The 56,861-nt window shown below is 64.5% G+C and carries 53 protein-coding genes (2 of these 53 cut by a window edge); 24 read left to right on the forward strand and 29 right to left on the reverse strand.

Annotation, left to right across the window (positions count from 1 at the left end; translation table 11 throughout):
- Positions 1-1,006, forward strand: the final stretch of a protein-coding gene (locus tag LB547_RS14045) for an NADP-dependent malic enzyme (protein ID WP_140497115.1). It extends 1,274 nt beyond the left edge of the window; 1,006 of the gene's 2,280 nt are visible here — the last part of the coding sequence; its start codon lies off the left edge, out of view; the stop codon is at positions 1,004-1,006.
- A gap of 48 nt (positions 1,007-1,054) precedes the next feature.
- Here LB547_RS14045 and LB547_RS14050 read toward each other — a convergent pair whose 3' ends face one another.
- Together LB547_RS14050 and LB547_RS14055 are read right to left on the reverse strand one after the other, a co-directional pair.
- A complete protein-coding gene (locus LB547_RS14050) occupies positions 1,055-1,750 on the reverse strand; it encodes a hypothetical protein (RefSeq protein WP_140759349.1) in 696 nt (231 codons plus the stop codon).
- Positions 1,751-2,220: 470 nt separating this feature from the next.
- Complete coding sequence (locus LB547_RS14055) at positions 2,221-3,213, reverse strand: adenosine kinase (protein WP_140523618.1); 993 nt, start codon at positions 3,211-3,213, stop codon at positions 2,221-2,223.
- A 199-nt stretch (positions 3,214-3,412) separates the two neighbouring features.
- Here LB547_RS14055 and LB547_RS14060 point away from each other — a divergent pair, with 199 nt between their 5' ends.
- Both LB547_RS14060 and LB547_RS14065 read left to right on the forward strand, forming a co-directional pair.
- Complete coding sequence (locus LB547_RS14060) at positions 3,413-4,315, forward strand: DMT family transporter (protein WP_140497107.1); 903 nt, start codon at positions 3,413-3,415, stop codon at positions 4,313-4,315.
- A 418-nt stretch (positions 4,316-4,733) separates the two neighbouring features.
- Positions 4,734-5,447, forward strand: coding sequence for a sulfate transporter family protein (locus LB547_RS14065; protein WP_140497105.1), 714 nt, complete (start codon positions 4,734-4,736; stop codon positions 5,445-5,447).
- 11 nt (positions 5,448-5,458) lie between these two features.
- Here LB547_RS14065 and LB547_RS14070 read toward each other — a convergent pair whose 3' ends face one another.
- The 5 genes from LB547_RS14070 to LB547_RS14090 all read right to left on the reverse strand — a co-directional run bounded on the left by LB547_RS14070 (position 5,459) and on the right by LB547_RS14090 (position 9,137).
- Positions 5,459-6,457, reverse strand: a complete 999-nt coding sequence (locus LB547_RS14070; protein WP_140759351.1) for a proline racemase family protein — start codon at positions 6,455-6,457, stop codon at positions 5,459-5,461.
- A gap of 13 nt (positions 6,458-6,470) precedes the next feature.
- Positions 6,471-7,271 (reverse strand): isocitrate lyase/PEP mutase family protein, encoded by an 801-nt coding sequence (locus LB547_RS14075; protein WP_140759353.1) that lies wholly within the window; start codon positions 7,269-7,271, stop codon positions 6,471-6,473.
- 153 nt (positions 7,272-7,424) lie between these two features.
- Positions 7,425-8,084 carry an HAD family hydrolase gene (locus tag LB547_RS14080; RefSeq protein WP_181167621.1) on the reverse strand — a complete coding sequence of 220 codons (660 nt, stop codon included), beginning with the start codon at positions 8,082-8,084 and terminating at the stop codon, positions 7,425-7,427.
- Entirely contained in the window at positions 8,084-8,569 is a 486-nt protein-coding gene (dut, locus tag LB547_RS14085) for a dUTP diphosphatase (RefSeq protein WP_140759355.1), read from the reverse strand. Before dut ends, LB547_RS14080 begins: the two co-directional genes overlap by 1 nt.
- Before the next feature lie 97 nt (positions 8,570-8,666).
- A complete protein-coding gene (locus LB547_RS14090; RefSeq protein WP_140497095.1) occupies positions 8,667-9,137 on the reverse strand; it encodes an Lrp/AsnC family transcriptional regulator in 471 nt (156 codons plus the stop codon).
- A gap of 116 nt (positions 9,138-9,253) precedes the next feature.
- Between LB547_RS14090 and LB547_RS14095 the strand changes: the two genes are divergently transcribed.
- Positions 9,254-9,502: a DUF6356 family protein gene (locus LB547_RS14095; RefSeq protein WP_140523640.1), complete on the forward strand. Its 249-nt coding sequence runs from the start codon at positions 9,254-9,256 to the stop codon at positions 9,500-9,502.
- Positions 9,503-9,516: 14 nt separating this feature from the next.
- Complete coding sequence (locus LB547_RS14100) at positions 9,517-10,311, forward strand: class II glutamine amidotransferase (protein WP_140759357.1); 795 nt, start codon at positions 9,517-9,519, stop codon at positions 10,309-10,311.
- 42 nt (positions 10,312-10,353) lie between these two features.
- Here LB547_RS14100 and LB547_RS14105 read toward each other — a convergent pair whose 3' ends face one another.
- A complete protein-coding gene (locus LB547_RS14105; RefSeq protein ID WP_140624874.1) occupies positions 10,354-11,421 on the reverse strand; it encodes an NAD(P)/FAD-dependent oxidoreductase in 1,068 nt (355 codons plus the stop codon).
- Positions 11,422-11,561: 140 nt separating this feature from the next.
- Between LB547_RS14105 and LB547_RS14110 the strand changes: the two genes are divergently transcribed.
- On the forward strand, positions 11,562-13,154 hold the full coding sequence (locus tag LB547_RS14110) for a peptide chain release factor 3 (RefSeq protein ID WP_140550224.1): 1,593 nt from the start codon (positions 11,562-11,564) through the stop codon (positions 13,152-13,154).
- Positions 13,155-13,323: 169 nt separating this feature from the next.
- Here LB547_RS14110 and LB547_RS14115 read toward each other — a convergent pair whose 3' ends face one another.
- Positions 13,324-13,791, reverse strand: a complete 468-nt coding sequence (locus tag LB547_RS14115; protein WP_140497085.1) for a VOC family protein — start codon at positions 13,789-13,791, stop codon at positions 13,324-13,326.
- 270 nt (positions 13,792-14,061) lie between these two features.
- On the opposite strand from LB547_RS14115, the gene ilvD reads away from it, so the two are divergent.
- The 3 genes from ilvD (at position 14,062) to LB547_RS14130 (ending at position 18,485) form a co-directional block, all read left to right on the forward strand.
- On the forward strand, positions 14,062-15,906 hold the full coding sequence (gene ilvD, locus LB547_RS14120; protein ID WP_140559734.1) for a dihydroxy-acid dehydratase: 1,845 nt from the start codon (positions 14,062-14,064) through the stop codon (positions 15,904-15,906).
- Positions 15,907-16,178: 272 nt separating this feature from the next.
- On the forward strand, positions 16,179-17,459 hold the full coding sequence (locus tag LB547_RS14125) for an amidohydrolase family protein (protein ID WP_140559733.1): 1,281 nt from the start codon (positions 16,179-16,181) through the stop codon (positions 17,457-17,459).
- A gap of 102 nt (positions 17,460-17,561) precedes the next feature.
- Positions 17,562-18,485: a DMT family transporter gene (locus tag LB547_RS14130; RefSeq protein WP_140559732.1), complete on the forward strand. Its 924-nt coding sequence runs from the start codon at positions 17,562-17,564 to the stop codon at positions 18,483-18,485.
- On the opposite strand, the gene LB547_RS14135 is transcribed toward LB547_RS14130, so the two are convergent.
- Positions 18,482-19,384 (reverse strand): phosphotransferase family protein, encoded by a 903-nt coding sequence (locus LB547_RS14135; RefSeq protein WP_140559731.1) that lies wholly within the window; start codon positions 19,382-19,384, stop codon positions 18,482-18,484. The two genes, LB547_RS14130 and LB547_RS14135, sit on opposite strands and share 4 nt — an antisense overlap.
- 104 nt (positions 19,385-19,488) lie before the next feature.
- Between LB547_RS14135 and LB547_RS14140 the strand changes: the two genes are divergently transcribed.
- The gene (locus LB547_RS14140; protein ID WP_181165288.1) at positions 19,489-20,121 is read left to right on the forward strand and encodes a class I SAM-dependent DNA methyltransferase; all 633 of its coding nucleotides are present in this window, start codon (positions 19,489-19,491) and stop codon (positions 20,119-20,121) included.
- On the opposite strand, the gene LB547_RS14145 is transcribed toward LB547_RS14140, so the two are convergent.
- Both LB547_RS14145 and LB547_RS14150 read right to left on the reverse strand, forming a co-directional pair.
- Positions 20,122-22,575 carry a GcvT family protein gene (locus tag LB547_RS14145; RefSeq protein ID WP_140559730.1) on the reverse strand — a complete coding sequence of 818 codons (2,454 nt, stop codon included), beginning with the start codon at positions 22,573-22,575 and terminating at the stop codon, positions 20,122-20,124. It lies immediately after the preceding gene.
- 4 nt (positions 22,576-22,579) lie between these two features.
- Positions 22,580-23,458: a phosphotransferase family protein gene (locus tag LB547_RS14150; protein ID WP_140497071.1), complete on the reverse strand. Its 879-nt coding sequence runs from the start codon at positions 23,456-23,458 to the stop codon at positions 22,580-22,582.
- Between the two features lie 443 nt (positions 23,459-23,901).
- Between LB547_RS14150 and LB547_RS14155 the strand changes: the two genes are divergently transcribed.
- The gene (locus tag LB547_RS14155) at positions 23,902-24,672 is read left to right on the forward strand and encodes a DeoR/GlpR family DNA-binding transcription regulator (protein ID WP_140497069.1); all 771 of its coding nucleotides are present in this window, start codon (positions 23,902-23,904) and stop codon (positions 24,670-24,672) included.
- 1 nt (position 24,673) lies between these two features.
- On the opposite strand, the gene LB547_RS14160 is transcribed toward LB547_RS14155, so the two are convergent.
- Together LB547_RS14160 and LB547_RS14165 are read right to left on the reverse strand one after the other, a co-directional pair.
- Positions 24,674-25,573 carry an NAD(P)/FAD-dependent oxidoreductase gene (locus LB547_RS14160; protein ID WP_140559729.1) on the reverse strand — a complete coding sequence of 300 codons (900 nt, stop codon included), beginning with the start codon at positions 25,571-25,573 and terminating at the stop codon, positions 24,674-24,676.
- Complete coding sequence (locus LB547_RS14165) at positions 25,563-26,012, reverse strand: RrF2 family transcriptional regulator (protein ID WP_140523665.1); 450 nt, start codon at positions 26,010-26,012, stop codon at positions 25,563-25,565. Before LB547_RS14165 ends, LB547_RS14160 begins: the two co-directional genes overlap by 11 nt.
- 89 nt (positions 26,013-26,101) lie before the next feature.
- Here LB547_RS14165 and LB547_RS14170 point away from each other — a divergent pair, with 89 nt between their 5' ends.
- The 6 genes from LB547_RS14170 (at position 26,102) to LB547_RS14195 (ending at position 32,981) form a co-directional block, all read left to right on the forward strand.
- Entirely contained in the window at positions 26,102-27,028 is a 927-nt protein-coding gene (locus LB547_RS14170) for a LysR substrate-binding domain-containing protein (RefSeq protein ID WP_140759359.1), read from the forward strand.
- A gap of 126 nt (positions 27,029-27,154) precedes the next feature.
- Positions 27,155-28,309, forward strand: coding sequence for an ABC transporter substrate-binding protein (locus LB547_RS14175; RefSeq protein ID WP_140556826.1), 1,155 nt, complete (start codon positions 27,155-27,157; stop codon positions 28,307-28,309).
- Between the two features lie 188 nt (positions 28,310-28,497).
- Positions 28,498-29,496: an ABC transporter ATP-binding protein gene (locus tag LB547_RS14180; RefSeq protein WP_140559727.1), complete on the forward strand. Its 999-nt coding sequence runs from the start codon at positions 28,498-28,500 to the stop codon at positions 29,494-29,496.
- Positions 29,497-29,719: 223 nt separating this feature from the next.
- Positions 29,720-30,685 carry an ABC transporter permease gene (locus tag LB547_RS14185; protein ID WP_140759361.1) on the forward strand — a complete coding sequence of 322 codons (966 nt, stop codon included), beginning with the start codon at positions 29,720-29,722 and terminating at the stop codon, positions 30,683-30,685.
- A complete protein-coding gene (locus tag LB547_RS14190) occupies positions 30,675-31,490 on the forward strand; it encodes an ABC transporter permease (RefSeq protein ID WP_140556820.1) in 816 nt (271 codons plus the stop codon). Before LB547_RS14185 ends, LB547_RS14190 begins: the two co-directional genes overlap by 11 nt.
- Positions 31,491-31,553: 63 nt before the next feature.
- Positions 31,554-32,981, forward strand: coding sequence for a gamma-aminobutyraldehyde dehydrogenase (locus LB547_RS14195; RefSeq protein WP_140759363.1), 1,428 nt, complete (start codon positions 31,554-31,556; stop codon positions 32,979-32,981).
- A gap of 151 nt (positions 32,982-33,132) precedes the next feature.
- Here LB547_RS14195 and LB547_RS14200 read toward each other — a convergent pair whose 3' ends face one another.
- The 12 genes from LB547_RS14200 to LB547_RS14255 form a co-directional block, all read right to left on the reverse strand.
- Entirely contained in the window at positions 33,133-34,542 is a 1,410-nt protein-coding gene (locus LB547_RS14200; RefSeq protein ID WP_140497052.1) for an FAD-binding oxidoreductase, read from the reverse strand.
- A 288-nt stretch (positions 34,543-34,830) separates the two neighbouring features.
- Positions 34,831-35,145, reverse strand: a complete 315-nt coding sequence (locus LB547_RS14205) for a hypothetical protein (protein ID WP_140497050.1) — start codon at positions 35,143-35,145, stop codon at positions 34,831-34,833.
- Positions 35,146-35,178: 33 nt separating this feature from the next.
- Positions 35,179-35,607, reverse strand: coding sequence for a nuclear transport factor 2 family protein (locus tag LB547_RS14210; RefSeq protein WP_224518980.1), 429 nt, complete (start codon positions 35,605-35,607; stop codon positions 35,179-35,181).
- Positions 35,608-35,625: 18 nt separating this feature from the next.
- Positions 35,626-36,105 (reverse strand): carboxymuconolactone decarboxylase family protein, encoded by a 480-nt coding sequence (locus tag LB547_RS14215; RefSeq protein WP_140759365.1) that lies wholly within the window; start codon positions 36,103-36,105, stop codon positions 35,626-35,628.
- Positions 36,106-36,212: 107 nt separating this feature from the next.
- Complete coding sequence (locus LB547_RS14220) at positions 36,213-37,766, reverse strand: alpha/beta fold hydrolase (RefSeq protein WP_140556817.1); 1,554 nt, start codon at positions 37,764-37,766, stop codon at positions 36,213-36,215.
- A gap of 112 nt (positions 37,767-37,878) precedes the next feature.
- Positions 37,879-38,190 (reverse strand): formate dehydrogenase subunit delta, encoded by a 312-nt coding sequence (locus LB547_RS14225; RefSeq protein ID WP_140497046.1) that lies wholly within the window; start codon positions 38,188-38,190, stop codon positions 37,879-37,881.
- Positions 38,180-38,980 carry a formate dehydrogenase accessory sulfurtransferase FdhD gene (gene fdhD / locus LB547_RS14230; RefSeq protein ID WP_263483259.1) on the reverse strand — a complete coding sequence of 267 codons (801 nt, stop codon included), beginning with the start codon at positions 38,978-38,980 and terminating at the stop codon, positions 38,180-38,182. The genes LB547_RS14225 and fdhD overlap by 11 nt, the downstream gene beginning before the upstream one ends.
- Before the next feature lie 159 nt (positions 38,981-39,139).
- On the reverse strand, positions 39,140-42,049 hold the full coding sequence (fdhF, locus tag LB547_RS14235; protein ID WP_140759368.1) for a formate dehydrogenase subunit alpha: 2,910 nt from the start codon (positions 42,047-42,049) through the stop codon (positions 39,140-39,142).
- A 10-nt stretch (positions 42,050-42,059) separates the two neighbouring features.
- A complete protein-coding gene (locus LB547_RS14240; protein WP_140759370.1) occupies positions 42,060-43,616 on the reverse strand; it encodes a formate dehydrogenase beta subunit in 1,557 nt (518 codons plus the stop codon).
- The gene (locus LB547_RS14245; protein WP_140759372.1) at positions 43,613-44,092 is read right to left on the reverse strand and encodes a formate dehydrogenase subunit gamma; all 480 of its coding nucleotides are present in this window, start codon (positions 44,090-44,092) and stop codon (positions 43,613-43,615) included. The genes LB547_RS14240 and LB547_RS14245 overlap by 4 nt, the downstream gene beginning before the upstream one ends.
- 132 nt (positions 44,093-44,224) lie before the next feature.
- Positions 44,225-45,124, reverse strand: coding sequence for a LysR family transcriptional regulator (locus tag LB547_RS14250; protein ID WP_140556811.1), 900 nt, complete (start codon positions 45,122-45,124; stop codon positions 44,225-44,227).
- Positions 45,125-45,216: 92 nt separating this feature from the next.
- A complete protein-coding gene (locus LB547_RS14255) occupies positions 45,217-45,594 on the reverse strand; it encodes a VOC family protein (RefSeq protein ID WP_140513034.1) in 378 nt (125 codons plus the stop codon).
- Between the two features lie 218 nt (positions 45,595-45,812).
- Between LB547_RS14255 and LB547_RS14260 the strand changes: the two genes are divergently transcribed.
- The 3 genes from LB547_RS14260 to LB547_RS14270 all read left to right on the forward strand — a co-directional run bounded on the left by LB547_RS14260 (position 45,813) and on the right by LB547_RS14270 (position 48,709).
- A complete protein-coding gene (locus tag LB547_RS14260) occupies positions 45,813-46,454 on the forward strand; it encodes a DUF47 domain-containing protein (protein ID WP_140759374.1) in 642 nt (213 codons plus the stop codon).
- 3 nt (positions 46,455-46,457) lie between these two features.
- Complete coding sequence (locus LB547_RS14265; protein WP_140497030.1) at positions 46,458-47,462, forward strand: inorganic phosphate transporter; 1,005 nt, start codon at positions 46,458-46,460, stop codon at positions 47,460-47,462.
- Between the two features lie 77 nt (positions 47,463-47,539).
- Positions 47,540-48,709 (forward strand): Mrp/NBP35 family ATP-binding protein, encoded by a 1,170-nt coding sequence (locus LB547_RS14270; RefSeq protein ID WP_140759376.1) that lies wholly within the window; start codon positions 47,540-47,542, stop codon positions 48,707-48,709.
- 36 nt (positions 48,710-48,745) lie between these two features.
- Here the strand turns inward: LB547_RS14270 and LB547_RS14275 are convergent, their stop codons facing one another.
- Positions 48,746-49,198: an SRPBCC family protein gene (locus LB547_RS14275; RefSeq protein WP_140580489.1), complete on the reverse strand. Its 453-nt coding sequence runs from the start codon at positions 49,196-49,198 to the stop codon at positions 48,746-48,748.
- Positions 49,199-49,349: 151 nt separating this feature from the next.
- On the opposite strand from LB547_RS14275, the gene LB547_RS14280 reads away from it, so the two are divergent.
- The 4 genes from LB547_RS14280 (at position 49,350) to LB547_RS14295 (ending at position 54,069) form a co-directional block, all read left to right on the forward strand.
- Positions 49,350-51,155, forward strand: coding sequence for an IlvD/Edd family dehydratase (locus LB547_RS14280; RefSeq protein WP_140497024.1), 1,806 nt, complete (start codon positions 49,350-49,352; stop codon positions 51,153-51,155).
- Positions 51,156-51,398: 243 nt separating this feature from the next.
- Positions 51,399-52,217, forward strand: a complete 819-nt coding sequence (locus LB547_RS14285) for a chromate resistance protein ChrB domain-containing protein (RefSeq protein ID WP_140497022.1) — start codon at positions 51,399-51,401, stop codon at positions 52,215-52,217.
- Positions 52,214-53,605, forward strand: coding sequence for a chromate efflux transporter (gene chrA, locus LB547_RS14290; RefSeq protein WP_140759378.1), 1,392 nt, complete (start codon positions 52,214-52,216; stop codon positions 53,603-53,605). The genes LB547_RS14285 and chrA overlap by 4 nt, the downstream gene beginning before the upstream one ends.
- Before the next feature lie 65 nt (positions 53,606-53,670).
- Positions 53,671-54,069 (forward strand): hypothetical protein, encoded by a 399-nt coding sequence (locus LB547_RS14295; RefSeq protein ID WP_140759380.1) that lies wholly within the window; start codon positions 53,671-53,673, stop codon positions 54,067-54,069.
- A gap of 23 nt (positions 54,070-54,092) precedes the next feature.
- Here the strand turns inward: LB547_RS14295 and LB547_RS14300 are convergent, their stop codons facing one another.
- A complete protein-coding gene (locus LB547_RS14300; protein ID WP_140559714.1) occupies positions 54,093-55,679 on the reverse strand; it encodes a trimethylamine methyltransferase family protein in 1,587 nt (528 codons plus the stop codon).
- Between the two features lie 193 nt (positions 55,680-55,872).
- Positions 55,873-56,861 carry the 3' portion of a PLP-dependent aminotransferase family protein gene (locus LB547_RS14305; protein ID WP_140759382.1) on the reverse strand. Its footprint extends 505 nt past the window's final position, so 989 of the gene's 1,494 nt are visible here — the last part of the coding sequence; the start codon falls outside the window, past its right edge — the gene reads right to left on this strand; the stop codon is at positions 55,873-55,875.

Genomic DNA, 56,861 nt, shown 5'->3' on the forward strand with positions numbered 1-56,861 from the left:
GGAGCTGTCGGCCCGCCGTGATCCGATCGCCTCGACCTTGCAGCGCATTTACGACCGTGTGCGCCGCCAGCCCAAGCGCATCGTCTTCGCCGAGGGCGAGGAGGAGCAAGTGATGCGCGCCGCCGTCTCCTATGTGAACCAGCGGCTCGGCACCGCCATCCTGCTCGGCCGCGACGACGTCATCAAGGAGAACGCCAGGCACGCCGGCATCGACCTCGACAAGCAGGGGCTGGAGATCATCAATGCTCGCCTGTCGCGCCGCAATTCGGTCTATACCGATTATCTCTACGAGCGCATGCAGCGCAAAGGCTTCCTGTTCCGCGACTGCCAGCGCCTGATCAACAACGACCGCAACCATTTCGCCGCCTGCATGGTGGCGCTGGGGGATGCCGACGGCATCGTCACCGGCGTCACCCGCAACTATTCCACCGCGCTCGACGATGTCAGGCGCGTCATCGACGCCAAGCCGGGCCATCGCGTCATCGGCGTGTCGATCGTTTTGGCGCGCGGCCGCACCGTGATCGTCGCCGACACCGCCGTGCACGACATGCCGAACGCCGAGCAGATCGCCGATATCGCGGAGGAAGCGGCAGGCTTTGCCCGCCGCATGGGCTATGAGCCGAGGCTCGCCATGCTCGCCTATTCCACCTTCGGCCATCCCCACGGCGAGCGCTCCGAGCGCATCCAGGAAGCCGTGCGCATCCTCGACAAGCGCCGCGTCGATTTCGAGTATGACGGCGAGATGGCCGCCGACGTCGCGCTCAACGCCCGTGCCATGGCGCAATACCCGTTCATGAGGCTGACCGGCCCGGCCAATGTGCTGATCATGCCGGCCTTCCACTCCGCCTCGATCTCCACCAAGATGCTGCAGGAGCTCGGCGGCTCGACGGTCATCGGCCCGCTGCTGGTCGGGCTGAACAAGCCGGTGCAGATCGTCTCGCTGAACGCCAAGGACAGCGATATCGTCAACATGGCGGCGATCGCGGCCTACACGGCGGGGACCTGAGGAAGGTCCGCGCGTCGGATGCGAAAGCTGCGGCGGATCTGGTCGCGCTTAATCCGCGGAAAACACCCGCGCCGCCTCGACGACCTCCTTGACCTGGTCTTGCCGCAGCAGGTCGATGGGAATGCGCTCGTCGAGCAGCGCCGAGGGGCGGGTCAGCCACAGCCATGCCAGCCTCGGATTGCCGATCAACGACAGCACGTCTCGAATGCCCGCCACCGGCCTGCCGTCCACGAACTGCGCCAGCGGGAAGACGTGCTTGCGGCCGCCCTTGCGCAAGGCGACCACCTCGCCCCGCCTTTGCCAGCGGTGCAGGGTCGAGCGGGCAATGCGCAGGTGTTCCTCCAGATAGGTCGAACCGGCGACCCGCCCGGCCCAGTCTTCGATCAGCATCGATTCGAGATCGTCGGACTGGGTGCGCGGAAGCGGGGAGGCGGGGCCGTCGAAACCCGCCGACGGATTTGTGGCGCCCGCGGTGCCGGCTTCGCTGCGGCGCGCGGCTTCCACGGCCAGCGCACGCACGAATTTCGACGCCAGCCCCGGAAGGTCGGCATGGATGGCATCGATGGCGCGCTGATGCTTCGGCGACAACAAGGTGAGGGCGGACGCTATGCTGCCGGCGATCTTGCCGACCGAGACCATGGTGGGTTTGTTGATGGCCTCGTCATAGTGGGCAAGCGCCCGCTCGACCTTCTCCGCGACCATGTCCGCGAAGTCGTCTTGTTTGGTTGTATGAAATCTGTTCATGCGTCTGTCTTCTGGCCGCGAGCGCTCCTCCCCGATCGCGGCCCGTTGCTGAATTTCTAATGTGGAAAGCGGAAATCGCGGCGGCAACAAATCCGGCCGCCCGACAGCTTGCTGTCTTGCATCTTGGCACCCCAACTGGCTGAGGGCGCCCAAATGTCAGTCAAGGACGCCCCGATTGCGTGTAGGTGCGATGTGTGACAGCCGCGCGACGGTGAAGCTGCCGATCTCCCCCTCGTGGGGGAGATGCCCGGCAGGGCAGAGGGGGGCGCGAAGGATCGCTAGGTTGCGGTGGTTCCCTTCCGCGTGCCCATACTCTTCGAACTGGCGCCCCGACATGACAGTACGCTCATGCCGTTCATTTCGGGCTTGGCGGCAGTGTAGAACCCTGGAGATGCCAGCGGGACAGCGCCCCCTCTGGCCTGCCGGCGATCTCCCCCACGAGGGGGGAGATCGGCAGCTTCACCGCCCCCCTACAGCAGCCCCGCCAGTTCGGCCTCGCGACGCAGATTCTGCCTTGGCCTCGGCCCGATCTGCTGGATCACCAGGCCGGCCGCCAGTGAGCCGAGATCGCCGCAGGTCTTGAGGTCGCGGCCTTGCGTGTAGCCATGCAGGAAACCGGCAGCGTAGAGATCGCCGGCGCCTGTCGTGTCGACCAGCTCCTTGATAGCGGTCGCCTGGATGACGACGGTCTCGTCGCCGCGCGCGATGACCGATCCTTTTTCCGAGCGCGTCACGGCGGCGACCTTGCAGTCCTTGCGGATCCGGGCCAGCGCCTCGTCGAAGGACGAGGTCTGGTAGAGCGACTTGATCTCGTGGCTGTTGGCGAAGACGATGTCCACGGTGCCCGAGCGCATCAGCTCGAGGAACTCGTCGCGGTAGCGGTCGACGCAGAACGAATCCGACAAGGTCATCGACACTTCGCGGCCCGCCGCGTGCGCCAGCTTGGCCGTCTGCCGGATCGCCTCCTTGGCGCGCGGCGGATCCCACAGATAGCCCTCGAAATAGGTAACCTTGGCGCCCGACGCCTTGTCGGCCTCGACATCCTCCGGCCCGAGCTCGACGCAGGCGCCGAGATAGGTGTTCATCGAGCGCTCGCCGTCGGGGGTGACGAAGATCATCGAGCGCGCCGTCGGCGGCTCGCCCTGAAGCGGCTTGGTGTCGAAGGCGACGCCCTGGGCATGGATGTCATGCGCATAGATCTCACCGAGCGCGTCGTTGGAGACCTTGCCGAAGAAGGCGGCGCGGCCGCCGAAGGAGGCAACGCCGGCCGCCGTGTTGCCCGCGCTGCCGCCGGACGCCTCGATCGCCGGGCCCATGCGGCTGTAGAGCAGTTCGGCGCGGTGCGTGTCGATGAGGTTCATCGCGCCCTTGATGATGCCATTGGTCTCCAGGAATTCCTCTTCGCACTGGGCGATGATGTCGACAATCGCGTTGCCGATGCAAAGCACGTCATAGTCCGGCATCAATGTCTCCGCCAAAATCCGCGCCGGCTTCTTGCCATGCCGGCCGGGCGCGGGTCTAGCGATTTGCAACCGGTTTGCCTAGGCCATGTTCATATCGCCTGACGCCTAGGCGCTACGACAATTCGGTCGTGGCCGAAGCATTTTACCGCGGCTTTGCCTAAAAAGGGCCGTTCGATCCCGGTCCGAAGGCGGCAAGCCCATGCCTGCAAGAAACGACATGAACACCGATCTGGCGCTGCTCGCCCTCCTGGCGGTGCTTTGGGGCGCCTCCTATACGTTCATCAAGATCGGCGTCGAGACGATCCCGCCGGTGACGTTCATCGCCGCCCGCACCTTGATCGCGGGCGCGATCCTGCTGGCCATCATCCGCTGGCGCGGGCTCGCCATGCCGGGCGATGCAGCGAGCTGGCGTCGTTTCGCCTTCCAGGCGTGCCTCAACAGCGTCATCCCGTTCACCCTGATCGCCGCCGCCGAGCGCTCGGTGGATGCCGGCCTCGCCACCATCCTCAACGCGACGTCGCCTATCTTCACCTTCCTTCTGACGGCGCTCATCACCCGCCACGAACCGGTGACGCTGCGCAAACTGATCGGCGTCGGCGCCGGCATTGCCGGCATCTGCCTCATCGTGGGCACACAGGCGCTGGGCGGCCTCGGCCATGAACTCTGGGCGCAGCTTGCCATCGTCCTTGCAACAGTCTGCTATGCGGGGGCGGCGATCTTCGGCCGAGGCTTCAAGGGCCTCGATCCGATGCTGCCCGCCGCCGGCTCGATGCTTTGCGGCGCCGTTATCCTGGTGCCGCTCAGCCTTGCGGTCGACCAGCCCTGGACGCTCGCGCCGTCGACGGCGTCGATCCTGGCCTTGCTCGGCCTGTCGGTGTTTTCGACCGCGCTGGCCTTCGTCATCTATTTCCGCCTGATCCACACGCTGGGCTCGGTCGGCACGACGTCGCAAGCCTATCTACGCGTGCCGATCGGCGTCGGCATCGGCGCCGTCTTCCTCGGCGAAAGCCTGGGTTCGACGGCCTGGCTCGGCATGGCCTTCGTCGTCGCCGGTGTCGCGGCCATGACCATTCCCACCCGCAAGCCGGCGCTCGCACAATAGGCAGACAGGGCAATCGCCTCAGACCAAATGGCTCCGATTGTCGAGGTAGCGCCGCCCCTCATCCGCCTGCCGGCGTTCGTCACTCGAAAAGCCAAGCAGTTGGCTTTTCGTCCGCTTCGCGGACCGCTCCTCCAACTCCCCGTAAGTGACGGGGAGAAGGGCGCTGTCATCACTGATTTCGCCAATCACCACGTTGCGATGGAGGCACCGGGGTTGCCGCCAGCTCCTCTCTCCCCGTTCTACGGGGAGAGATGTCCGGCAGGACAGTGAGGGGCGGCGCCGGCGCTCGCAAGAGGGGTGATGCGGAGAGTTCGAAACCTGAAACGACCGCCTTGACCCACGGCAGGCAATAGAGCTTGTGACCGGCGAACCTGCTGCCTATCCTCCCAGGGGCAATCCGTCGAAGCGAGGAAGCACCGTGATCTCCAGCGCCGCCCGCGCCGCCGCCGGCCAGTTGTTCTCGCCCGAATTGCGCGCCGTCTTCCTCAAGACGTTAGGCCTGACTGTGCTTGCTCTGGTCGGCCTGTGGTTCGGGCTGACCAGCCTCGTCGAGTGGCTGGCGCTGCCATGGCTGCACACACTCTTTCCCGGCCTGCCGTCCTGGGCCGGTTGGCTGGGCGGCATCATCGCGGCCATCGCGCTTGCCTTCGGCATGGCGCTGCTCGTCGCGCCGGTCACGGCTGTCGTCGCCGGGCTGTTCCTCGACGATGTCGCCGAAGTGGTGGAGCGTACCGACTATCCCGGCGATCCGCCCGGCCGCGCCATGCCGGCGCTGCGCTCGCTGGTGTTGGCGATAAAGTTCTTCGGCGTCGTCGTTTTGGGCAACATCGTTGCCCTGCTGCTCCTGCTGGTGCCGGGCATCAACATCGCCGCCTTTTTCATCGTCAACGGCTACCTGCTTGGGCGCGAGTTCTTCGAATTCGCCGCTATGCGCTTCCGTCCGGAAGAAGAGGCCAGGGCCTTGCGCCGGCACCATGCCGGGACGGTCTTTCTCGCCGGCCTGGTGATAGCGGCCTTCCTTGCCGTGCCGGTGCTCAACCTGGCGACGCCGCTCTTCGCCGCAGCCATGATGGTGCATCTGCACAAGGCGATCTCGGCCCGGCCCGATCGGGGGAGCAAGCCGTCCCGTTGATGCGCCAGTCCCTACCGCAGCAGAAAGCCGCGCCCCAGTTCGTCGTCGGGCTCGACGATGAATTCCGCCCGGCCGCAATAGTAGGCGCGGCCGCCGACGCGGGCGATGATCGCTTCATGCGGTCCGGCTTTCGCCGTCCGCGCCACCGCGCCGGAAAAGCGCGAGCCGGCGATGCTCTCGAAAGTGCGTGTCTGGCCTGTTGCGATCTCGCCCTTGGCATGCATCGCCGCCAGCCGGGCGGTGACGCCGGAGCCGGTCGGCGACCGGTCGACCTGCGCCTCGGCGAAGACGCAGACGTTTTTCGTCGGCTCACCCGAAAACGTATCCCGCCCGTCCGTCAAAATGGTGCCGTAGAGAAAGGCGAGGTCGGCATGGTCGGGGTGCGACAGGTGGAATTCCTGCTTCAGCCTTTCGGACAGCGCCGTCGCCGCATCGACGAAATCGCGCACCCGATCGCGGCCGAATTCCAATCCGAACTGGTGACAGTCGGCCAGGGCATAGAAGGCGCCGCCATAGGCGATGTCGAAGCCGATCGCGCCGTAGCCGGGCAGTTCGATCTTGCGGTCGCGTGCGAACAAGAAAGCCGGCACGCTTTCGAACGACACAGCACCTGCCTTGCCGTCGCGCACCTCGACCGAGGCAATCACCATGCCGCAGGGCGCCTCGATGTTGACCATCGTCACCGGTTCCTGCTTGGCCACCAGCCCTTCGTCCACGGCATAGCGGCCGAGCGCGACGATGGCGTGGCCGCACATGGTCGAATAGCCCTCATTGTGCATGAACAGCACGGCAAGGTCGGCGCCCGGCAAATCGGGCTCGACCAGCAGCGCGCCGTACATGTCGTAATGGCCGCGCGGCTCGAACATCAGGATTTTCCGGAGATGATCGAGATGGTCGCGCACATGGGCGCGCTTTTCCAGGATCGTGCCCTTCGGGATATCGGGGTAACCCCCGGTGACGATCCTCAGCGGCTCGCCGCCGGTGTGCATGTCGACGACGGTCAGCGTCATGTGTTCGGCCCGCTTATCCCGATTTGCCAAACAGCGCCTGCAACTTGCCGAAGGGCATGGCGGCGCGGGCGAAGCCGAACGTGCCGTCCTGCTGGATCTCGCGCGCCGCCGTTTCCAGCATGCCATAGGCGAAGTTGGTGAGCCACGGCCCAAGCGAAACGCGCTTTGCCCCGGCCGCGGTCAGATCGGCAATGGTGAAGTCGGGCCTTGCCATGACGTTGACCGGCTTGCTCACGGCCGAGCAGACCGTGCGCACCATCTCGACGTCGCCGATGCCCGGCGCGTAGAGCACGTCGGCGCCCGCCTTCTCGAATGCCTGCAGCCGCTTGATCGTGTCGTCGAGGTCGGACTTGCCCCAGAGGAAGTTCTCCGCCCGCGCGGTGAAGACGAAATCGCGTTTCAGCGCGCGGGCCGCTTCCGCCGCCGCCGCGACGCGCTCCACCGCGTGCGAAAAATCATAGATCGGCTTGTTCGGGTCGCCGGTGTGGTCCTCGATCGAGCAGCCGGCAAGGCCGGCGGCTTCAGCCGCGAAGATGGTTTCGGCGGCCTGCTCGGCGCTGTCGCCCTTGCCGCGTTCGAGGTCGGCCGAAACCGGCAGCTCGGTTGCCGCCGTCACCTCGCGGCAATGATGGATCATCTGGTCGAAGGTCACCGCGCCGTCCGGCAGGCCGCGCGAGAAGGCGAAACCGGCGCTGGTCGTCGCCAGCGCCTTGAAACCGAAGGATCCAAGCAGCTTCGTCGTGCCGACGTCCCAAGGGTTGGGCATGACGAAGGTCGAGGCATGCAGGTCGCGAAAGATCTTGCCCTTGTTCATGGAAGTTCCCCCATCGTGTTGAGTGCGATGGCGCGGATTTTAGCTTGCCCGCCTTGCCCGGGCAAACGAATGCGGTTGGCTCAGAAGCGTTTCGCGTTCTCTGCTGACAATTCGTCCGGCGCGTCCCTGCAACCCCGTCAAAACCGGCGCCGATCAGTGGATCGGCACCAGTCCGGCCAGTGTGCGCATGTCGTCGAACAGGATGCCGCCGGCTCGCATCAAGCCGTCACGGTCGCTGTAGGGATCGCCATGATAGGAAAATACCCGCATGCCGGCGGCGATGCCGGCCTGCGTGCCGGCGACGCTGTCCTCGATGACGATGCAGTCGGCAGGCGCAAAGCCCATCGTCTTGGCCGCATGCAGGAAGAGGTCCGGAAACGGCTTGCCGCGCGCGACCATGGTCGAGGAAAACATCGCATGTTCGAACAGCGGCAGCAGGCCGGTCTGGCCAAGCGTGATGTGCATTTTCGACACCCTGGCCGAGGTGGCGACGCAATAGGCGATGCCGGCCGCGCGGACAGCCTCGACGAACTCCCGGACATAGGGAATCGCCTCGACCCCATGGGCGAACAGGTCCGGCAGCCCTGCATTCCAGCGCTCGACGAAGTCTGCGCCGAGCCTGACGCTGGTCTCTTCTTCGATCTGCTTCTGCACTGAGACCATGCTGCGGCCGGAGAAGTTCTTGCGGCAATATTCAAAGCTGGTGGGATACCCGGCTTCGCTCAGCCATTCGGCGAGACGCCGGTTGGCCAGGTTCTCGGTATCGACCAGAATCCCGTCGCAGTCGAAGATGACAAGTTTCGGTATGTTCATCAGGCCGTGCCGGTCGAGCCGAACCCGCCCGAACCGCGCGCCGTGCCGCCGGCCAGGTCGCGCTCTTCGACGCCCGCCTGCGTCACCGCGGCGAACACCATCTGGGCGATGCGCATGCCGCGCGTCACCGCAAAATCCTCGTCGCCGAGATTGACCAGCAGCACTTTCACCTCGCCGCGATAGTCGCTGTCGATCGTGCCCGGCGTGTTGAGGACGGTCAGCCCGTGTTTGAAGGCAAGGCCGGAGCGCGGCCGCACCTGGCCTTCCATGCCTTCGGGAATTTCCAGGATCAGTCCGGTCGGCACCAGCGCACGTTTTCCCGGTAGGATCAGCAGCGGCCGATCGTCGGGCACCGCCGCGCGCAGGTCCATGCCGGCGGCGCCGGTGCTTTCATAGGCAGGGAGGGGGAGTCCTTCCGCATGCGGCAACCTTACGAAGCCGACGGTCGGGCCGATGACGGAGGAATTTTGGATGGCTGCGCGCATAAAATCGATCCTATCGGCGCGATTGCCGAGTCGGTCAATTCGCCCGCAATCCTATCAACGGCTTTCTTTCGGGCATCACTATGGCCGGAGCCAACCCTTAGCGCACTTCCATCGGCACCACCGTGGTCTCCTTGATCTCCTCCATCACGAAGGACGCCGAAACGTCCGACAGCGCCACCTTGGCGATCAGCCGCTGGTAGAGCCGGTCATACGCCTTCACGTCGGCGACGCGGGCGCGCAAGACATAGTCGAGGTCGCCGGACATGCGGTAGACTCCCGTGATCTCGGAAAACCCGGTCACCGCCGCCCGGAATTTCTGCAACCACTCGGGATCATGATTTGAGGTCCGAACCAGGATGAACACGGAGAGGCCGAGCCCGAGCTTCTCGGCATCGACCAACGCCACCCGGCCGGTGATGACGCCATCCTCCTCCAGCCGCTTGACGCGCCGCCAGCAGGCGTTGCGCGACAAGGCTACCCGTTCGGACAGCTGATCGACCGACAACGTGCCGTCGCGTTGCAATTCGGCGAGCAATTTCCGATCGATTTCGTCGATTTCGATGGCCATGTGGGATGTTTGTCCCACGAACAAGCAAAATACAAGGACATTTTGAGACCGATGAACCGACGAACCGTGCCAGGATACCCCATATCAGGAACTTTAAGCGCTGAAGGGGAAGCAGCATGTCGGTCGCAAGGATTTTCACCTCCCATCCGGCCAAGGTCGGCGAAACCTATTTCGGTCACATGGCCTTTGCCGCCTGGTTTTCCTCGCGCCTGCTGACGGCCGCCGGGGCCGCCCTCGTTCACGCTTTCTTGCCATTTCTGTTCGAGACTACCGCCAGCCGAATCGTCCGCGAACTTTACGAGCGGACGCACAACAGAGGTTCGCACGCGGTCAAGGAGCCCAAGGCCCTTCCGGACCACGCCTAGGAACGGAAGAAGCGATGTGCCGGTGGGCGGCCTATCTCGGTGAAGCGGTCTTCCTCGAAGACATCCTCACGGCGCCCTGCCACTCGCTGATCGCCCAGAGCCATTGCGCCGAGGAAGCCAAGTCGCCGACCAATGGCGATGGTTTCGGCCTTGCCTGGTATGGCGACCGGTCCGAGCCCGGCCTCTACCGCGACATCCTGCCGGCCTGGTCCGATCCCAATCTGAAGAGCTTGTGCCGACAGATCAAATCCGGATTGTTTCTCGCCCATGTGCGCGCCTCGACCGGCGGCGCCACCAGCCGCATGAATTGCCATCCCTTCATCTCGGGCCCTTGGTCGTTCATGCACAACGGCCAGATCGGCGGCTTCGAGAAGATCCGCCGCGCGCTGGAAAATTCGCTGTCCGACGCCGTCTTCGACCAGCGCGAGGGCACCACCGATTCCGAGCTGTTTTTTCTCCTGATGATCGACGAAGGGTTGGCCGCCGATCCGAAAGGCGCCGTCGCCCGTGCCACCAGCCGCGTGCTGGAGGCTTCGCGGCGTGCCGGCATCAAGCCGGCGCTGAAGCTGACGGCCGCCCTTTCCGACGGGCAGGCGCTCCACGCGGTCCGCTACGCCACGGACGACCACGCGCCCACCCTCTATACCGCCGCCAAGGGCGGCGGCCGCTGCATCGTCTCCGAACCCTTCGACCGTGAAGGCGGCGACTGGCAGGCGATCCCGCCATCGAGCTTCGTCACCATGACCAGGGATGGCGTGAATATTCAGCCGTTTGCGCCGGCCCCGGCGAAGCTGGCGCTGGCCGGGTAGCCTCCTCGCGGCGCGAATTGCCGTAGAGAGCCGTCCACCAAGCTATTGAGCGAATCGATCCAACCCATAGGGCGCCAGCAATGGATCACGCTCGCCGTCGAGGATTTCGCGCGCCGCGAACAAGCCGACCGCCGGCGCCAGCGTGATGCCGGAATGCGTGACCGCGATGTAGAGGCCGTCCATGCCCTCGGCGCGGCCGATGATCGGGAAGCCGTCGATCGGCGTCGGCCGGTAACCGACCGTATGGAAATCGAGTTCCAGGCCATCGCCGCCGCGCAGCATGGCTTGCACCGCCGCAAACAGCTCGCGCGCCGTCGCCGCCGCATCCATCCCCGGGTCGGCACCGCCAAAATCAGACCCGGCGATGATGCGGCCTTGCGCCGTCTGGCGCATGTGCAGCCGCTCGGCCAGCACCAGACCGTTGAGCAATTTTCTGTAAGGTCGCGAATAGACGATCAGGCCGGGCGGCATTTCGATCGGTAGCCTTATGCCGGCCGTCGCGGCAATCTCCGGCGAGCCGACGCCGGCCGCGATCACCACCTCGTCGGCTGCAAACAGCCCATGCGACGTGTCCACGCCCGTCGTCCTGCCGCCGGTTTGGACCAACGCCGTAACCGTGCTGGAGACGAAGCGCGCACCGCGCCGTTCGGCGTCGGCCAGCAGCGCGTTCGTCGCTGCGACCGGCTCGGCGACACCCTCCTCGGCGACATGTAAGGCAAAGTCGGGAAGCCCGGCGAGATTGGGCTCGATGCCGACCGCGCCGGCGCGGTCGACCCGCCTGATGCCATAACCCCAGGACGAATGCTCCGCCGCATAGGCCTCCAATTTGTCCGCCGGCAAGTCCCAGCACAGCCCGCCGCACCAGGCGAGCGGAAGGCCGGGCAGGTCCTGCGCCAGCCGCGACCATTCCGCCATGGAGCGGATGCGCAGCCAGAAATACGATTCCGGATTGCCCCAGCTGGCATTGATCCAGGCAAACGAGTTCGGCGTCGCCACGCCGCCGGCAGCGCTGTCGGCAATGACCGTCACCTGCGCGCCCGCCTTGGCCAGGTGCCAGGCGATCGAGGCGCCGATGATGCCGGCGCCGATGACGATCACTTTCTTGCTCATGCAGGATCTCCATCGAACAGGTCTTCTGATGCCATCGCGTCGTCCCTATCTCAAGAGCCGGCGGACCAATCCGGGCAAATCTGTTCGACAGGCCGGGAAAGCGCTGCTAGAAGCCCGCGCCACAGACAGGATTCCATAAATTGGCTGAAGACATCGAACAGGCGGTATCGCGCCGCCGTACTTTCGCGATCATCGCCCACCCGGACGCCGGCAAGACGACGCTCACCGAAAAGCTGCTGCTCTTCGGTGGCGCCATCCAGCTTGCCGGCGAGGTCAAGGCCAAGAAGGACCGCATCCAGACCCGGTCGGACTGGATGAAGATCGAGCGCGAACGCGGCATTTCGGTCGTCACCTCGGTGATGACGTTCGAGTATGAGGACAACGTCTTCAATCTGCTCGACACGCCCGGCCACGAGGATTTCGCCGACGACACCTACCGCACGCTGTCGGCGGTCGACTCGGCGGTCATGGTCATTGACGCCGCCAAGGGCATCGAACCGCGCACGCTGAAGCTGTTCGAGGTCTGCCGGCTGCGCGACATCCCGATCATCACCTTCGTCAACAAGATGGACCGCGAGAGCCGCGATCCCTTCGAGATACTGGACGAAATCGAGCAGAAGCTGGCGCTCGATACCGCGCCCATCACCTGGCCGATCGGCCGCGGCAGGACGTTTTCGGGCACTTACCACCTGGCGCTGAACGCCGTGCGCAAGGGCGATGACGAGAAGGAACGCACTCCGGTCAACGGTCCCGATTCCAACCGCGTCGCCGGCCTGTTGCCGGAAAACGAGCGCGAGGCCTTCATCGAGGAGCTGGAACTCGCGCGCGAAGCCTGCCGTCCGCTCGACATCGACGCCTTTCGCGAGGGCCATCTGACGCCGGTCTATTTCGGCTCGGCGCTGCGCAATTACGGCGTGCGCGACCTGATCGAGGCGCTCGGCGCTTTCGGGCCGCCGCCGCGCGCGCAGGATGCCGACACCCGGATGGTGGAGGCGACCGAGGAGAAGATGACCTCCTTCGTTTTCAAGATCCAGGCCAACATGGATCCCAACCACCGCGACCGCATCGCCTTCGTGCGCGTCTGCTCGGGCAAGCTCGAGCGCGGCATGAAGGCCAAGCTGGTGCGCACCGGCAAGCCGATGAGCCTGTCTGCGCCGCAATTCTTCTTCGCCCGCACCCGCGTCACCGCCGACGAGGCCTTTGCCGGCGACGTCGTCGGCATCCCCAACCACGGCACGCTGCGCATCGGCGACACGCTGACCGAGGGCGAGGAAATCCTGTTCCGCGGCGTGCCGAACTTCGCCCCGGAAATCCTGCGTCGTGTGCGCCTCGGCGATGCGATGAAGGCCAAGAAGCTGAAGGAGGCGCTGCACCAGATGGCCGAGGAGGGCGTCGTGCAGCTGTTTTCGCCCGAGGACGGCTCGCCGGCCATCGTCGGCGTCGTCGGTGCGCTGCAGCTCGACGTGCTGAAGGAGCGGCTGAACTTCGAATACACGCTGCCGGTCGAATTCGAGATGTCGCGTTTTTCAGTCTGCCGCTGGATCTCGGCTGACGACAAGACGGAAGTGCAACGCTTCATCGAAGCCCATCGCGGCGACATTGCCCGCGATCTCGATAACGACCCGGTGTTCCTCGCCCAGCACGCCTTCTCGCTGAATTACGAGGCCGAGCGCTGGAAGGCGATCCGCTTCGCCACGATCAAGGACTACCAGGTCCGCGACAAGGCGGCTTGAGGCGCGGTCTTCCCTTCTCCCCGCTCACGGGGAGAAGGTGCCCGAAGGGCGGATGAGGGGCAGCGCCGGCCTCAAAAATCAATGGACAGCCCTGCCCTTCGCAGGCTCAGGGCGTTCGAAGCTCGGAAAGCCCAGCAATTGGCTTTCCGTCCGCTACGCGGACCACTTCTCACCCCTTCGCCGCCTCTTCGATCTTGGCGATGTCGATCTTGCCCATCTTCATCATCGCACTCATCACCCGGCCGGCCTTTTCCCGGTCCGGATCCTGGAGCAGGCGCGGCAGCTGTTCCGGCACGACTTGCCAGGAGACGCCGAACTTGTCCTTCAGCCAGCTGCACGGGCCGGGCTCGCCGCCCTCGGTGAGCCTCTCCCAGAAATAGTCGACCTCTTCCTGCGTCTTGCAGTCGATCGACTGCGACATCGCCTCGTTGAACTTGAATTGCGGTCCGCCGTTGAGCGCCTGGAACGGCACGCCGTCGAGCTCGAACGTGGTCAGCAGCACTTTGCCTTCATCGGCGTGGCCCTTGGGCCAACGCATGACGCTCAGCACCTTCGAATTCTTGAAGATGGAGACATAGTGGTTCATCGCCTCTTCGGCCTGTCCATCGAACCACAGGCAGGTGGTGATCTTTTGCATGTCGTGCTCCTCGGTTGCTTCTTGCTGCTACAATGGAACGGCTGTCTGAGAAAATGGTCCCACTCCCTTGCCGTTGATCCAAGGACGGGCGCCCGGTAGGCGATCCGACACGGAAGGCCATCTTTTTTCGCAAACTCTGAATTTTTCTGGAGAATCTGGCGCATTGCAAAAATGTGGCCAGACAATAATTGCCGGTCTATAACGCCTGCGATCCATATTCAGGGCCGCGACGCTCCGCATCGGGCGCAGCCAGCCAGCTAAGGAAAGTTCATGCCTGCCTATCGCTCCCGCACCACCACCCATGGCCGCAACATGGCCGGCGCCCGCGGCCTCTGGCGCGCCACCGGCATGAAGGACAGCGATTTCGGCAAGCCGATCATCGCGGTGGTCAACTCCTTTACCCAGTTCGTGCCGGGCCACGTCCACCTGAAGGATCTCGGCCAGCTGGTCGCGCGCGAGATCGAGAAGGCCGGCGGCGTCGCCAAGGAATTCAACACCATCGCCGTCGATGACGGCATCGCCATGGGCCATGACGGCATGCTCTATTCGCTGCCGTCGCGCGAGCTGATCGCCGATTCCGTCGAGTACATGGTCAACGCCCACTGCGCCGACGCCATGGTCTGTATCTCCAATTGCGACAAGATCACGCCCGGCATGCTGATGGCCTCGCTGCGCCTCAACATCCCGACCGTCTTCGTCTCCGGCGGGCCGATGGAAGCGGGCAAGGTGGTGCTCGCCGGAAAGGCGCAGGCGCTCGACCTGGTCGACGCCATGGTCGCCGCCGCCGACGACAAGATCTCCGACGAGGACGTCAAGGTCATCGAGCGCTCCGCCTGCCCGACCTGCGGTTCCTGCTCGGGCATGTTCACCGCCAATTCGATGAACTGCCTGACCGAAGCGCTCGGCCTGTCGCTGCCGGGCAACGGTTCGACACTAGCGACGCACGCCGACCGCAAGCGGCTGTTCGTCGAGGCCGGACACTTGATCGTCGATCTCGCCCAACGCTATTACGAGCAGGACGACGAGACGGCGCTGCCGCGCAGCATCGCTTCAAAGGGCGCGTTCGAGAACGCCATGACGCTCGACATCGCGATGGGTGGCTCGACCAACACCGTGCTGCACATCCTGGCCGCGGCGCATGAGGGTGAGGTCGACTTCACCATGGAGGATATCGACCGGCTGTCGCGGCGGGTGCCCGTGCTGTGCAAGGTGGCGCCGGCCAAGTCCGACGTGCACATGGAGGACGTCCACCGCGCCGGCGGCATCATGGCGATCCTCGGCCAGCTCGACCAAGCCGGACTGATCAACCGCGACCTGCCGACCGTGCACACATCAAGCCTCGGCGAGGCGCTCGATCATTGGGATATTTCGCGCACCTCAAGCCAGAACGTGCGAGATTTCTTCCTCGCCGCGCCCGGCGGCGTGCCGACGCAGGTCGCCTTCAGCCAGGACCGCCGCTGGGACGAGCTCGATCTGGACCGCGAGACGGGCGTTATCCGCTCGGCGAAGACACCTTTTTCCAAAGACGGCGGCCTTGCCGTGCTCAAGGGCAACCTGGCGCTCGACGGCTGCATCGTGAAGACGGCCGGCGTCGACGAGTCGATCCTGAAATTCACCGGCCCGGCGCGGGTGTTCGAAAGCCAGGATGCCTCGGTCAAGGCGATCCTGTCGAATGAGATCAAGGCCGGCGACGTCGTCGTCATCCGCTATGAAGGACCGCGCGGCGGCCCCGGCATGCAGGAAATGCTCTATCCGACCAGCTATTTGAAATCGAAGGGCTTGGGCAAGGCTTGCGCGCTGATCACCGACGGGCGCTTCTCCGGCGGCACGTCGGGGCTCTCGATCGGCCATGTCTCGCCGGAAGCCGCCGAAGGCGGCACGATCGGGCTGGTGCGGGAAGGCGACACGATTGAGATCGACATCCCCAACCGCTCGATCCGCCTCGCCGTGAGCGATGAGGAGCTCGCCAGCCGCCGGGCGGCGATGGCGGCCAAGGGTGCCCTGGCCTGGAAGCCCGAAGAAAAACGCAAGCGCAAGGTGACGACCGCATTGCGCGCCTACGCCGCCTTCGCCACCAGCGCCGACAAGGGTGCGGTGAGGCACGTTCCGGAATAGCGCTCGAATCGGCCAGGTTCGTGCTGCCCCTCATTGTCCTGCCGGACATTTCTCCCCGTAAGTGACGGGGAGAAAGGGCTATAACCAAAGATTTCGCCAATTGTAGACGTTGCAAAAATGGCGGCGAGGTCGCAGCATCTCCCTTCTCCCCGTCTCTATACGGGGAGAAGGTGCCGGCAGGCGGATGAGGGGCGGCGCCACGTGGCAAGATTTTTCGCCCGCCGCGATCACGGCGGCAGCCGACAGGTGCTGATTCTTCGGGGACGACACAGATGGATTTCGACCTTATCGTTCGCGGCGGCACATTGCCTGACGGCAGGGTTGCCGACATCGGCATCGTCGGCGAGACGATCGCGACGATCGAGCCGAAGCTCGATGGCAACGCCGGCACGACGATTGACGCGCGGGGCAATCTGGTCTCTGCGCCGTTCGTCGACCCGCACTTCCATATGGATGCGACGCTTTCCTACGGCATTCCGCGGATAAACGCCTCGGGCACGCTGCTTGAAGGCATTGCTCTGTGGAGCGAACTGAAGCCGCTTCTGACGCATGAAGCGGTGCGCCATCGCGCGCTCGCCTATTGCGACTGGGCGGTGTCGATGGGATTGCTCGCCATCCGCACCCATGTCGACGTTTGCGACGACAGGCTGCTGGCGGTCGAGGCGCTGCTCGATGTCAAGAAGACGGTGGCGCCCTATATCGACCTGCAATTGGTCGCCTTTCCGCAGGATGGGCTCTACCGCTCGCCCGGTGCACGGGAAAACACCATCCGCGCGCTGGATCTGGGTGTCGATATCGTCGGCGGCATTCCGCATTTCGAGCGCACCATGGCCGACGGCACCCGCTCGGTGACCGAGCTTTGCGAGATCGCGGCAAAACGCGGCCTGATGGTCGACCTGCATTGCGACGAGACCGACGACCCGCTGTCGCGTCACATCGAGCAACTGGCCTATGAGACGCAGCGTCTCGGCCTTCAGGGCAAGGTGGCCGGCTCGCATCTTACTTCGATGCATTCCATGGACAATTACTACGTCTCGAAACTCCTGCCGCTGATCGCCGAGGCGGGCGTCTCCGTCATCCCCAATCCTTTGATCAACATCATGCTGCAGGGGCGCCACGACACGTTTCCCAAGCGCCGCGGCATGACGCGGGTCAAGGAGATGCTGGCGCTGGGCATCCGCGTCGGCTGGGGCCAGGATTGCGTGCTCGATCCCTGGTATTCGCTGGGCACCGCCGACATGCTCGACGTCGCCTTCATGGGGCTTCACGTCGCCCAGATGTCGAGCCCTGCCGACATGGCGCGCTGTTTCGACATGGTCACCAACGTCAATGCCGCCATCATGGGGCTCGATCATCTAGGCCTCGCCGTCGGCAAGCGCGCCAGCCTGGTCGTCCTCGACGCTGGCAATCCGGTCGAGGCCATTCGCCTGCGCCCTGAACGCATTTGCGTCATCGCCAGGGGCAAAGTGGTGGCGGAACGAACCAGGCAGGACACCCGGCTTGCCATCCCCGGCAGGCCGGCACTGGTGAACCGGCGGCACACATCGTCCTAGACCCAGCCGATTCCCGGCGCTGGCCTTGCCGATTCCCGGATTTCTCCTCGTCAAAGCGGCCGCTTCCGTCTACGACGCGGCTTGGACAGGCAAGGGATCGGCATGACGCAACCCGTGGCGCAGAATACCACAATCAGGAACGTGCTTCTGGCCGGCATTCTGCTGATGCTGGCCGGCGACTTCCTGTTTGCGCTCAACGACGCCATGGGCAAATGGCTGGTCGCCAGCTTTTCCGTCGGCCAGGTGGTTCTGATCAGGTCGATCGGCGCGTTTTTCGTGCTCGGTCCGATGATCGCCCACCAGGGCGCCGCCAAGCTGTTCCGCATGGAAAGGCCCGAATTGCAGGTCCTGCGCGTCATCATGACCACGCTCGATACCGGGCTCTTCTATGCCGCCGTCGTCTATCTGCCGCTTGCGGATGTGATGAGCTTCTATATGGCCGGGCCGATCTATGTGGCGGCACTCTCGCATCTCCTGCTTGGCGAGAAGGTCGGCTGGCGCCGCTGGATGGCGATCCTGCTCGGCTTCTGCGGCGTGCTGATCATGCTCAAGCCCTCCTCGGCGGCTTTCTCGCTGTCGTCGGGCTTCGCGCTGGCGGGCAGCGTTGCCTTCGCCTTCGCCATTATCCTCAACCGGCGCTTGCGCGGCACCAGCGACACCAATCTGGTGACATGGCAGACCATCGGCACGCTAGTGGTCGGCGGCGCCCTGACCATCGGCGCCTGGCAGACGCCGTCGGCGCTCGATTTCGGCGCCATGCTGCTGCTCGGCATCGTCTCCTGCGGCGCCCATCTGATGATCACGCGGGCGCTCAAGCTGGCGCCGGCCTCGACGCTGGCGCCGCTGCACTACACGCTGCTTCTATGGGCGGTGGTCTTCGGGCTGGCGTTCTTCGGCGACGTTCCCGGCCCGCGCATCCTCATCGGCTCGGGCATCGTCGTGCTGGCTGGCCTGTTCATCTTCCACCGCCAGAAAGTGGTCGACACGACGGTGCCGCCTGAAAACGTGCCGAAGGGTGTGAATTAGCCCTCGCGGATCGTTGCCAGGTGCCGCGAAAATTCCGGCGTCTCCATCAGCGCCTTGCAGCGCGCGAAGCGGCCGTCGGCATAGGCCCGAAAATCGTCGACAGGATTGTGATTGGCGAGTTGGATCAGTCCCCACAGCGTCCACAACAGGTCGCACATCGCCTTGTAGATGACGATGCGCCCTCGCTCCGCCGGTTTCGCCTCGCCGCCGAAATAGGCGCGGATCATCTCCTCGTCCTGCGCGGCATCGAACTTGCCTTCGACGGAGAGGTCGCCAAGATCCCAGAGCGGATCGTTCATTCCTGAATATTCCCAGTCGACGATCCACATCCTGTCACCCGCATCGAGAAAATTCTCGCACAGCGGGTCGCAATGACAGGCGACGACGGGCAGCGGGTGGGCCGACAGCGCCGCGCGCACGCCACCGGCCTCGCGCACCACGTCGTGATAGCCGGCGGGCAGGGCGACCTCCTTGGTCGACAGCACCTTCAGATAGTCATCGATCATCGCGAACAGTTCGAAACGGAACGGAAACACCGCACCGGACGAATGCAGCTTGCGGAAGGCCGCTCCCGCACGCGCCGGGCTGCCCGGCCGAACCCTGAATTTTTCCGGCGACATGGTTACGGCGCCGGCGATGAAGCGCGTCACCATCACGCCGGTGCCCGGATCGACATGCAGCACCTCGGGGCTGACACCTGCCTTAGCCGCTTCGCGCGCCGCCACCGCCTCATTGGCGCGGTTGATATATTCCTCGGTGCCTTTGCCTGGAATGCGCAGGCAGAAGTCCCCGGCCTTGAAAACCAGGTTGGTGAGGCCGCCAAGCCGCTCCAGCGTCCCGTTATAGCCGGCCAGCATGGGAATGGCGGCAAGTTTTGTCCGTGCCTCGTCCATTGTCATGCCCGCTCCCCCGCTGTTATTTGTCGCAGAGACGGTTCCACAAAATTCGTGCTTTGGCTATCATCCGTGCGAGACCAATTTAGGGCATGGCGGACAGGACGAAAGTGACCGACAGCAAGCATAAGGGCGCGCTTGGCGCTGCCTACGCGGCCAAGCGCCCGGAAGACGTGGCGGCGCTCTATGACCGTTGGTCGCAGACCTACGACAGCGACATGTCGGCCGCCGGCTATCGTCATCCCACCATCTGCCTGGCCTTGCTGGCAAGGCATCTGCCGCGTGGCTCGGCCCCGCTGCTCGATGCCGGGGCCGGCACCGGGCTCATCGGCGAATGGCTCGACATTGCCGGCTATCCCGAGGTCGAGGCGCTCGACATCTCGCAAGGCATGCTGGATCAGGCAGAGCGCAAGGGCGTCTATTCGGCCCTGCATTGCCTGGCGCTTGGCGGGCCGCTGCCCTTTGCCGACAATGCCTATGCCGGGGTGATCTCGGCCGGCGTCTTTACCTCGGGCCATGTCGGTGCCGAAGGGCTGGACGAACTGATCCGCATCTGCCGGCCGGGCGGCGTGATCGTGCTGACGGTCAAGAACACGATCTGGGATCTGGGCTTTAACGCGCGGGTCGCGGAGCTGGAGGCGCAGGGGCTGGTCACCCGCATCGAGGAAACGCGCCCGTACGTCTCGATGCCGGGCGAGGCCGACACGGTGCCCAGCCGCTGCCTCGCCTTGCGTGTGAACTGATCAGGCTTTGATCCTGTTCCCGGCCGGATCATACATCGGCTCGAGATGGATCTTTGCCGGCGTGCGCTGCATCGCCACGACCAGCTCATAGCGGCCCGAGGCGAGAAAATCGTCGCTCACGCCGTCGGCATTGCGCACATAGCCGTAGCCGATGTTCTTCTCCACGGTGTAGCCGTAGCCGCCGCTGCTGAGATAGCCGACCGGCTCGCCATTGCGCAGGATCGTCTCGCGCCCGACGAGCACGATGTCCTGATCGTCGACCGTGAAGCCGGCGAAACGCTTCTTCAATGGCCCGCCAGTGATTTTCTCCAAGGCGCGCCGCCCTACGAAATCCGTGTTCTTGCGAAGCTTCACCGCCCAGCCGAGGCCGGCTTCCAGCGGCGTGTCGTTGGGGGTGATATCGGAGCCCCAGGCGCGATAGCCCTTTTCCAGTCGCAGCGATTCCAGGGCCCGGTAGCCGACCGGGCGGATATCATGTTGCTTGCCTGCCGACATCAACGCGTCGAAGATCTCGCCGGTTGCGGAGATCGGCACGTGCAGCTCCCAGCCGAGTTCCCCGACATAGGTGACGCGCAACGCCCGCACGGTGTGGCCGGCAACGACAATCTCGCGGGCATGGCCGAATGGGAAACCGCTGTTGGAAACGTCGGCATCGGTCACGCCGGCCAGCACTTCGCGGGCGCGCGGTCCCATCAGCGACAGCGTGCCGAAATCCTCGGTGACGTCGGTGAGCGTGATGTCGAGCTCCTTTTCGACATGGTCGCTGATCCAGGACAGGTCATGGGTGCGGAAGCCCGTGCCGGTAACGATATAGAACCTGTCCTCGCCGAACCGCGACACGGTGAGATCGGCCTCTATGCCGCCGCGCGTGTTGAGAAGCTGCGTATAGGTCAGCCCGCCGGCCGGCTTGTTGACGTCGTTGGCGCAGATCCAGTCCAGCGCCTTCGGCGCGTCGGGCCCGGTCAGCTCGTATTTGGCGAAGGACGACTGGTCGAAGATGCCGACCTTCTCGCGCACATGGCGATGTTCGTCGCCGACGGCTGAAAACCAATTCTGCCGGCCCATGGAATAGACGTCACGCGGGTCGACGCCTTCGGGGGCGAACCAGTTCGGCCGCTCCCAGCCGAGCTTCGAACCGAACACGGCGCGATGCTGTTTCAGCCTGTTGTACAGCGGCGAAACGATGCGCGGCCTGCCGGAAAGATACTCCTCATGCGGAAAGCCGATCGTGTAGTGCTTGCCATAGGCTTCCAGCGTGCGCTCGCGGACCCAGTGCCGGTCGCGGTGCAGGCTGGAAAAGCGCCTGATGTCGACGACCCACAGATCGAACGGCGCCTCGCCATCGACCACCCATTGCGCCAGCACCCAGCCGGCGCCGCCGCCCGAAGCGATGCCGAAGGCGTTGAAGCCGGCGCCGACGAACATGTTGGCGCATTCGGGCGCCACGCCGAGGATGAAATTGCCGTCCGGCGTGAAACTCTCGGCCCCGTTGATCATCTGCTTGACGCCGACGGTTTCCAGCGCCGGCACGCGCGCGATCGCCTGGCTCATATGCTGTTCGAAATGATCATAGTCGTCGTCGAACAGCCGGAACTCCCAGTCATTGGGCACGTCGCCTCCGGGGAGATCTGTCGTCCAGGCCTGCGGGTTTGGCTCATAGCCGCCCATCACCAGCCCGCCGACCTCTTCCTTGAAATAGGTGCGCCGGTCCGGGTCGCGGATGGTCGGGACATCGGTCGCCAGCCCGTCGATCTTCTCGGTGACGATAAACTGGTGCTTCACCGGCTGCAGCGGCACGTTGATGCCGGCCATGGCGCCAACCTGCCGTGCCCATTGTCCTGCGCAGTTCACCACCTTGTCGCAGGCGATGTCGCCCATGTTGGTCTTCACCGCAATGATGCGGCCGCCTTTGATCTCGAAGCCGGTGACGCGCACTTCCTCGTAAAGCCTTGCGCCATGCATGCGCGCGCCCTTGGCCAGCGACTGGGTGACGTCGGATGGGCTCGCCTGACCGTCGGTCGGCAGCCAGGAAGCGCCGACGAGATCGCCGGTTTCCATCAGCGGCCACATGTTCTTGACCTCTGCCGGCGACAGCAACTCCATGTCCATGCCAAAGCTCTTCGCTGTCGTCGCCAGCCTCTCGTACTCGGTCCAGCGGTCGGCATTGGTGGCAAGGCGCAGGCACCCGCTCATCTTCCAGCCGGTGGCAAGGCCGGTCTCGGCCTCCAGGCCCTTGTAGAGGTTGACCGAATATTTGAGCACGCGGGTGATCGAGGCCGACGAGCGCAGCTGCCCGACCAGGCCGGCGGCGTGCCAGGTCGAGCCCGAGGTCAGCTTGCCCTGTTCGAGCAGCACCACATCTGCCTTGTGGTCGCGGGCCAGATGGTAGGCCGTCGAGCAGCCGATAATGCCGCCGCCGATGACGACGATCGCTGCCTGGGTTGGCAAGGTCATGAATTCAGGTCCCGTATTTTGTCCGGTAGTTTTCCAGCGCGGCATCGAGCCGCGTCAGGTTCTCTTCCGTGTAGGCGACGTAGTCGATGCCGGGCACGTCGAGGTAGAGTTCCGAAACCATGCTCCACATCGCCTCGCGCAGCAGCGAGGCGCATTGCATGGCCGCATGCGAGCGGCGGATCGCCTCGTCCGGCTCCTTCATGAAATAAGCGGTCAGGAAGGCGAAGGATTCCTCGTCGCTCATGCCGGCGTTCGAGGCGACGCCGGCAAGGTCGAACATCGCGGTATTGAAGCCGGCATATTCGAAGTCGATCAGCCATAGCCTGCTGCCGTCGTCGAGAATATTCGCCGGCAAAAGATCATTGTGGCCGAACACGATCGGCAGCAGTTTCTGGGCGCGTTCGAGCTCGTCGGCCAGCATCAGCAGACGCGGCAGGTCGCTCGCCTTGCGGCTGCCGGCGTCCTCCAGCGTGCGCGCATAGTCGCGGATGACGTGGAACACCCAGAACATGAAGCCGGCACCGGAGACGTGGTTGGGCATCTCACGGTGGAAGCCGCGCATCAGGGCGGCGACACGGCCGAGATTGGCGCGCACGTCCTCAGCCAGACAGGTCTTGGCGCCGAGATACTCCGTCACGAGAATGCCGGGTTCGGCATGGCGGACCGCCGGCGCGAAACCGGCGGCATGCGCGGCGCGTGCGGTCATCACCTCACGCTCGCGAAAGACGTGGTGGAAGGGATAGTCCCTGCCGAAACGCACGACATGCCTCCCGGCCGCGTCCTTAACCCGATAATTGGCATTGCTCAGCCCGCCGGGCAGCGGCTCGATCTCGACGCTGCCTGTCCAGCAAGGCAGGGCGCGGATGCGGTCCTCGGCCGTCATGAATTCGCCCTTCGTCCGGCAAGGCGCCGACGGGGCGGCACCACCGTGGCGACCCGCCGTTTGTCCGGACGCTCGTTCTGGCAAAGACCTCGCCGGCGCGGCATTCGGGATCGGTATCCCGCGCCGCACCGACGAGCCCCACGTGCCGGGCTCTTCGAGGCCGGCATCCGCCCCCGCGGATGAGAAAATTCTTCCAGTCGCCCTCGCGTCAGGCAGTTTCCAGACCTTGGGGCACACAAATTCGGATCAGGCTCCGCTATCGCTTTTCCGTGGCAGTGCGAGCCTGACACGGCATCAGTGTCACGCCGGGTAAGCCACGTTGTCAACGAGATTCTGTGGCTTTTTCTGCTTTCCTGCCCGTATTCTTTCGAGATTCCTTGTAATATGCGGCAGATTTGCCATAGAAGCGGTCACTGCATCATGGCGCGACTGGAAATGACCCGATGAGCCATTCCAAGCGGCACGGCGAAATCCTGCGGTTTCTGCAGGAGGAAGGCACCGTCACCATCGCCAGCCTGGCCGACCGGCTAGGCGTCTCGCTGGAAACCGTTCGCCGCGACGTCAAGCCCCTCACCAGCGACGGCTCGCTCCTGAAGATGCATGGCGCCGTCGGCCTGCCGTCGACGATCGGCGAAGCGCCGTTCGAACGGCGCATGCGCGAGAACGCCGAGGCCAAGCGCCTCATCGCCCGCATGGTCGCCGCCACCATCCGTGACGGCGAATCGATCATGCTCGACACGGGAACGACCACCTCGTTCCTGGCGCGTGAACTGCTCGGCCATCGGCGGCTGACGGTCGTCACCAACTCATCCGACATCGCCCGCACGCTGGCCACCGTCAACGGCAACAAGGTCTACATGGCCGGCGGTGAGCTGCGCAGCGATTCCGGCGCCGCCTTCGGCGCCTCGGCCATCGACTTCGTCAGCCGCTTCTCGGTCAGCCATGCGGTGATCTCGACGGGTGCCGTCGATGCGGTGACGGGTGTCATGGATTACGATCTCGACGAGGCCGAGTTCGCCCGCATGGTGCTGTCGCGCGGCCAGCGTTCGCTCGTCGTCACCGATCATTCCAAGTTCGGGCGCCAAGGCCTGGTCCAGGTCTGCGGCTTCGATGGCTTTTCCGAGCTCGCCACCGACCGGCCGCCGCCGCGCGACATCGCTGCCGGCCTGGCGCAGGCCGGCGCGCGGCTCAGCGTCGCGGGCGAGGCAGCCTGAGCTAACCGAATACCAGCGACTGGTGGGCGCATATGCCGGCGAAGGCGCCGCCCGATACGGCGAAGGCGATGTTGTGCATCGCGCGTGACGCGTCCCCGGCGGCGTAGACGCCGGGAACCGTCGTCTGCTGCCTGTCATCGATTGATATCACCGGGCCAAGGGGACCGTCCGTGAAGCCGCAACCGAGCTGTTCGGCCACCGGGCTCGCCATTGTATTGCGCGGCGCGGTGAATATCGCGCGAACCCCCGCCTTTCGGCCGCCGTCGAGGATCACCGTCAAGCCGCCCGCGCCATCCTCCCGCAGTTCGGCGACCGCAGCGGGTTCGAACCTCACATTCTTGCCTTCCAGGACAGACATCTGTTCGGCATCGGGCTCGATCAGGCGATTGCCGAACAGCGTGACGTCGCCCCAGTCGGCGATCAACTGCGCCTGATGCTGGGACATGGGCCCGGTCGCCAGCACGCCAAGCGGCCCGCCGGAAACCTCGTAGCCGTGGCAATAGGGGCAGTGCAGCACGGTCTTGCCCCACTGCTCGGCAAGCCCGGGAACTTCCGGCAGGATGTCGCGCACGCCGGTGGCCAGAACCAGCCGCGCGGCGCCAAAGGTCTCGCCGCCCTCTGTGCTGATTTCGAAGTCGCTGCTGCTATTGGCGACCGCCTTGTCCGCACGTCCCTTGACAAGGCGAGCCGTCGGATAGGCTAGCAACTGCCGTCTTGCCTCCTCCAGGATGGCGCCTGGCGTGCGCCCGTCTTGGCCGAGGAAGCCGTGCGAATGCGCGGCGAACCGATTTCGGGGCCGGCCGGCGTCGATCACCAGGACGTTGCGCCGGGCCCGGGCCGCCTGGATGGCGGCGGACAAGCCGGCAAAGCTGCCGCCGACGACGGCAAGATCATACTGCATGGCTGGAGACTCCGATGAGGTCGTAACGGCGGCGGAAGTCGGCGGTCAGGTCGGCCAGCGTGATACGGCTGAGCTTCTCCGCCAGCAGCTTCTCCGCCGCGATCCGAAAATCGTCGAGGACGGCGATGACGGCCTGCTCGACAAGGCAGCCGGGGCTCTCCGGCTCGGTGCCGAACTGCAGCAGCGTCTCGCCAAGCGCGGCGCTGATTTCGGCCAGCGAGATCTCGTCGGGCGGGCGCCCGAGCAGCCAGCCGCCGCCATGTCCGCGTGAAGAGGTGACGATGCCGGCATCCCGCAACCCCGCGATGGTGCGGCGCACCACGACCGGATTGGTATGGATGAAGGTGGCAAGCTGCTCCGAGGTCAGCGCCCGCTCGGGCTTCTCGGCCATGTGGACCAGAATGTGCAAGGTGGAAGACAGCCGGCTGTTGCGTTTCATGTAACTTATTTAGTTACAATTCTGGGGGCCGTCAAGTTGCCGATCCGTTTCCACTTCCCAGTGTCGTCCCCGCCGTGTTTAGTCCGGCCATGGCTTTCACCATCCGCCAGTTGCAGTTCTTCATCGCCGTCGCCGAGCAGGGCACGGTGTCGGGTGCCGCGCAGAACCTCTCCATTTCGCAATCCTCGGTCACCGAAGCGATCAAGGAACTCGAAGGCGATCTCGGCGTCGAATTGTTCGACCGCCATCCGCGCGGCCTCAACATCACCCACAAGGGCCACCAGTTCCTGCGTCACGCCACCAAGATCCTGGCCGATGTGTCCGATGCGCGCCGCGCCTTCCTCGGCGAGCAGGCGACAGTGGGCGGCCGGCTGCAGCTCGGCGTCACCTCGCTGGTCGCCGGCTATGTGCTGTCGGACCTGCTTTCCCGCTACCGCCGTGCCTATCCCGGCGTCGAGGTCTCCGCCATCGAGGACAATGGCGACTATCTCGAGCATCTGCTGATCGGCGGCAAGCTGGACATCGCCGTGATGGTCACGTCCAATCTGCGCGACCGAACCGCGCTGCAATCCGAAATCCTCGAAGTCTCGGCTTACCGCCTGTGGCTGCCGCTCGGGCATCCGCTCGCCGGCGCCGACATCATCGGCATCGGCGACATCGCTTCGGAGCCGCTGATCATGCTGACCGTCGACGAGATCGAGGAGAACACCGGCAAGCTGCTGACGGCAATCGGCGCCAAGCCGCATGTCGCCTTCCGCACCCGTTCGGTCGAAGCGGTGCGCAGCCTTGTCGCCACCGGCGCGGGCGTGGCGCTGCTGCCCGACCTCGTCTACCGGCCATGGTCGCTGGAAGGCGACCGCATCGAATCGCGCGACGTCTCCGGTGCCCTACCCGTCGTCCAGGTCGGGATGGTCTGGCGCCGCGGCTCCGGCCTGCCGCAGGCTGCGCGCGATTTCATCGGCCTCGCGCAGTCGCAGCGCATGGTTCGCCAGCGCCCCGACAAGAACGGCCGCTGATCTATCGGAAAAACCGATATCCCCCTTCTGATAAATGAATTTGCGAAACCGGGATTTTCACAGCACCTTCGCGTCAGGGAACAAAGCCGCCGCCGAAGCGCGGGCCCTATCAATGGGAGATCGACGATGAATTCATTCCTGAAGTCATGCACTGCATTGACGGTCGCGCTGACCTTCTCCGGCCAGGCCATCGCTCAGGTCACGGAACTCGGCAAGGGTGAAGGCGAGGTCAATATCGTCGCCTGGCCGGGCTATATCGAGCGTGGCGAGACCGACAAGGGCTATGACTGGGTCACCGCCTTCGAGAAGGAAAGCGGCTGCAAGGTCAACGTCAAGACCGCCAACACGTCGGACGAGATGGTCTCGCTGATGAACGAGGGCGGCTTCGACCTCGTCACCGCTTCGGGCGATGCATCGCTGCGCCTCGTTGCCGGCAAGCGCGTGCAGCCGATCAATACCGATCTCATCCCGAGTTGGAAGACGGTCGACGACCGCATCAAGGACGCCCCCTGGTTCACCGTCGACAAGGTTCATTATGGGGTCCCCTACCAGTGGGGGCCGAACGTCCTGATGTACAATACCGATGTCTTCAAGGAAGCGCCCAAGAGCTGGAACATCGTCTTCGAGGAGATGAAGCTGCCGGACGGCAAATCAAACAAGGGCCGCGTCCAGGCCTATGACGGCCCGATCCACATCGCCGATGCCGCCAACTACCTGATGTTCCACAAGCCGGAGCTCGGCATCAAGGACCCCTACGAGTTGAACGAGGACCAATACAAGGCCGCGCTCGAGTTGCTGCGCGTCCAGCGCACGCTGGTCGGCCGCTACTGGCACGACGCCGCCATCCAGGTCGACGATTTCCAGAACGAAGGCGTGGTTGCCTCCGGTTCGTGGCCATACCAGGTCAACACGCTGGTCGCCGCCAAGAAGCCGGTCGCCTCGACCGTGCCGGAGGAAGGCGTGACCGGCTGGGCCGACACCACCATGATGGAGGCCGACGCGGCACATCCGAACTGCGCCTATATGTGGCTCGAACACTCGCTTTCGCCCAAGGTGCAGGGCGACGTCTCGGCCTGGTTCGGCTCGCTGCCGGTCGTCCCCGCCGCCTGCAAGGGCAACGAGCTGCTGACCGACGAAGGCTGCAAGACCAACGGCTACGAAAATTTCGACAAGATCAAGTTCTGGAAGACGCCGGTGACCAAATGCGCCACCCAGAACGACCAGTGCGTGCCCTATTACCGCTGGGTGTCGGACTATATCGGCGTCATCGGCGGGCGGTGACCTAGCCTTACTTTGCCGAAGCCGGCGCCGCCCCTCACCCTTACCCTCTCCCCGTGAAGAACGGGGAGAGGGTATCGCCAGCGTTGGCGCGCGTCCCTTCCCCTGTCCTTCACGGGGAGAAGGTGCCGGCAGGCGGATGAGGGGCGGCGCCGCCTGAGATCGATGAGCCCGGCAGATCAGGACACTCCATGACCTCAGCCGTTTCCTTTCAAAAAGTCTCGCGCCATTTCGGCAGCGTGCGCGCCGTCGACACGGTCGACCTCGAAATCGTACCTGGCGAGTTCTTCGCCATGCTCGGGCCGTCCGGTTCCGGCAAGACGACCTGCCTGCGCCTCATTGCCGGTTTCGAGCAGCCGACGGCGGGTTCGATCTCGATCTTCGGCGAGCGCGCCGAGGGCGTTCCGCCTTATCGCCGCAACGTCAACACTGTCTTCCAGGACTATGCGCTGTTCCCGCATCTCAATGTGCTCGACAATGTCGCCTACGGATTGATGGTCAAGGGCGTCGGCAAGGCCGGGCGGCACAAGGCAGCGGAAGAGGCGCTGTCGCTGGTCAGGCTGCCCGGCTACGGCGCCCGCCGCCCCGGCCAGCTTTCCGGCGGCCAGCGCCAGCGCGTCGCGCTGGCCCGCGCACTGGTCAACCAGCCCAAGGTGCTGCTGCTCGACGAGCCGCTCGGCGCGCTCGACCTCAAACTGCGCGAGAACATGCAGGAAGAACTGAAGTCGCTGCAAAAGGCGCTCGGCATAACCTTCGTCTTCGTCACTCACGATCAGGGCGAGGCGCTGTCGATGGCCGATCGCGTCGCCGTCTTCAACGACGGCAGGATCATGCAGATCGGCACGCCGGAAGATATCTACCAGCGGCCGAGCACTCGCTTCGTCGCTGATTTCGTCGGTTCCTCCAACGTGCTGCCGCCGGATTTCGTCCAGCGTTATTGCGGCCAGCGCGGCTGGGGCAGCCTGCGCCCCGAATCCATCCGCGTCGGCCGCGCGGCGAGCGGCGAGGGCGTCGCCGCGCGCCTCGTCTCAACTAACTATCTCGGGGCGACCACCAGGCTGGCGCTCGATGCCGACGGTCTGAAATTGCACGCCATCGTGCCTGCCGGTACGGCCTTGCCCAGGGAAGGAGAGGCGGTGGTGCTCACCTTCAACCGCGAGAGCCTGCATTTGATGGACGAGCCGGTGTGATGAAGGCTTGCGCGAAGCACCCCCCTCTGTCCTGCCGGACATCTCCCCCTCAAGGGGGGAGATTGGCTGCCCTTTCGGGTTTCGCCAATTTCCAACGTCGCAGAATTGGCGAGGCCGAGAAATTGCCAATCTCCCCCCGTGAGGGGGAGATGTCCGGCAGGACAGAGGGGGGCGACGCAGAACGCGGCCTCTCATATAATTCTCTTCAGCACACGGCGGCCCCATGACCATTGCCGCGCTCACCCCCAGCCCAGCCCCTGCCATCCTGCCCGGCAGCGGCGGCATACGCGGCGCGCTCTCCGACCTCTTCTGGCGCAGGCCGCAACTGCTCCTTCTGCTTATGCTGCTGCCGCCGGTCCTGTGGCTCGGCATCGTCTATATCGGCTCGTTGTTCGCTCTTTTGGCGCAGAGCTTTTTCTCGATCGACGAGTTCTCCGGCCTCATCAATCGTGAGTTCACGTTGAAGACCTATGGCGACCTGTTGCAGGCCGCCAATCTGGACATCATTCTGCGCACGGTGACGATGGCGGCCCTGGTGACGCTGGCCTCGGCTGTCGTCGCTTTCCCCATTGCCTATTACGCGGCGCGCTATGCGCGCGGCCGCTGGAAAGCGCTGTTCTATCTCGGCGTCATGCTGCCGCTGTGGTCGAGCTACCTGGTCAAGATCTACGCCTGGAAATTGATCCTGGCCAAGGAAGGCATTCTCACCTGGCTGCTCGCCAAGCTGAACCTGTTGGGGTTGCTCGATGCGTGGCTGTCGCTGCCGGTCGTCGGCGGCAACTCGCTGTCGGTGTCCTTCACCGGCACCTTCATCGTCTTCGTCTATGTCTGGCTGCCATTCATGATCCTGCCGGTGCAGGCAGCCCTCGAGCGCGTGCCCGGCAATTTGGTCGAGGCCTCTTCCGATCTCGGTGCCTCGCCAGGCCAGACCTTCCGCAATGTGCTGTTCCCGCTGGCGCTGCCGGGGATCGTCGCCGGCTCGATCTTCACCTTTTCGCTGACATTGGGCGACTACATCATCCCGCAGATCATCGGCACGTCGCGCCTGTTCATCGGCCAGGCCGTTTATTCGCAGCAAGGCACGGCCGGCAACATCCCGCTCGCCGCCGCCTTCACGGTCGTGCCCATCGTCATCATGGGCTTCTATCTCTGGGGCGCCAAGCGCATGGGGGCCTTCGATGCGCTCTGACCGTGCCCAATCGGCTCCGCTTGGCCTGAAGATCGCCGCCGCTTGCGGGTTGCTGTTCCTGCATCTGCCGATCCTGCTGATCTTCGTCTATGCCTTCACGACGGAGGAGAAGAGCTTCGTCTGGCCGCCGCCGGGGCTCACCACGCAGTGGTTCGCCGTCACCTGGAACCGGCCGGACGTGTGGCAAGCGCTGTCGCTCTCGGTGCGCGTCGCCGCCATCTCGACGGCCATCGCGCTGGTTCTCGGCACGCTGTGCGCCGCCGCGGTGTCACGGACGAAATTCTTCGGCCGTGAAACCATTTCGCTGCTGGTCATCCTGCCGATCGCGCTGCCCGGCATCATCACCGGCATTGCGCTGCGTTCGGCTTTCGCGCTGGCCGACATTCCGTTCTCGTTCTGGACAATCGTGCTCGGCCACGCCACCTTCTGCGTGGTTGTCGTCTACAACAATGCCGTTGCCCGCTTCCGCCGCACCTCGGGCTCGATGATCGAGGCCTCGATGGATCTCGGCGCGGATGGTTTCCAGACCTTCCGGCATATCGTGTTGCCCAACATCGCCACGGCGCTGCTTGCCGGCGGCATGCTGGCCTTCGCGCTGTCGTTCGACGAGGTCATCGTCACCACCTTCACCGCCGGCCAGCAGCAGACGATGCCGATCTGGATGCTTGAAGAACTGATCCGCCCGCGCCAGCGCCCGGTCACCAATGTCGTGGCGATGGTGGTGGTGCTGGTGACGCTGCTGCCGATCCTCGCCGCCTACTACCTGACCCGCGACGGCGACCAGATCGCCGGCAGCGGGAAATGAAAACAGCGAATAGGGAATAGCGGGTAGCACTATTCGCATTCGCTCCTCTTCAAGGAGAAACCAATGGACACCCAGATGCTGATCGGCTCGAAGTTCGAGAAAGGCACCGAGACCGAGGAGTCGGTCCTCAATCCGAAGACCGGGGCGACCATTCTCAATCTCCCCGAGGCGAGCCCGGCGCAGATCGAGGCGGCGGTGGCGGCTGCCGGGAAGGCGTTCACGGCTTGGTCGCGTACCACGCCCGCGCAGCGCTCGGGCTATCTCCTTAAGATCGCCGACCGCATAGAGGCCGAAGCCAGGGAATTCGCGGCGCTCGAGGCGCTGAACTGCGGCAAGCCGATCAATGCCGTGCTCAATGATGAAATCCCGACGATCGTCGACTGCTACCGTTTCTTCGCCGGCGCCGTCCGCTCCATGCCAGGCCAGGTAGCCGGCGAATACCTGCCGGGCCACACCTCGATGGTCCGGCGCGATCCGATCGGCATCGTCGCTTCCATCGCGCCGTGGAATTACCCGTTGATGATGATGGCCTGGAAGCTGGCGCCGGCGATCGGCGGCGGCAATACGGTCGTCTTCAAACCGTCGGAACAGACGCCGCTGACGGCGCTGAAACTGGCGAAGATCCTGGCCGAAATCCTGCCCGAAGGGGTCGTCAATGTCGTGCTCGGACGCGGCGACAGCGTCGGCAATACGCTGATCAACCATCCCAAGGTCAACATGATCTCGATCACCGGCGATGTCGCCACCGGCAAGAAGGTGCTGCAGGCGGCCGCCAAGTCGGTCAAGCGCACGCATCTGGAACTCGGCGGCAAGGCCCCGGTCATCGTCTTCGATGATGCCGACCTCGGCGCCGTGGTCAACGGCCTGCGCGCTTTCGGCTACTACAATGCCGGCCAGGACTGCACCGCCGCCTGCCGCATCTATGCCGGCAAGAAGGTCTACGACAAGCTCGTCGCCGATCTCTCCTCGGCCGTGTCGACCATCAAGTACAATCTGCCGGACGATGCCGAGAACGAGATCGGCCCGCTGATCTCGCGCCGCCAACGCGACCGTGTCTCGAGCTTCGTCGAGCGCGCCTCGGAATTGAAGCACATCGAGATCACCACCGGCGGCAAGCCGGGCGAGGGCACCGGCTTCTACTACCAGCCGACCGTCGTCGCCGGCGCCTTGCAGGAGGACGAGATCGTGCGCCGCGAAGTCTTCGGCCCGGTGGTCTCGGTCACCCGTTTCACGGAAGTCGACGAGGCGGTGAACTGGGCCAATGACAGCGATTATGGGCTGGCATCGTCGGTGTGGACCAGGGACGTCTCGCGCGCCATGGCGACGGCCGCTCGCCTGCAATATGGCTGCACCTGGATCAACACCCACTTCATGCTGACCAACGAGATGCCGCATGGCGGGCTGAAGCAGTCCGGTTACGGCAAGGACATGTCGCTCTACGCGCTGGAGGATTATACCGCCGTGCGCCATGTGATGGTGGCGCACGGGTAATCTGTCTCCTTCCGGCAAAGGCAGATCTTATATGGCTGTGGCCGGCGCCGGCGACCCCGCTTGAGAGGGTCGTCAGCGCCATTCCACTTCGCGATTGCGCTGCATTTGACAGGCACGGCCGCCGAACGGCATCAGCGGCGAGACCCCGGCACTACGCGGCCGTCCGGCCCGGCATCGCCGATGTCGCAGGCTTGATGTTCAGGTTGACCCGGAAGACATTGGATGGGTCGTAGGTTCGCTTAACCTGGCTCAGCCGCTCGTAATTTCCGCCATAGCTCGCCTGCAAGCGCGCGTCTCCTTCATCGTCCATCATGAAGTTCACGTAGCCGCCCTCGCCATTATGGGGATGGACGCTCGCCCAGTAATTCCGTGCCCACGCGGTCAGGTCGGCGGCTTTGCCGGGATCGGGGTCGATGGCGGCGATGACCATCGACCAGCTTGCGTCGCGCGCGTTCCAGGCGGTCTCGTCCTTGCCGACGCGGCGGACGGCGCCGTCAATCGGGTATAGATGCATAAGCGACAATTCGCTGGGCGCCTGGGCGGCCTGTGCGATATGGGTCGCGATCGCTTCGTCGGGAAGCGACTTGACGAAATCGCCCTTCCAGTACCATTGCAGGCCTTTCGGAAGGAGCGGGTCGAATAGCGACTGCATCGCCGGGAACGGCATTACGCCCATCCAGTTGAACATTGGCGGCGGCAAGGTGTCCAGCAGCGGAGCCATGGCCTTGCGCCCGTCCTCCTCCGTGCCGTTGTAGCACGAGATGATGGCACAGGCGCGCTTGCCCCAATGCTCGCGCGGGAAAGGATCGCTCGAAGGGACGGATTTGAGGCCGACGAAAGCGCCGAGGTCTTCCGGCGCTTCCGGCAGGTAGTCGCGATAGGTACGCATGACCGCCGACGCGTGCCTGGCGTCCCAGAACACCGGACCGCCGAAGATCATGTTCACCGGATGAGCCTGGAACAGGAAGCTGGTTACCACGCCAAAATTGCCGCCGCCGCCCCGGAGCGCCCAGAACAGGTCGGGATTCTCGCTTTTGCTGGCCTTCGCCATGCTGCCATCGGCCAGCACCAGATCGGCCTCGATCAGATTATCGATGGTGAGGCCGTATTTGCGCGTGAGATAGCCGGTTCCTCCACCGAGGGTAAGGCCGGCGACGCCCGTGGTCGAAACGATGCCGAACGGAACGGCGAGCGCGAAAGGATGGGTGGCGTGGTCCACGTCGCCCGAAGTGCAGCCGGGCGCGACCCTCACGGTGCGGGTTTTCGGGTCGACATGGACGCCTTTCATCATCGACAGGTCGATGACGAGACCGTTGTCGCAAATCCCCAATCCCGCGCCGTTGTGGCCGCCGCTGCGCACGGCGATGAGGAGGTCGTTTATGCGCGCGAACCTTACAGCGGTGATCACGTCGGCGACATCGACGCAGCGTGCAATCAGCGCCGGACTCTTGTCGATCATGCCGTTGTAGACCTTGCGGGCCTCCTCATAGCCGGCTTCGCCGCGCAGGATCAGCTCTCCGCGCAAGCCTTCACGCAGTTTTGCATAGGTTTCGTCGGTCATCGGTTTCCTCCCTGATCGCGCCCGCGCCATATGGTTTCGACGCGACGATTTATCTTGTGGCTTTGCTTGTGCCGTCCATCCGTCGGGTGCGCAGGATGGTGCAGGAGAGCACATTGCACCGATCCGGCTCCTCGCTGCTTCGCCCGAAAGGGCCAGTGGGGAAATGGCCCGGGAGAGCCATAGCGGGCAGGCGGAAGCCGTCATGGTAGCGAAAGCGCGTCGCGTCGAAAGGGACCGATGCGGCGCGCTTCAGATCGTTGTTCTATGGGCACCTTTGGGCGACATGCATTATTCGACGATGCGGAAAATCTGCCAGAGGCTGGTGCCCGACACGACGTAAGGCTCGATCTCCTTGCCCCATTTGGCATGCGCGTCGATCTTGCCGATCCTGGCGAAGAACTCTTCCAACTGGGCCAGGCTTTCGACCTGGTGGTGAGATTCGACCGTCGCCTCCCGCGCGCCGATCGAACCCGTCATGATCTGGAACTTCAGGTCGGCGACGCCGACCTGCGAACCGATCTCGGATTCCCATTTCCGCAAGAGGTCGAGCACGGTCTGCTTGTGTCCGAACCTGGCGTCGATCTGCCATCTGGCGCTGAACATGTTTTCCTCCTCCGAAGATGCGGCTGATGCCGCTTACTCGTCCCAGGCCTGCACGACGGTCTGCCGTGCAATCCGCCCGCCCTTGAGTTCCAGCATCGCCGCACAGAACACCTTGGTCCCGTCCGGGTAGGCGCAGGCTTGGGTGAAGGCGAGATTGTCGCCATCGGCAATGGTGGTATCGACCTTGTGGGTCATTGCCCGGCTGCAGATGTCGTCCCAGAATGTGCTGATCGCCGCTCGGCCGCGGATCTCGCGCGGCTTGCTCGGCGGATTATTGCGGTCGACGACCCGCAACACCGCATCGTCGGCGTAAAAGCTCGACAGCATCTGTCCGTCGCGCCCTTCGATGGCTTTCTTGATTGCCGCGCCGTCAACGGTCTGTGTCTTGGTCAGCATTTCGTCCTCCATGGGCCCGTCTTCCCGATCGGGCGGTTGATGAGCAAAGTGCTGCCCGGCGGTCATCGCCGTGCAGCGATAGTGTCACTGCGACTTGGCCTTCACGGCCGCGAACACGTCGTCGGTCTGCTTCTTGAAGGCTGTGAGGTCGACCTGGCTGCCGTTGAGCATCGTCGACCAGTGGCGAACGATCGCCGCCATCGCCACCGCTTCCTTGATCTCCTCGTCGGTCGCGCCGTTGAGCTTGGCGGCCTCGGTGTGGAAGTAGACGCAGTACTGGCAAGGAATCTGCGAGGCGACGGCAAGCCCCATGAGTTCCTTGGTCTTGCCGTCGAGTGCGGTCTTGGGGTTGAGCTGCATCGACTTTATCTCGGCCCAGGCACCGGCGACCGCCACGTCAGGCAAAGTCCTGAACATGTCCGGTATGGAGCCGAGCGTGGCCTCTATGTCCTTGTATGCTGCCGTCGCCGAGGCCTCCTCGGCCCGCGCCGGAGCCAGGGCCAGCAAGGCGCCGACGCCGGCCGCGATGACGAGCAATCTGGTCTTGCGACTTGATTTCACCATTTCATCCTCCCTTCGCAGTACCGTCACGGCGATATCGCCTGGCCTGCATGGGAAGAATTGATAATCCCCGACGCCATCGGCCGCTTCGCCCGAAAGCGCCATGGCCTTTATGGCCCGTGCGGGCCAGGGTTCCGTGCCGAAAACGCGGCCGCCGCCGCCCGCGACGGCAGGTCGAGCTTGAGCAATATGTTGGCGACGTGACGCTTGACCGTATGCTCGCTGAGGTTGAGCTCGGCGGCGATCGCGGCATTGCTTTTGCCGTCGGCGATCAGGCTCACCACCTCGCTTTCGCGCGCCGTCAGCGCGGCCGGTTCGGCAGGCCTGGGCTTGGATCGGCAGGCGGGTTCCAGATGCTGCTCGGACGTCGCAAGAACAAACGCCAACGGCTCGTCCAACTCGTCGAGCGCAATGCGTCCGCCATCGATGAAGTGTAGGCCGGAGCCGGTCGCCAGGTCGGAAACCAGCCGCGACGCCAGGATCTCGCCGCGGCTGGCATGGGCCGCAAGTTGTATGGTCACGCGTGCAGTCAAGCCGACCGGCGGTCCGCGCATCTCGATCTCGCCGACATGCACGCCCTGTGCACTGGCCACACCGATCTCCTGCGCCGCTTCGCGCAATGCCGCCGCGCAGCGTATGGCGCGCGCCGGACCGTCGAAGCGCGAGATCATCAGCTCGCCATGCGTGCCTGCGACACGTCCGCCATGGCGCCCCACCAGCAATCGCCAGGTCTCCTGGAATCGCTGGCTGCGCTCGCTCCACATGCGGTCGCCGAGGCGCGCCGTATCGTAGATACGCGTCACCAGCAATGCGGCGAGCACGCGCTCGCTGTCGGCCACGGCCGGCTCGCCGGTCAGGAATTCCTCGATTAGGTCGGCGACCCGGTCGACGTCACCGGTCCATACCGGGTGGTCGCGCCCGGGGATTTCGACAAGCCGGGCGTTCGGGATCTTCCGGGCGAGAAAGCGGCTGGCATCGGGATCGACGCGCGCGTCGTTGCGGCGGTGGATCAGCAGCGTCGGCGCGCTGATCGCCGAGAGTATGCCGCGCACGTCTATGCCGGCATTCATGCGCGCCAGCGCCGCCGCCGCCGTTGGACTTGCCGACAGCCGCTCGAACCGCGACCACCAGGCGGCAAAGTGACTGTCTTCGACGCGGCCGGGCGCAAAATGCGGCAAGGTGGCGCCTGTGCCCCAGGCGGTTTCCGTCGTCGCGATGAATGCGTCCAGCCGTTCCGGCGGCATCACCCATCGGTGGAAATGGGCATAGCCGCCATAGAGCGCCAGGGCGCGCGTCCGCTCCGGATACGTGGCGGCGAACAGCATGGCCATCGGAGCGCCTTCCGAGGCGCCGAGCAGGGCCGCGCGGCCGCTGCCGGCCGCGTCCATCACCGCACGCACGTCGTCCATGCGCGTTTCGAGGCTGGGGAGATGGTTGGCATCGACGCGGTCGGACAGGCCGGTGCCGCGCTTGTCGAACAGGATCAGCCTTGAGAAGGCGGAAAGCCGTTTCAGCAGCCTGCTATAGCCTTCATCCTCCCAATGCAGGTCGAGATTGGAGATGAAGCCCGGCACGAAGACGAGATCGAACGCGCCTTGGCCGACCACCTGATAGGCGATCCGCACATCGCCGCTACGGGCGTATCGGGTCTCGATCGGCCTCACGAGTTGTTCCGCCCGGCCTGGCGATTTCGGATCGCTGACCATAGCAGAGCTGCGTCGCGTGCGGCAGCTTAAACTTTAGCGGAAGGAAATATAAGCGGACGCGAACCAATGGCTATTTTTGCGAGGCGGCTACGTCGCCTGGGGGAAGCTTGAGCCCGAGCTTCAGATCGGCCTCGGCGGGCGAGACCGGCTGCTTGATCCTGGTCGAGGCAGCCACGACGAGTTCATCGAAGCCGTCGCCGCCGCTGTCCAGCATCTCGAAGAACTGACGCCGCATCCTCGGCTCCCAGAATTTGTTGATATGCTCGGCCACCCCGGCCACGCCTTCTTCGCGCGGCCTGGAGTGGAAAAAGGCCGCGATCTGGTTGGCCATCCGCACCAGCTTCTCGCTGGTGCTCATGATGTGGTCTTCGTCATGCGACATGTTTGGCAACTCCGCGAACCACCCGGTCCGGATGGGTGAAAATATCGAAATCGTCGCCGCGAACCAAGGCCACCAGCGTCATGCCGGCCTGTTCGGCGGTGCGGACGGCGAGCGCGGTCGGCGCAGAGACGGCAATGATGAAGGGCGAGCCGATCGTCGCCGTCTTCTGCACCATCTCGACGGAGACGCGCGACGTCACCACTACCGCGCCGGTCGCGCCGTCGATGCCGGCCTTGGCCAATGCACCGGCCAGCTTGTCCAGTGCGTTGTGACGGCCGACATCCTCGCGCGCAATGACGGTGCCCTTGCCGGGGATATAGAAGCCGGCGGCGTGCACCGCGCCCGTCTCGCTGTGCAGCGGCTGCATCCTGGAGAGAAGCTTGACGGAACGGACGATGTCGCCGGCATCAAGCGTAAGTTTAGACGCACCAACCGAATCGACCGCGCGCATCGCTTCCTCGATGGATTCGATGCCGCAGAGCCCGCAGCCAACCGGTCCGGCGAGCCTGCGCCGCCGCGCCTCGAAGCGCGTGTTGGCCTGGTCCTTCAGTCGAATCTGGATGTCGATGCCGGCGCCTAGATCCTCGACCTCGATCGCCTCGATCTCTTCGGGTGAAGCGATGATGCCTTCGGTCAGCGAGAAACCGAGCGCGAAATCCTTCAAATCGGCCGGGCTCGCCATCATCACCGCGTGCGCCGTGCCGGCAAAGGAGAACGCCACCGGCGTTTCTTCCGGCACCATGCGGCGGGCCGCTGCCGTGCCGCTGGCGCGGCGAGCGAGACGGGACATTTCGGTGATGGCGGGGCGTTTGCGAGTCACGAGACGCACCCCTCGCGCCTTTCTTCTCCCCCGTCGATCGGGGAAGAGGTGTCGAGCGAAGCTCGACGAAGTAGGGGGCGATCAACCGTCAAGATTGAAGCTCTTATTGTCGAATGTCTCGTCCAAGTTCTACTCCGCCGCTTCCAGCGGGGCGATGCGGCGGCTGTTGCGCGCTTGCTCGTCATAGTCGCGTTGCCATTCCGATGGTCCGTTGGAGGCACCGACCTGCACTGCCGTCACCTTATATTCCGGACAGTTGGTCGCCCAGTCCGAAAAGTCCGTGGTGATGACGTTGGCCTGCGTGTCGGGATGGTGGAAGGTCGTATAGACCACGCCCGGTGACACCCTGTCGGTGATCTGCGCGCGCAGCGTCGTCTCGCCGGAGCGGCTGGTCAGCCGCACCCAGTCGCCGTCGCGCAGGCCGCGGTTCTCGGCGTCGTGCGGATGGATCTCCAGCCGGTCCTCGGAGTGCCACATGATATTGTCGGTGCGCCGCGTTTGCGCGCCGACATTGTACTGCGACAGGATCCGGCCGGTGGTCAAAAGCAGCGGGAAGCGCGGCCCGGTTCGCTCGTCCGTCGCCACATATTCGGTGCGGATGAACTTGCCCTTGCCGCGCACGAAGCCGTCGACATGCATGATGGGGGTGCCGAGTGGCGCCTTCTCATTGCAGGGCCACTGCACCGACCCGAGGCGGTCGAGCAACTCGAACGAGACGCCGGCGAAGCTCGGCGTCGTCTTGGCGATCTCGTCCATGATCTCGGACGGATGCATATAGTTCCAGTCGAGCCCGATGGCGCGGGCAAGCTCCTGCGTCGCTTCCCAGTCGGCGTAGCGCGCCTTCGGCTCCAGCACCTTGCGCACCATGTTGATGCGGCGCTCGGCATTGGTGAAGGTGCCGTCCTTCTCGAGGAAGGTCGAGCCCGGCAGGAACACATGCGCGTAGTTCGCCGTCTCGTTGAGGAAGAGATCGTGCACGACCACGCATTCCATCGCGGCCAGGCCGGCGGCGACATGCTTGGTGTCAGGATCGGACTGCAGGATGTCCTCGCCCTGGATGTAGATGCCCTTGAAGGAGCCGTCGACGGCTGCATCCAGCATGTTGGGGATGCGCAGCCCCGGTTCGTCGTCCAGCTTCACGCCCCACAGGCTTTCATAGATGTCGCGCACCGCGTCGCCCGAGACATGGCGATAGCCTGGCAGTTCGTGCGGGAAGGAGCCCATGTCGCACGAGCCCTGCACGTTGTTCTGGCCGCGCAGCGGGTTCACGCCGACGCCCGGGCGACCGATATTGCCGGTGGCCATGGCGAGATTGGCAATCGCCATCACCGTGGTCGAGCCCTGGCTGTGCTCGGTGACGCCGAGGCCGTAGTAGATCGCCCCGTTGCCGCCCTTGGCGTAGAGACGTGCCGCACCGCGGATCAGTTCGGGATCGACGCCGGACAGCTTGCCGACGGTTTCGGGGCTGTTCTCCGGCAGGGCGACGAAGGACGCCCAGTCCTGGAATTCCGTCCAGTCACAGCGCTTGCGGATGAAGGCCTCGTCGAACAGGCCTTCGGTGACGATGACATGTGCCAGCGCCGTCAGCACGGCGACATTGGTGCCGGGCTTCAGCGGCAGGTGGTAGTCGGCTTCGACATGCGCCGACTTGACCATCTCGGTGCGGCGCGGGTCGAGCACGATCAGCTTGGCGCCCTGGCGCAGCCGCTTCTTCAGCCGCGAGGCGAAAACCGGGTGTGCGGAAGCCGGATTGGCGCCGATGATGACGGCGACGTCGGTGAATTCGACGGAATCGAAATCCTGCGTGCCGGCCGAGGTGCCGTAGGTCTGGCCGAGCCCGTAGCCGGTCGGCGAATGGCAGACGCGCGCGCAGGTATCGACATTGTTGTTGCGGAAGCCTTGGCGCACCAGCTTCTGGACCAGATAGGTCTCCTCATTGGTGCAGCGCGACGAGGTGATGCCGCCGATCGCCGTGCGTCCATACTGGTACTGGATGCGGCGGAACTCCTTGGCCGTGTGGGCGATCGCCTCCTCCCAACTCACTTCGCGCCAGGGATCGCTCACCTTCTCGCGGATCATCGGCGACAGGATGCGGTCCTTGTGGGTGGCATAGCCATAGGCGAAGCGGCCCTTCACGCAGGAATGGCCGTGATTGGCCTTGCCCTCCTTGTAGGGCATCATGCGGATGACCTCGTCATCCTTCACTTCGGCCTTGAACGAGCAGCCGACGCCGCAATAGGCGCAGGTGGTGACGGCCGAGCGTTCCGGCAGGCCCTTGGCGAGCACTGTCTTCTCACGCAGCGCATCGGTCGGGCAGGCCTGCACGCAGGCGCCGCAGGACACGCATTCGGAAGCAATGAAATCCTCGTGCATGCCGGCGACCATGCGCGATTCGAAGCCGCGGCCCTCGATCGTCAGCGCGAAGGTGCCCTGCACCTCTTCGCAGGCCCGCACGCAACGCGAACAGACGATGCATTGCGCCGGATCATAGGTGAAATACGGGTTGGATTCGTCACGCGCGATGTAGTCGACGGCCAGCGAGCCGTGGCCGGGCGCGACGCCATCCTCCTTGACGTGATTGCGGCCTTCGACGCCGTAGCGATTCTCGGAAAGGCCGACCGACTTCGCCACCGCGTCGAACTCGCTGGCGCCGGTGCCGGCCTTCTCGTTCCAGCCCACCGGATGGTCGGAGACATAGAGCTCCATGACGCCGCGGCGAATGGCATCGAGCCGCTCCGACTGCGTGCGCACCACCATGCCTTCGCCGACGGGCGTCGTGCAGGACGCCGGCGTGCCGCCGCGGCCATCGATCTCGACCAGGCAGACGCGGCAGGAGCCGAAGGAGTCCAGCATGTCCGTGGCGCACAGCTTCGGGATCTCGACCCCGCTTTCCATCGCGGCGCGCATGATCGACGTGCCTTCCGGCACGCTGATGCTGCGGCCGTCGACGGTCAGCGTGATCCGCTTCTCAGCTTTCGATTGCGGAGTTCCGTAGTCGATCTCTTCGATGAGCGTCGGGAAGTCGGCCTTGATGTTCATCTGCCAGGTCCTATTCAGCAGCCACGCGCGCCGGCGCGGGCTTGAAATCCTCGGGGAAATGCGTGATCGAGCTCATCACCGGGTAGGGCGTGAAGCCGCCCAGCGCGCAGAGCGATCCGAACTTCATCGTGTTGCAGAGATCGGTGACCAGGGCGAGGTTCTTCTCCGGCTCGATGCCGGCGGCGAGCCTGTCGATGGTCTCCACCCCGCGCGTCGAGCCGATGCGGCAGGGCGTGCATTTGCCGCAGCTTTCGATGGCGCAGAACTCCATGGCGAAGCGCGCCTGTTTCAGCATGTCGGCGGTGTCGTCGAACACGGTGATGCCGGCATGGCCGATCAGTCCATCGCGCTTGGCGAATTCCTCGTAATCGAACGGCGTGTCGAACAAAGCGCGCGGAAAATAGGCGCCGAGTGGACCGCCGACCTGCACCGCTTTCACCGGCCGGCCGGTGGCCGTGCCGCCGCCGATATCGTCGACGATTTCGCCCAGTGTCATGCCGAAAGCCGCCTCGAACAGGCCGCCACGCTTGACGTTGCCGGCGATCTGGATCGGGATCGTGCCGCGCGAGCGGCCCATGCCGAAATTCTTGTAGTAGGCGGCGCCCTTGTCCATGATGACAGGCACCGAAGCCAGCGAGATGACGTTGTTGATCACCGTCGGCTTGCCAAAAAGGCCCTGGATTGCCGGCAGCGGCGGCTTGGCGCGCACCACGCCGCGTTTGCCTTCCAGACTGTTCAGAAGCGAGGTCTCCTCGCCGCAGACATAGGCGCCCGCGCCGACGCGGATCTCCATGTCGAAGGCGTTGGGCGAACTGAGCACGTTGACGCCGAGCACCCCGGCCTTGCGGGCGACCTCGACGGCCTTGTTCATCACCGCCACCGCATGCGGATATTCCGAGCGGATGTAGACGAAGCCCTTGGTCGCGCCGGTGGCGATGCCGGCGATCGCCATGCCTTCGATCAGCACGAAGGGATCGCCCTCCATGATCATGCGGTCGGCGAAGGTGGCGCTGTCGCCCTCGTCGGCGTTGCAGACGATGTATTTGCGCTCGGATGTCGTATCGAGCACCGTCTTCCATTTGATGCCGGTCGGGAAGCCGGCGCCGCCGCGGCCGCGCAGGCCGGACTCCGTAACCTGGCTGACGATCTCTGCCGGGGCCATGGCCACCGCGTTCTGCAGGCCCTTCAGCCCGCCAAGCGACTTATAGGCGTCGAGTGACAGCGGGTCGTTGATGCCGCAGCGCGCGAAGGTCAGACGGGTCTGCTTGGCCAGGAACGGGATCTTGTCCGGCGCGCCCAGCCAGCGCTTGTGATGGCCGCCGGTGAGAAAGCCATTGTCGAACAGGCTCTTGACGTCGGAAGGCTTCACCGGCCCGTAGGCGACGCGGCCGTTTGCTGTGGCGACCTCGACCATAGGCTCTAGGAAATAGGCGCCGCGCGACCCGTTGCGGACGATCTTGGCCTCAACGCCGCGCTCGGCGAGTTCAGCGCGAACTGCCTTGGCGACCCTTTCGGCACCGAGCGCCAGCGCGCCGGAGTCGCCGGGAATGTAGATGCGCGGGATCATGAGCGCACCTTTGCGACGATTTCTTCGATCTTCTCGTTGTCGAGCCGCCCGATCACCTCGCCATCGAGCATCGCCGAGGGCGAGCAGGCGCACAGTCCCAAGCAATAAACCGGCTCCAGGGTCACCGAACCGTCTTTCGCCGTCTCGTGGAAATCAACGCCGAGCAATTGCTTGATCCTGGCGGCCACCGCATCGGAACCCATCGACTGGCAAGCTTCGGCCTGGCAGAGCTTGAGCACATGCCGGCCTGCCGGGCGGGCGCGGAAATCGTGATAGAAGGTGACGACGCCGTGCACCTCTGCTCTGGAAAGGTTCAGTCCGTCGGCAATGACCGGGAGTGCTGCCTGCGGCACATGGCCGAACTCTTCCTGAATGTTATGGAGGATCGGCAGCAGTGGACCTTCGAGGTCTTTCAGATCCTGGATGATCGCGGCCGTGCGCGATGCGATCTCGGTACTTGCAGGCTGCATCGTCACGCAGCGCCCTCCCTGGTCGGTGGCTTTATCGCTAAGTCTTTACAAAATCAGGAGAAACCCCTGAAATCAATAAAGCGGATCCGTCGCTTGATAGAAATTTTCTATCGAATTCCAGCACCTGCATTTCCTAACCTAGCGGGGGGCGCGGAAATCGTCTGCAAGCGCCATCGCCTCGTCCAGCAGCGCCGAAACCAGCGGCGTGTGCGGTTCGCGCAACGCGGCCACCAGCCCGACCGTGTGGCTGGCGTCCGGCTCGACGATCGGGATAGCCCTGATAGGTTCGGAAAAGCCGAACGTTTCCGTGAGGTTGAGCGGCATGATCGAGGACCATTTGCCCGTGCGGATATGCGAGAACAGCACGATCATCGAATTGGATTCCAGCGTCGGCCGGACCTCGACACCGGCCTCGGCCAGGTGCTGGTCGATGATGCGGCGGTTCTGCATGTCCGGGGTTAGCAGGCAGAGCGGCAGGTGGCTGATCTCGGCCCATGTCACCTTGTCGCGGTCGGAATAGGGGTTTCCGATGGCGGTGATCAGCTGATAGCGCTCATCATAGAGTGGTACGCTGGTCACTCGTCCGAGCGGTTCGTTGTCGAGATAGGTGATGCCGGCGTCTATATCGAAATTGCCGAGCAGCGACAGCACTTCGATCGAGGTCCGGGACAGTACCGAGAAGGTGACGCCGGGGTGTTTTTCGCGGAATGGCGTCGTCAGCCGCGCCACCATGGCGAGCGCGGTGGGAATGGCGGCGATGCGGATACGTCCCGACAAGCCGTGCCGCGCCGCCCGCATCTCCTCGCGCATGGTTCTGGTATCGCCGACGATGCGGCGCGCCCACACCAGCACCTGCTTGCCCTCCGGGGTCAGGCCCTGGAAGCGCGAGCCGCGCAGGACCAGCATCACGCCCAGCTGACCCTCAAGTTGCTTGATGCCGGCCGACAAGGTGGGCTGGGTGACGCCGCACACTTCGGCAGCCCGCCCGAAATGCTCTTCCTTGGCCAGCGCGATGAAAAATTCCAGCTTGTCGATCATATCTGAAGCTAACCGCCGCCGCCGCACCGCGCCAGAGGGCTGCCGGCCACTGCGATGTCGATCGCCCCAAGCCGATGCTTGATCGCAGAAACCTATCGGTCGACGAGATTGAGGATGTTGCCGTCCGGATCCTTGAACCAGGCGACCTTCATGCCGTGACCGACATGGATGTCGCCTTCCAGTGTCAGGCCGGGCATCTCGTAGTGCTCGAACGCAACGCCTTTCGATTTCAGCCCGCTGACGACGGTGTCGATCTCATCGCCGACCGTCCACGTCACCGCCGTCGCCTTGTTGGTTCCGGCGAACTGAGAGCGATAGACATTGATCGTGGTGTCGCCGCTTTTGTACACGATCAGTTCGCCACCCTCGTCATGCACCTGTTTCAGGCCGAGCGTCCCCTCGTAGAAAGCCTTTGCCTTCGCCAGCTCTTTCACCGCGAGGTTGGCCGTCGCGTTGCTGTTTGCAAGCATGATCGTTTCTCCTTCGCTGCTTGTCGTCCCCGGCGTCTCCTTGGAAATAGGTCGCCCCCGTCGCTTGACGAGCCCCGCTTTGCCGGCGATGGCCGGTAATTGCCGTTCGCGAGCGGTGCTTGCAATTGGCTGCATCCACATCTTTCAGCCGGCTTACTGTTCCCCATGGGCGCATGCGGCGCTATGTGGATGGAACTGATGCGCCGGGAGGGACGAACATGCTGGGCTGGTTCCGCAAGCTGTTGCCGCGCGAAGATCGCTTCTTCGACCTGTTCGAGCGGCATTCCCGCACGGTGGTCGGCGGCGCGGAGGCCCTGCAGCAGCTCCTCCTAGGCAAGGACATCGAGCATTGGTGCGAAAAGATCGTCGATCTCGAGGACGAAGCCGACCATATCACCGCCGAAGTCCTGCTTGCCGTGCGGCGCTCATTCATCACGCCTTTCGACCGCGGCGATATCAAGGACCTGATCATGTCGATGGATGACGCCATCGACATGATGCACAAGACCGTCAAGACGGTGCGGCTGTTCGAGAAGAGGGAATTCGATCCGCTGATGCAGGAAATGGGCGCCGTCATTGTCGATGCCGCCAGGCTCGTCGCGGAGGCGATCCCGCTGCTGGCCAAGGTCGGCGCCAACAGTGCGCGCCTGAACGAACTCGCCGAGGAAGTCATGCGTGCCGAAGGCCGAGCCGACGATCTGCATGAGCAGGGCCTGAAGGATCTCTTCAGGCGGCACGGCCGCAGCGATGCGATGGCCTATCTGATCGGCTCGGAGATCTATGGCCAATTGGAGAAGGTGGTCGACCGCTTCGAGGACGTCGCCAACGAGATCAGCGGCATCGTCATCGAGAACGTCTAGGCGATGGAAGTCGCGATCGCCTTTCCCCTGCTGGTCGGCCTCGTCGCCGTCGCGCTGTTCTTCGATTTCCTCAACGGCCTGCACGACGCCGCCAACTCGATCGCCACCATTGTCTCGACCCGGGTGCTGAGACCGCATTACGCGGTGTTCTGGGCGGCCTTCTTCAATTTCATCGCCTTCATGTTCTTTGGCCTTCATGTCGCCGAAACCGTGGGCAAAGGTATCATCGATGCAAGCATCGTCACCCCGGCGGTGATCTTCGCCGCCCTGGTCGGCGCCATCGTCTGGAATATCGTCACCTGGATCGCCGGCATCCCGTCGAGCAGTTCGCATGCGCTGATCGGCGGATTGGTGGGGGCAGGCGTCGCAAAGGCCGGCACGGGTGCCATCGTCTGGGCGGGGCTCGGCAAGACGGTCGCCGCCATCGTCCTGTCGCCGGCGACGGGCTTTGTCCTGGCGCTTCTCCTGATCCTGGTGGTTTCCTGGCTGTTCGTGCGCCAGACGCCGTTCGCCGTCGACAGTACCTTCCGTGTCATGCAGTTCTTTTCCGCCTCCCTCTATTCGCTCGGTCATGGCGGCAACGATGCGCAAAAGACCATGGGCATCATCGCCGTGCTGCTCTATTCCCAAGGCATGCTCGGAACGGATTTCTACGTGCCGCTCTGGGTGGTCCTGACTTGCCAGTCGGCATTGGCGCTGGGCACGCTGTTCGGCGGTTGGCGCATCGTCCACACGATGGGCTCGAAGATCACCAGGCTCAACCCGATGCAGGGATTCTGCGCCGAGACCGGCGGCGCCATCACCCTCTTCGCCGCGACATGGCTCGGTGTTCCGGTTTCGACCACGCACACCATCACCGGCGCCATCATCGGCGTCGGCGCCGCCCGCCGTGTCTCGGCGGTGCGCTGGGGCATAGCCGGCAACATCGTCATCGCATGGGTCGTCACCTTGCCGGCGACGGCGGCGATTTCGGCACTGACCTATCTGGCGGTTCGCCTGGCAGGCTGATGTCGCGGCCTGGCGCTTGGAGCCGCCGGCGATCTGCACTATGTGAGCAGCAGCCGAACGCCAGGGAAGCAACAGCCATGTCCGTCACCAAGGAAACCGTCATCGAGCGCCTGAAAACGGTCAATGGCCCCGATTGCACCGGCAACATCGTCGACCTCGGCATGGTTTCCGAGATTTTCATCGCCGATTCGAAAGTGTTCTTCTCGATCACCGTTCCGGCCGCCAGGGCGCAGGAGATGGAGCCATTGCGCGCCGCGGCCGAGCGTGTCGTGAAAGCTATTCCAGGTGTCGCCGGCGCCGTCGTCGCCTTGACGGCGGAGAAGAAGGGCGGCGGCATGGAGGCGCCTGTCGCGGCGCGCCCGGCGCCACGTCCCGCCCCGCCCGTTGCCGCGCCGCACCCGGCGCCCCATGCGCCTGCCTCGCACAGCCAGGGCAAGCGCGGCGTGCCCGGCATAGAGGCGATCATCGCGGTTGCGTCCGGCAAGGGCGGTGTCGGCAAGTCGACCACTGCCGTCAACCTGGCCCTCGGCCTCGCCGCCAACGGGCTGAAGGTGGGCGTGCTCGATGCCGACATCTATGGCCCGTCCATGCCAAGGCTGCTCAACATTCACGGCCGGCCGCAGACCGTCGACGGCAAGATCCTGAAACCAATGCAGAATTACGGTCTCAAGGTGATGTCGATGGGCTTCCTCGTCGACGAGGAAACGCCGATGATCTGGCGCGGGCCGATGGTGATGTCGGCGCTGACGCAGATGCTGCGCGAAGTCGAATGGGGGCCGCTCGACGTGCTCGTCGTCGATATGCCCCCCGGCACCGGTGATGCCCAGCTCACCATGGCCCAGCAGGTGCCGCTGGCCGGCGCGGTCATCGTCTCGACGCCGCAGGATCTGGCCCTTATCGATGCTCGCAAGGGCCTCAACATGTTCAGGAAGGTCGACGTGCCGCTGCTCGGCATCGTCGAGAACATGAGCTATTTCCTCGCCCCCGACACCGGCAAGCGCTACGACATCTTCGGCCATGGCGGCGCACGCCGCGAGGCCGAGCGCCTCGGCGTCACCTTCCTTGGCGAGGTGCCGCTGGAGATGGGCATCCGCGAAAGCTCGGATGAAGGTGCGCCGGTGGTGGCATCGAAGCCCGACAGTGCCGAAGCGAAGATCTATCGCGATATCGCTTCGAAGGTCTGGGACCGGGTCAACGAAGAGCGCGGCGCGGCCGCGGACGCCGTCCCGAGCATCGTCTTCGAGTAATTTTCGTCCAGGCGGCGCTAACGCTGGATAGACCAGCTAAGCAGCACCCACCTTCTCGCCGAAGCTCGAAAAGAATTGTCCCGCCAATTTCTTCGAGGTCGACTCGATCAGCCGGCTGCCGAGTTGGGCGATCTTGCCGCCGACCTCGGCCTTGGCCGCATATTTCAGAACGGTGGTGCCAGGTCCATCCTCGGTCAGCGTCACGTCGGCGCCGCCCTTGGCGAAGCCGGCGATGCCGCCCTTGCCTTCGCCCTGGATCGTGTAGGCATGCGGGGGATTGAGATTTCTCAACGTCACCTCGCCGTTGAAGGTCGCCTTGATCGGGCCGATCTTCAGCACCACCGTCGCCGCCATCTCGGTCGGCGACTTCATTTCCAGGCTTTGGCAGCCGGGGATGCTTTCTCTCAGCACCGCCGGATCGTTCAGCGCTTCCCAAACTTTCTGGAGGGGTGCGGCGATGCGCTCCTCGCCCTCGATCACCAAAGCCATCAGAACCTCCCGGACGACCAATGTCGGATTGTTGGTAGCGTGCGGCCCGATTGATGTCTATCGCACCAAAGTCCGGATTCAGATCACGCGTGCCCCTTGCCTGCATCCGCGCGTTGTCATATCGATTTGTCATACAAATACGGAGACCATGATGGCTGGCGCCCCCACAGGAAAGAAAAAGTTTCGCTCGCAGGAGTGGTTCGACAACCCCGACAATCCGGGCATGACGGCACTTTATCTGGAGCGCTACCTGAATTACGGGCTGACGCGCGCCGAACTGATGTCGGGCAAGCCGCTGATCGGCATTGCCCAGACCGGTTCCGACCTGTCGCCTTGCAATCGCCACCACATCGAGCTCGCCAAACGCGTGCGCGAAGGCATCGTCTCGATGGGCGGCATTCCTTTCGAATTCCCCTGCCACCCGATCCAGGAGACCGGCAAGCGCCCGACCGCAGCTCTCGACCGCAACCTTGCCTATCTCAGCCTGGTAGAAGTGCTCTATGGCTATCCGCTTGACGGCGTCGTGCTCACCATCGGCTGCGACAAGACGACGCCGGCGCTGTTGATGGCGGCGGCGACCGTCAACATTCCGGCCATAGCGCTGTCGGTCGGTCCGATGCTTAACGGCTGGCACAAGGGCAAGCGCACCGGTTCGGGCACCATCGTCTGGGAATCGCGCCAGCGCCTGTCGGCCGGCGAGATCGGCTACGACGAGTTCATGGACATCGTCGCCTCCTCGGCGCCGTCCACCGGCTACTGCAACACCATGGGCACCGCCACCACCATGAACTCGCTGGCCGAGGCGCTCGGCATGCAGCTGCCGGGCTCGGCCGCGATTCCGGCTCCTTATCGCGAGCGCGGCCAGATCGCCTACGAGACGGGAAAACGCATCGTCGATATGGTGCACGAGGATTTGAAGCCCTCCGACATCATGACGCGCAAGGCCTTCGAGAACGCCATCGTCGTCAATTCGGCGATCGGCGGCTCCACCAACGCGCCGATCCATCTCAACGCCATCGCCCGCCATCTCGGCGTGCCGCTCGACAATGACGACTGGCAGAAGATCGGCCTCGACGTGCCGCTCATCGTCAATCTCCAGCCGACGGGCGAATATCTGGGCGAGGACTACCATCACGCGGGCGGCGTGCCGGCCGTGGTGGCGGAGCTCATGAAAGCCGGGCTGCTGCCGCATCCGGATGCTCTGACCGCCAACGGCAAGACAATGGGCGACAATTGCCGCGATGCCGTCAACGAGAACCGCGAGGTCATCCGCACTGTCGCCGAGCCGCTGAAGGCCAATGCCGGCTTCATCAATCTCAAGGGCAATCTGTTCGATTCGGCAATCATGAAGACCAGCGGCATCTCGCCCGAATTCCGCGAGCGCTATCTCTCCAACCCGAAGGACCCCGAGGCCTTCGAGGGCAATGCCATGGTCTTCGACGGTCCGGAGGATTACCACGCCCGCATCGACGACCCGGCGCAAGGGATCGACGAGCACACCATCCTGTTCATGCGCGGCGCCGGTCCGGTCGGCTATCCCGGCGGCGCCGAGGTCGTCAACATGCAGCCGCCGGCCTATCTCATCAAGAAGGGCATCCACGCGCTGGCCTGCATCGGCGACGGCCGCCAGTCCGGCACGTCAGGCTCGCCCTCCATCCTCAACGCCTCGCCGGAAGCCGCCATCGGCGGCGGGCTTGCGTTGCTCAAGACAGGCGACCGCGTTCGCATCGACCTGAAAAAGGGCACGGCCAACATTCTCGTCACCGATGACGAGATCACCCGCCGCCGCGCCGAGCTGCAGAACAATGGCGGCTACCATTATCCCGAGCACCAGACGCCGTGGCAGGAAATCCAGCGCGGTATGGTGGACCAGTTCTCGGGCGGCATGGTGCTGAAACCGGCGGTGAAATACCAGGACGTCGCTCATACGAAGGGCGTGCCCCGGGACAATCACTGATTATTCCCCGGGACATTCATCGATTGTTTGAAGCGACAATTGACGGATAGCGATCGACGATCGGCGGCCTGATCGGCCGCCGGTCGTTTTTTCGTTTCGTGGCCCGCTATGGACCGAGGACATTGCGTCCTTGACAAGCCTGCCCAACAAATCCACCATCGCTGCAAGGGGTTCATCGCGACGACCCCGTGAGGCGTCAGCCCAACGTTCGCGTCCAGGCTTCTCTTTCAGGAGGTGGACGCCATGCCGTCAACAACCGCTGTCACCGTGCCGCAACTGATCCGTATGGTCGGTTTGCCGGGCGCGCCTGCAATCCTCGATATCCGTACCGAGGACGACTACAACGCCGATCCACGTTTGCTGCCGGCGTCGTACCGGCGCGATTTCAAAACCGTCCAGACTTGGGCAGCCGACTTCGCCGGTGGCCGCGTGGCGGTCGTCTGCCAGCAGGGAAAAAAGCTCTCGCAAGGCGTCGCCGCATGGTTGCGTCATGAAGGGATTGCCGCCGAATCGCTCGAAGGCGGCTTCGAAGCCTGGCGGGACGCCCACGGCCTTCTGGTCCGTGCCGACAGGATGCCGCCTCGTGACGACAAGGGCCGCACCGTCTGGGTGACGCGGGCCCGGCCCAAAGTCGATCGCATCGCCTGCCCCTGGCTGATCCGCCGTTTCGTCGATCCTCAAGCGGTCTTCCTGTTCGTCGACGCCGCGGAAGTGCCCGATGTCGCCGATCGTTTTCAGGCCGTGCCTTTCGACATCGACAATGCGTTCTGGAGCCATCGCGGCGAGCGCTGCACCTTCGACACGATGCTCGAGGAGTTCGGGCTCGAATCCGAAGCGCTCGACCGCCTCGCCGTGATCGTGCGCGCAGCCGACACGGCCAGCCTCGACCTGGTTCCGCAGGCGGCGGGATTTCTCGCCGCCTCGCTTGGCTTGTCGCGCATGTTTCGCGATGACCTGCAACAATTGGATGCCGGCATGCTGCTTTACGACGCGTTCTTCCGCTGGTGCCGCGACGCCACCGACGAGACGCACAATTGGCCGGCGGGAGCGAAGGCGTCATGAACTCCCTCCTTTCCGAGGAAAGTGCCGACCTCATCGAGGCGCCTGCGGTCCCGAGCTTCCGCGAGGCCACGAAACTCTGGGCGAAGATCGGGTTGCTCAGTTTCGGCGGACCGGCCGGGCAGATCGCGCTCATGCACAGGGAATTGGTCGAGGAAAAGCGCTGGATCGGCGAGCAGCGTTTCCTGCATGCGCTGAACTACTGCATGCTGCTGCCTGGCCCCGAGGCCCAGCAACTCGCCATCTACATTGGCTGGCTGCTGCACAAGACGGTCGGCGGTCTTGTCGCCGGCGTCCTCTTCGTCGTGCCCGGCGCGCTCGTCATGCTGACCTTGAGCATTCTCTATGCGCTCTATGGCGATGCGCCGCTGGTCGAGTCGCTGTTTTTCGGGGTGAAGGCGGCGGTGCTGGCGATCGTGGTCGAGGCCGTGATCCGCATCGGCCGGCGCGCCTTGAAGAACCGGGTGATGGCGGCGATCGCGCTTTGCGCCTTTGTCGGCATCTACGTGCTCAACGTCCCCTTTCCGCTCCTCGTCCTGTTTGCAGGACTGGTGGGGTGGGTCGGAAACGGCATCGCGCCGGCCCTGTTTTCTGGCGCCGCGCATGGCAAGGACGAAGCTCCCGACGCCACGGGCGCGGTCGATCTGATGTTCGAGCGCGGCGAACTGGCCCACACCAGGCCGACGCGATGGCACGCGCCGCGCACCATCGCGATCTGGCTGCCGATCTGGCTTGGACCGGTTGTGCTGATCTGGGCGTTCACATCGGCAAACAGCGTCTGGACGCAGATCGGCGGCTTCTTCAGCCTCATGGCGGTCGTCACTTTCGGCGGCGCCTATGCCGTTCTGGCCTATGTCGCGCAAGCGGCCGTCGGTTCTCTTGGCTGGCTTGCGCCAGGCGAAATGGTCGATGGCCTGGGCCTTGCCGAAACCACGCCAGGACCGCTCATCCTGGTCCTGCAGTTCGTCGGCTTCCTTGCAGGCTTGCGCCATTCCGGATCGCCATATCCGTTGTTTGCCGGATCGCTTGGAGCGCTGCTTACGCTGTGGGTTACCTTCACGCCGTGCTTCTTCTGGATATTCCTCGGCGCGCCCTACATCGAGGCGCTGCGCGGCAACAAGGCATTGTCGGCGGCATTGGGCGCGATCACCGCGGCGGTCGTCGGCGTCATCATGAATCTGGCCCTGTGGTTCGCCTTGCACGTCATCTTCCGCGACGTGCGCGCGACGGGGCTCGGAACGGAGATGCCGGTACTGTCCTCGATCGACTGGCGTGCCGCGCTGCTGTCCTGCGCTGCCATGATCGCCATCCTCAAACTGAAAATCGGCATGCTGCCGACGCTTGCCGGATCGGCCCTGGCGGGTGTTCTGCTTTTGGCGGCAACTGGCTAATATCTGCCTCCCTTTGTATTCCGCTGGCGAACCACCTAATTGGTTGAAAACGGGATCGGAATATCATGGCCGCACGGCGCTCTTCCCTCGGTTTCCTCGGCATGTTCGGCCGTTCAAGCGACCTCAGGCAGCTCGATGCCGCATTGCGCGGAGCCGACTTGCATCCCGCCCTTGTGCCGGAGGGCGTAAAGCTCACCATCGTCAACCTGATGAAGGATCACTGGCCCGACGAGCCGCCGCCGCAGGCTTATGCGCAAGTGGCGTGTTTGTTCAGCTATTGTATTGCTGGGCCTGAGGCATTCGAGCGCTCTCATGGCGCGCAGCCGCGGCAGGACGTGGAGCGTCGGGTAGAGGCCGCGGTCGATGCCGGAGACAGTTTCGACGCCCAGATCGTGCTGATGGCGCTACACGCCAAGCTGGTCAATACCGAGGTCGTCGAACATTATGGGCTGAGCGCGGATTAACCTATTTTCAAAGGGGGGCTTTCTCAGCCGCCCATGCCGTTGCGCGGCAGCTTGATCATGTCGCCGAAGCGGGCGCGCAGCCTGTCGTCGAGCGGCTTCGGCACATGGCGCGGGAAGCGTTCGGCGAGGATGCGCTTCTTCTCGACGATCGCCCGCTGCAATATGTCGGGTCGGCCCTTCTCGTTCCATTCCTTCGGCGAAAACCGGTCGCCGACGGCGGGGTAGAAATATTCGGTCTGCATCAGCTTCAGCGTCTGCTCGTTGCCGAGATAGTGGCCCGGGCCTTTCAGGCAGACATCAGCAATGGTGTCGATCGACAGCGCGTCGTCCGTCACCTCGATGCCGCGCACGCAGCGCAGGCAATGGCCCAGCATGTCGTTGTCGATGATCAGGCTTTCCAGGCAGAAGCCGAGCAGGGACGCATGCATGCCGGCCGATTCGTAGACCAGGTTGAGGCCGGAAAGGCCGGCCATCACATTGGTAATGCCTTTTTCATAGCCGGACTGGATGTCGGGCAGTTTCGAATCCGTCATGCCTGCGGCCGAACCGCCTGGCAGGTCGTAGAACTGCGCCATCTGCGCGCAAGCCGCGGTCAGCACCGCCTGTTCGGCCGAGCCGCCGGACATGGCGCCGGTGCGCAGGTCCGACACGAACGGCCAGGTACCGAAGATCGCCGGATGGCCCGGCTTGATGGTGTTGACATAGACAAGGCCGGCCAGCACTTCGGCCACGGCTTGCACCACCGCACCCGCGATCGCCGCCGGAGCGGTGGCCCCGGCCTGTCCGGCCGAAAGCAGCAGGATCGGGATGCCTCCTTCGACGCAGGCCTCGAGCACGCCGCAGGCGTCCTCGGCGAATTTCATCGGCGGCACGACGAAACAGTTGGAGTTCGACACGAACGGCCGGGCCCGGAAATTCTCCTCGCCACCGGCGATCGCGTAGAGCATTTCGAGCGCCGGTTGCACGTTCTCCCGCACCGTGAAGGACGTGCCGACATGCTTGGACGTGCCCATCACGCAGGCATAGAGCGTGTTGAAGTCCATTTCGAGCGGATCGGGAATGTCGCGCGGCACCATGGGCCGCTGGAAGAAATGGATGTTGTCGAGCCCGTCGACGATGCGCGCGGCATCATAGATGTCCTGCAGCAAGGATTCGCGATACTCGCGCTTCTCGACGTCGACAAGATGCACGGCAGCACCCGCCGTGCCGTAATGCACGCGCTTGCCCTGGATCACCATGTCGTGCTTCGGGTCCTGGCCGTGGAGCGTGAAATGCCGCGCCGCCCGCTTGATCGTGTTGAGCACCAGTGCGCGCGGGAAACGGATACGGCCGTCGTCGCCATGGCTGGCGCCGGCCTTGGTCAGCGCCTCGATGCAGGACGGGATTGCGTTGGCGAAGCCGACCGTCTCCAGCAGGGTCAGCACCGCTTCGTGGATGCGCTCGCAATCAGTGCCGCGCAGGGGGCCATAGCTCCCCCCCTCAAGGCCGGCGCGAACCGGCCTGATGTCGTCGGCGAGCGGCGCCGCCCGCATGGCGCGACGCGCTTCGCGTCCGCCGGAGCGGCGCGAACGCTGGTCGGCCGCTTCCTGCTTTTCGACAGCCACTGACATGGAAGCACTCCACCTTTTCTCGGAAGCAGGGCGGCGGTTGGTCCACCATCGGCTGCTTCGTCCCCTTTAGGCCTCGACTATGCCGCCGGCATTGGCACAGCCTATGAGCCAGCCGGTCCGGTTGCATATGCCAGTGCTAAAGAAGCAGGAGCCGCTGTTGCGCGGCTCCCGGGAGGTGGTCAGGCCCAGGTGATCAGGCGGCGGCCGGCCTGCGGCCCGCGGCGGTTGCAAGTTCGCGGATACCGGGCTCGATATGCTGCAGCGCGATCGAGGAGATGCCCAAGCGCATGAAACGCGAAGGCTTTTCGGTGCGGTCGAAGAAGCGGTCGCCCGGCTCGATGATGACGCTGCGCGAGGCGGCGGCCTCGGCCAGTCCGCGGGAATCGGTGCCGCGCGGTCCCTCCAGCCACAGCGACGTGCCGCCGGCCGAGTCGGTCGAACGCCACTCGGGCAGGAAAGCGGAAATCGCATGGACCAGGCGCTTGCGCCGCTCGTCGAAGGCGCTCGACAGCCGCCGCACCAGCGCTTCGTGGTGGCCGAGCGACAGGAACAGCGCGACCGCGCGCTGGTTGTTGGCCGGCGGATGGCGCAGCATGAAGCGGCGCAGCGCCCTGAGTTCGGCGATTAGTCCAGCCGAGGCCACGATGTAGCCAAGCCGCAGGCCCGGAGCCAGCGTCTTCGACATCGAGCCGACATAGATGACGCGGCCCGAGCGGTCGAGGCTCTTCAAGGCCTGCTGCGGCGCCTCGTCGAGAAGCTGGCTGTCATAGCCGTCCTCGATGATGATCTGGTTGTAGCGGTTGGCGCGCGCCAGAAGGTCCTGCCGGCGTTCCGCCGACAGCGGCACCATGGTCGGGCAATGATGGCTGGGCGTGACGAAGACAAAGCCGGAATTGTTGGGAATCGAAGAGGTTACGATGCCGGACTGGTCGACCGGCACCGGCTGGATGTCGGCGCCGGCGAGCCGGAAGATCGAGCGTGCGTCGGGGTAGCCCGGATCCTCCATCGCCACCTTCGAGCCCTTGGTCATCAAAAGCGTCGCCAGCATGTAGAGCGCGTTCTGGGCGCCCAGCGTGACGATGATCTCGTCGGGGTTGGCGAAGATGCCGCGCCTGGGCAGCAGCCGCGCCTGGATCTGCTCGATCAGCAGCGGATCGTCGCGATCGACCATGTCGGAGGCCC

It is taken from the genome of Mesorhizobium sp. B264B1B, from assembly GCF_020165765.1.
In the GTDB taxonomy this organism is placed as follows: Bacteria; Pseudomonadota; Alphaproteobacteria; order Rhizobiales; family Rhizobiaceae; genus Mesorhizobium.

Coding starts and splice junctions, on each gene's coding strand:
- LB547_RS14050 (WP_140759349.1), bottom strand. CDS start 1,750: ATGAACAGATTTCATACAACCAAACAAGACGACTTCGCGGACATGGTC.
- LB547_RS14055 (WP_140523618.1), bottom strand. CDS start 3,213: ATGCCGGACTATGACGTGCTTTGCATCGGCAACGCGATTGTCGACATC.
- LB547_RS14060 (WP_140497107.1), top strand. CDS start 3,413: ATGCCTGCAAGAAACGACATGAACACCGATCTGGCGCTGCTCGCCCTC.
- LB547_RS14070 (WP_140759351.1), bottom strand. CDS start 6,457: ATGACGCTGACCGTCGTCGACATGCACACCGGCGGCGAGCCGCTGAGG.
- LB547_RS14075 (WP_140759353.1), bottom strand. CDS start 7,271: ATGAACAAGGGCAAGATCTTTCGCGACCTGCATGCCTCGACCTTCGTC.
- LB547_RS14080 (WP_181167621.1), bottom strand. CDS start 8,084: ATGAACATACCGAAACTTGTCATCTTCGACTGCGACGGGATTCTGGTC.
- dut (WP_140759355.1), bottom strand. CDS start 8,569: ATGCGCGCAGCCATCCAAAATTCCTCCGTCATCGGCCCGACCGTCGGC.
- LB547_RS14090 (WP_140497095.1), bottom strand. CDS start 9,137: ATGGCCATCGAAATCGACGAAATCGATCGGAAATTGCTCGCCGAATTG.
- LB547_RS14095 (WP_140523640.1), top strand. CDS start 9,254: ATGTCGGTCGCAAGGATTTTCACCTCCCATCCGGCCAAGGTCGGCGAA.
- LB547_RS14100 (WP_140759357.1), top strand. CDS start 9,517: ATGTGCCGGTGGGCGGCCTATCTCGGTGAAGCGGTCTTCCTCGAAGAC.
- LB547_RS14105 (WP_140624874.1), bottom strand. CDS start 11,421: ATGAGCAAGAAAGTGATCGTCATCGGCGCCGGCATCATCGGCGCCTCG.
- LB547_RS14115 (WP_140497085.1), bottom strand. CDS start 13,791: ATGCAAAAGATCACCACCTGCCTGTGGTTCGATGGACAGGCCGAAGAG.
- ilvD (WP_140559734.1), top strand. CDS start 14,062: ATGCCTGCCTATCGCTCCCGCACCACCACCCATGGCCGCAACATGGCC.
- LB547_RS14125 (WP_140559733.1), top strand. CDS start 16,179: ATGGATTTCGACCTTATCGTTCGCGGCGGCACATTGCCTGACGGCAGG.
- LB547_RS14130 (WP_140559732.1), top strand. CDS start 17,562: ATGACGCAACCCGTGGCGCAGAATACCACAATCAGGAACGTGCTTCTG.
- LB547_RS14135 (WP_140559731.1), bottom strand. CDS start 19,384: ATGACAATGGACGAGGCACGGACAAAACTTGCCGCCATTCCCATGCTG.
- LB547_RS14145 (WP_140559730.1), bottom strand. CDS start 22,575: ATGACCTTGCCAACCCAGGCAGCGATCGTCGTCATCGGCGGCGGCATT.
- LB547_RS14150 (WP_140497071.1), bottom strand. CDS start 23,458: ATGACGGCCGAGGACCGCATCCGCGCCCTGCCTTGCTGGACAGGCAGC.
- LB547_RS14155 (WP_140497069.1), top strand. CDS start 23,902: ATGAGCCATTCCAAGCGGCACGGCGAAATCCTGCGGTTTCTGCAGGAG.
- LB547_RS14160 (WP_140559729.1), bottom strand. CDS start 25,573: ATGCAGTATGATCTTGCCGTCGTCGGCGGCAGCTTTGCCGGCTTGTCC.
- LB547_RS14165 (WP_140523665.1), bottom strand. CDS start 26,012: ATGAAACGCAACAGCCGGCTGTCTTCCACCTTGCACATTCTGGTCCAC.
- LB547_RS14170 (WP_140759359.1), top strand. CDS start 26,102: ATGGCTTTCACCATCCGCCAGTTGCAGTTCTTCATCGCCGTCGCCGAG.
- LB547_RS14175 (WP_140556826.1), top strand. CDS start 27,155: ATGAATTCATTCCTGAAGTCATGCACTGCATTGACGGTCGCGCTGACC.
- LB547_RS14180 (WP_140559727.1), top strand. CDS start 28,498: ATGACCTCAGCCGTTTCCTTTCAAAAAGTCTCGCGCCATTTCGGCAGC.
- LB547_RS14185 (WP_140759361.1), top strand. CDS start 29,720: ATGACCATTGCCGCGCTCACCCCCAGCCCAGCCCCTGCCATCCTGCCC.
- LB547_RS14190 (WP_140556820.1), top strand. CDS start 30,675: ATGCGCTCTGACCGTGCCCAATCGGCTCCGCTTGGCCTGAAGATCGCC.
- LB547_RS14195 (WP_140759363.1), top strand. CDS start 31,554: ATGGACACCCAGATGCTGATCGGCTCGAAGTTCGAGAAAGGCACCGAG.
- LB547_RS14200 (WP_140497052.1), bottom strand. CDS start 34,542: ATGACCGACGAAACCTATGCAAAACTGCGTGAAGGCTTGCGCGGAGAG.
- LB547_RS14205 (WP_140497050.1), bottom strand. CDS start 35,145: ATGTTCAGCGCCAGATGGCAGATCGACGCCAGGTTCGGACACAAGCAG.
- LB547_RS14210 (WP_224518980.1), bottom strand. CDS start 35,607: ATGACCGCCGGGCAGCACTTTGCTCATCAACCGCCCGATCGGGAAGAC.
- LB547_RS14215 (WP_140759365.1), bottom strand. CDS start 36,105: ATGGTGAAATCAAGTCGCAAGACCAGATTGCTCGTCATCGCGGCCGGC.
- LB547_RS14225 (WP_140497046.1), bottom strand. CDS start 38,190: ATGTCGCATGACGAAGACCACATCATGAGCACCAGCGAGAAGCTGGTG.
- fdhD (WP_263483259.1), bottom strand. CDS start 38,980: ATGTCCCGTCTCGCTCGCCGCGCCAGCGGCACGGCAGCGGCCCGCCGC.
- fdhF (WP_140759368.1), bottom strand. CDS start 42,049: ATGAACATCAAGGCCGACTTCCCGACGCTCATCGAAGAGATCGACTAC.
- LB547_RS14240 (WP_140759370.1), bottom strand. CDS start 43,616: ATGATCCCGCGCATCTACATTCCCGGCGACTCCGGCGCGCTGGCGCTC.
- LB547_RS14250 (WP_140556811.1), bottom strand. CDS start 45,124: ATGATCGACAAGCTGGAATTTTTCATCGCGCTGGCCAAGGAAGAGCAT.
- LB547_RS14255 (WP_140513034.1), bottom strand. CDS start 45,594: ATGCTTGCAAACAGCAACGCGACGGCCAACCTCGCGGTGAAAGAGCTG.
- LB547_RS14260 (WP_140759374.1), top strand. CDS start 45,813: ATGCTGGGCTGGTTCCGCAAGCTGTTGCCGCGCGAAGATCGCTTCTTC.
- LB547_RS14265 (WP_140497030.1), top strand. CDS start 46,458: ATGGAAGTCGCGATCGCCTTTCCCCTGCTGGTCGGCCTCGTCGCCGTC.
- LB547_RS14270 (WP_140759376.1), top strand. CDS start 47,540: ATGTCCGTCACCAAGGAAACCGTCATCGAGCGCCTGAAAACGGTCAAT.
- LB547_RS14275 (WP_140580489.1), bottom strand. CDS start 49,198: ATGGCTTTGGTGATCGAGGGCGAGGAGCGCATCGCCGCACCCCTCCAG.
- LB547_RS14280 (WP_140497024.1), top strand. CDS start 49,350: ATGGCTGGCGCCCCCACAGGAAAGAAAAAGTTTCGCTCGCAGGAGTGG.
- LB547_RS14285 (WP_140497022.1), top strand. CDS start 51,399: ATGCCGTCAACAACCGCTGTCACCGTGCCGCAACTGATCCGTATGGTC.
- chrA (WP_140759378.1), top strand. CDS start 52,214: ATGAACTCCCTCCTTTCCGAGGAAAGTGCCGACCTCATCGAGGCGCCT.
- LB547_RS14295 (WP_140759380.1), top strand. CDS start 53,671: ATGGCCGCACGGCGCTCTTCCCTCGGTTTCCTCGGCATGTTCGGCCGT.
- LB547_RS14300 (WP_140559714.1), bottom strand. CDS start 55,679: ATGTCAGTGGCTGTCGAAAAGCAGGAAGCGGCCGACCAGCGTTCGCGC.